This window comes from Psychrobacter immobilis (genome assembly GCF_904846175.1).
Taxonomy (GTDB): domain Bacteria; phylum Pseudomonadota; class Gammaproteobacteria; order Pseudomonadales; family Moraxellaceae; genus Psychrobacter; species Psychrobacter immobilis_E.
Genome location: NZ_CAJGZM010000008.1, coordinates 1 through 57,671, shown reverse-complemented (window position 1 = coordinate 57,671; position 57,671 = coordinate 1). Strand labels below are relative to the sequence as shown.

Genomic DNA, 57,671 nt, shown 5'->3' with positions numbered 1-57,671 from the left:
TCGTACCTTGCTCTCATTATCAGCAACTGCCAATCCTAAAGCACGTGAAGGTTTTTATACTTTGGATGAAGACTTTATCCGTGTGCCCTTTGGTGATATTGCTGCCATTGAACAAGCAGCTCAAGACCATGATGATATCTGTGCGGTATTTGTAGAGCCTATCCAAGGTGAAGGTGGTCTTAATACCGCAGAAAATGGTTTTACTTACCTTGAACAGATACAAGCCGTATGCGATAACCATAACTGGTTATTTATGTTGGATGAAGTACAAACCGGTAACGGCCGTACAGGCAAGTACTTTGCTTATCAGCATAGCAATGCGCGCCCTGATGTACTAACGACTGCTAAAGGCTTAGGTAATGGTTTCCCTGTAGGTGCTTGCATGGTACGGGGACGCGCCAATGGCTTGTTTGGTGCCGGTAGTCATGGTTCAACATATGGTGGCACACCATTGGCCAGTCGCGTAGTACACAGCGTTTATGAAGTACTTGCAAATGGCGATATCATGGACAATGCCGTCACCGAAGGACAATTCATTCGTGAGGGTGTAGTTAATGCACTTGGGCAATATGGCGTCAGCACTCGCGGCGCTGGAATGATGATTGGTATCGCGCTCCCTGAACAGATAGACTGTAGCAAATTGGTTGACCGTGCCCGTGATGAGCAAAAATTAATTATCAACGTTACAGGCGGTCATGTGATTCGTCTGCTGCCACCACTTAATATGACTCGTGATGAAAGCTCACAAGTGGTCGAGCGTTTGGTTGATTTACTAAAACCTTCGTTTTAAACGGTTGATTTAATCAAAGTCTAAAGCCTATAGATAACTTATCTATAGGCTTTTTACTTTTTAACACTTTAAAATTACTGCCAAGTAAAGGTTGTTAAACGCTCGACTTAATTAGCATGAAAATATTTTTTTAACACCTCTAAGCAGCGGGTGATTTTTGCAGGTTGCTGATCACGGTTTAAGGTGACGGCATATAACACAAAACTTGGCAGCTGATAGCCCGTTAACACTTCGACTAAATTGCCACTTTCAAGCTCTTTTTTGACGTCCATTTCCATGATACGAATCAAGCCATGACCTTCTTTTGCTAAAGTCATTGCCATAAAGACGTTATTAGTATGGATACGTGAGTTCATTTTAATACGTGTTTTCTTGCCTGTTTCAGTCTGGGTAAGCTCTACATGACTCGCATCTTTCATAATATCGATACAAATCAGCTGATGGTCTGCCAAATCTTTTGGTGTTTCGATCTTTTTATGCTGACGTAAATACTGCGGTGAGGCGACCAACAGTTGACGCACATCAGATAACGGATGATTGCTCAAGGTTGAGTCATTGATATTGGGGCTCATACGTACCGCAATATCGATACGCTCATCAATCATGTCAATATAATGATTGTCGGCAAAATACGTAATGCTAAGGTCATCATGCGCCGACATCCAAGTAGATAGAGCGGGCAAAATATGATGGACGCCAAGCTCAGGTGTCGTTGCAATACGCAAGCTACCGGCCAGCTCATCACGTAATTGATTGACTTTAATACGCCCTTGTTCAGCGGCGCTAACCACGTCTTTCGCTGCTTCATAAAAGCTTGCGCCCGCTTCTGTTAAGCTTAGCTTACGAGTTGAGCGATGCAATAGAACTACGCCCAGCTCATTCTCTAAAGAGCGGATTTGCTGGCTGACCGCACTGGTTGTGATACCCAGTTCGCGAGCTGAACCACTAAAAGAGCCGTGTCCGACCACACTGGCAAACACAGCCATACCACGTAAATTATCTAACATATTCCCACCTAAGCTGCTTTTTAGTTTTTAATATAACTTAACCATTATAGCGGATTATCATAAATCTTACAGTTTTTTAATATAACTCTGATGGTCAACTAAAAAATCTTCTCCATCGATAAAACCAAAAATATCAAGGCGATAAAGTTATTCCACCTTGATATCTTGGTAAATATAATAAGCTTATTAATAGTTTAGTTATTAAAAAATGCCAAACATAAAATTGCTGATTGTTTAATATAACTGAACCTTACCCATTTTCCCTTCGCCGCGTTCCGTCAAATATTGCATCACAGGTGTATTGAGCAATTTAGACTCCGCAACTGTACGGGCTTCTATAAGGCGTTTTTGTTGGCGGCGCTCAGGGGTCTTATCATCGGACTGCATGACACTGCCATCTATCTGCAAGCTGATGTCCGCTTGCGTAAACTGTTCTTGCAATTTTGCCGCGAGTTGTTGAAAGGTGGCTTGCAAATGCTTGCTGTCGACTGCCGTGACAAAGACGGCTTTATCATTACAGTGACCGGTCATCATCCCTTGACGCGCCAACGCCAATTCATCTGAAGCCAAACTACCAGCTTCGCGAGCGCATTGCAGCCAATAGTCCCATTTTTCTGGTGTCCATTCGCCCGTCAACTCTTGCGGGGCGCAACGTAACAGGGTACGCGGGTCATCAAGCTGGGATAATAATTGAGCATCATTTGCGTCAGGCTCAACAACAGGCTCAGGCTCAACAACAGGTTCAGGCTCAACAACAGGCTCAGAGTTAACGTTGCTGTCTAACAAACCTAATCTTTCATCATTGCCGTAACTATTATATTGTTCAAATTCAGCATCATCATAGTTTGTGTTGTATGACTCAATCTCATTTTGATTTGAGCTGTCATAATCAGCAATATAGTCTGGTAGCGGCGGTATTGATTTCGCTGCTGGTTTTAACTGTGGTTCTGGCTGCGATTCTGATATCGCTTCCACTACTGCTGAGGTTGGCACTGATAAAGAAGCCGATACTGAATGCGCATTAGTATTTAAAAGCGCATTGGTATTTGATACCTCAACGGTATTTGTATTTATTGATGCTGTATTAGATGCAGCCGTAGCATTAGTAGAAGCAACGGCTTCTACTAATGCTATAGAACCAGATAATACAGGGTCAGACGATATAGCAGTATCAGGTACGTTCTTTAAAATCTCATCGACGGGTAACGGACGAAAAGCCAATAGACGTAAAATACACATCTCTAGCGCTTGCATCGGTGTGCTAGCCAGTTTGACGCCTTCACGCGCTTGTACCACGATTTCGTAATATAGCTGTAAGACATCAGGGCTCATATGCTGGGCGAGCTGATTAATCTGCTGCGCTTGTGCCTCGTTTACGTTAAGGGCAACCTCAGGTAGCAGTTGCGTCAATGCCAATTGATGTAGCAGCTCAGCCAAACCATCAAACATGCTAGTAGCATCGACCATTTGCGCACGCATCTGCTCAATATGAGCGGCGACGGCAGATTTATCATGATTATAAATGTCTGTAATTAAACGCACTAAATCAGCCGCATCAATTAAGCCGAGCATGGCATTGACCGTCACATCATCGAGTGCACCTTGCCCAAAAGCAATGGCTTGATCGGTCAATGACAACGCATCACGTACAGAACCTTTGGCGGCACTGGCCAACTGCCAAAGTGCAGGCTGCGTATAGCCAACTTGCTCTTGGGTTAAGATATTGGCTAGGTGTTCACTGAGCAAGCTTTGCGATAAAGGACGCAGCACAAACTGCAAACAGCGCGAGATAATCGTGATCGGCAACTTTTGCGGATCGGTGGTGGCTAGTAAGAATTTTACATGCTCAGGTGGCTCTTCCAAGGTTTTGAGCAGCGCATTAAAGCTGTGCGTCGACAGCATATGCACTTCATCAATCAGGTATACCTTGTAGCGACCTTGGCTTGGCGCATAAGGTACATTATCAAGTAGCTCACGAGTATCTTCAACTTTGGTACGAGAGGCAGCATCAATCTCAATTAGATCAATAAAACGCCCTTGATCAATCGCCACGCAGTTATCACAGACGCCACATGGGGTGCTGGTAATACCGGTATCGCAGTTTAGGCATTTAGATAAAATACGTGCAATAGTGGTCTTACCAACACCGCGCGTACCCGTAAATAGATAAGCATGATGCAGACGATTATAATCAATCGCATTAATCAGTGCTTGTGAGACGTGTGACTGCCCAATCAACTCGTGAAAGTTTTTTGGGCGATATTTGCGCGCTAAAACTTGATATTGCTGCGTCATAATGAATGCCAATGTGAGTAGTAATATAAATAAAGCATCAAATCAGCGATTTACCTTAAAACCAGATACCGAAGCCAATTATTCAAACCAAATAGCAAAGCTAAATGTTAAAGCTAAGCATTAAAACCAAGCATTGAAACTAATTTCTAGGATAGCTTATGATTGAGCTCGCAACTCAGCCAACTGTTGGTACAAACGCTGGGTATTTGCATCGATAAGCGAGCCATGCTGATGAAATGCGTCAAGATGAACTTCGGTATTCACGCTATCTTCACAAGGTCTGACGTCGACACCAATTAAAAACAGATCTTGCATAACAGGCTGCTGCATTTGGGCATTGAGCTCGAATAATAAATCTTGATGACCCGCACGCACCTTGTCGGCACTTAACGAGCTGTTGTCATCTTGCGCATAAAACACCAGCAGATAATGACGCCCAAAGACATTATAAGAATACTCATGGCGCACGTAGCCCGTCCACCGAGAATCTTGGTCAATGCTTCTGTGAGCCAATATTTTTTCTACCAAACAAGCATAGGTGTACATGGACTCGTCGACCAAAATATCAACTTGCTCTTTTGGCAGTGGCGTACCCGCGTCATAACACTCTCTGACTAAGCTATTAAAAAGCCGATACCACATGCGTGTATTCTTTTGAATCTCTGCCATCAATGCTTTAGCAAATTCCGCCTGCTCAGGCTCTGCCGCTTTTAACAATCGTGGTTCAATCTGCGCTATCAAGTTATGGCTGACCAGTTGTTTTTGAACTTCAATCGCCCTTTGATGAAAATCTGGCGACTGTAAAAACTGTGCAAGCAAGGATGATTCGTCTTGAAACGCTTCAAACCCAGCAAGCTTACGCCGATGGAAATCTAAAAATGCCGTCAAATCACTGGGCGTTACCAGTTGCTTAAGTATCTCAGTGAAGTTCTGATAGCTAAATACTTGTAGCACACTTTCTTCATCGTCCAAATCTAGCACACAATCTTCTGCAAAAAACTGACTACCATATTCATAGCCAACCGCATAAGAGGCGGCTTCTACGGGCTTGCTCTGATGGTTATTACGATAACTATTCTGATAGCTATTTTGATAACCCTTCTGAGCGCTGTTCTTTTCAGCAATCTCTTGATGCTGAACCGACAACGAGGTCAAGCCAATAAAATAAATCGCCTTGTCTGTTGTTGTGTCAGATGCCGATTCATTTTTAGATTTGTTTTTATAAGCAAGCGCCTGATCATTTTTAAGATATAACTGAGCATGTTGCTTAATCAGTTGGTTGACAACTTCTTTTCTCCACGTACGAACTTGAGTACTATCGATATCCTGCCTATCAGCCTGTATCGTTACATCGTTGATGATAAGGTAAACCATGGCATTAGAAAACTCAAAAACAAAATCATAACCCTGAAGATACTCAGGGTCAGTAATTTTGTCTGCGGTTAAGTCGTACAAAGATAAAAAATTCTGCTGAATCATCTGCTGCCAAATCGACGCTGGTACTTGCTGAGTGTCCATAATATCCCTATACATAAGGTCTCATAAAGAACTTGAGACCATTCCTTTAAAAGTAGAAAAAGCCTTCTTATTTTCAGTTTAGTCCCAGCGTGGATTTATGGCAAGTAAAGCAGTCTAGCTTTCATGCTTGCGGCGCATGTGCGGGAATAAAATCACATCACGAATACTGGCCGAGTCTGTAAATAGCATCACCAAACGATCGATACCAATACCCTCGCCTGCTGTTGGTGGCAATCCATAAGACAAGGCTTCGATGTACTCTTCATCGAAATGCATCGCTTCATCATCGCCAGCGTCTTTTTCGGCGACTTGGCCATGGAAACGCTCGGCTTGATCGGCAGGATCATTAAGCTCGCTAAAACCATTGGCCAGTTCACGACCACCGATAAATAGCTCAAAGCGATCGGTAATTTCAGGATTGTCATCGTTGCGGCGTGCCAGTGGTGACGTTTCAGCAGGGTATTCTGTGATAAAAGTCGGCTGACGTAGCTGATGCTCAGCGGTTTCTTCAAAGATAATGGTCTGCAATTTGCCCACACCAAAGACGTCTTTTACTTGTTGTCTAAGGGTCGTTGAAGCATATTCTGCAAGATAGTCACGGTCATTAATGCGTGCCATATCGAAATTTTCTGCATACTTAGCAATCGCATTAGACATAGACAGGCGGATAAATGGTGCTTTTAGGCTAATCGCTTCGCCCTGATAAGTCAGCTCAGTCGTGCCCAAGATATCCATCGCTAGCTCATTGAACAAGCGCTCGGTCAAATCCATCAAGTCATGATAGTCAGCATACGCCTGATAAAACTCAATCATAGTAAATTCAGGATTATGGCGAGTTGATACACCTTCATTACGGAAGCTGCGGTTAATCTCAAATACTTTCTCAAAACCACCAACCACAAGGCGTTTCAGATATAGCTCAGGCGCGATACGCAAATATAACGGCATATCCAAAGCGTTATGATGGGTCACAAACGGACGCGCCACCGCACCACCTGGGATAGAATGCATCATCGGCGTTTCAACTTCCATAAAACGCTCATTTAACATAAACTTACGAATACCGCTAATCACTTGACTGCGTATCACAAAAGTATCGCGAGTAGTTTCATTAGTCATCAAATCAAGATGGCGATTACGATAGCGTGCTTCTACATCAGCTAAGCCATGAAACTTATTTGGCATCGGACGTAGCGCTTTCGTCAATAAATGAAACTCTTCAATATGGACATATAAGTCGCCTTTTCCAGAACGACCGATATAACCAGATACACCAACGATATCACCCAAATCTAGTGATTTAATAGTCGCCAATGTCTCTGGATCTAGCTCTTTACGTGCCACATATAACTGAATACGACCTGTCATATCTTGAATGACAATAAACGCCCCACGATTTAGCATCACGCGACCGGCAACGTTTACCTGAGTTTTTTCACCGTTGGCAATTTTATCTTCAATTTCTTGCTTTGAGATACCATCAAAAGCCGTTTGTAAATCCTGAGCGTAATCCGTACGCTTAAAGGTGTTCGGATAAGGTTGTTTACCCGATGCGACGATATCATCCAACTTAGCTTGCAATTGAGCAATCAGCTCGTTAGCATCTTCTGGAACTTGCTCTTGGTTATTTTGCTGATTTTGATTATTAGGCTTTGACATAACACTCTCAAAATTATTAGATAATTAAAGGAATAAACGAAAACTATAAATTTAGAATACAGAATTAAAAATTTCAAATAAGACAGTTGAATAATGATGATGCGTTTTTAAAATTAAAAAAAGTACCGAATCAATCGACACAGATGGCGGGCCGTGTGACGCCTTCTTCAATCGTTTGATAACAGCCAAACGGGCTACTGTCACTGGCGCACTGTCCTAACTGATTTTTAGTACTGGCATCAATAAACTCACCCGTATTTTTACACTTACCTTGGCAGTCGCTACTGTCTTGACAAGCTTTACCTGCATCTGTATAAGAAACCACACACTGATAGCAACCAAGCATTCCTTGCTGTGAAAACGCGCCACCCTTTGCCGTACAGGCTTGTACCATCTCGTTAGGCGGATAAACACAGGCTTGATAAGCAAACGGATCATTTTTATCGTTTGTTGCAGTATCATTTTCTGCACTACTATCGCTCTGCTCTGGCTGTAAGACTGGCGTTGATGAAGGTGTAACGCTACAAGCAGATAACCAAAACGCCATTAACATCGCAATGATGGTCATCGCGAATTTGTCGAATGGTAATAGTAGCGCTGAGCTGGTTATTATATGCATGACGCACGCCTCTCATGGACTTAGCAATTTTTTATTAAGCACCACCAATACTCGCCATCAAGTCTGCTTGGTGTTCACGCAGCAGCGCATCTAGTAACTCATCCATATCGCCTTCCATAATCGCATCAAGCTTATACAACGTCAGGTTGATTCGATGGTCAGTCATGCGACCTTGCGGGAAGTTATAAGTACGGATACGCTCTGAGCGATCACCGCTACCGACCAAGTCGCGACGTATCGAGTCCGCCACATCAACCTGTGCTTGTACTTTTGCTTGTTGGATTTTGGACACCAGCATTTTCATCGCATGCGCACGGTTTTTGTGCTGACTGCGTTCTTGTTGACACTCTACCACGGTACCAGTCGGAATGTGCGTCAAACGTACCGCAGAGTCTGTGGTGTTAACGTGCTGACCACCGGCGCCGCTTGAGCGGAAGGTATCCATTTTAATGTCGGCAGGATTGATATCGACGGTATCATCAATCTCAACCTCTGGCATGACCGCAACCGTACAAGCCGAGGTATGGACGCGGCCTTGGCTTTCGGTCTCAGGGACACGCTGGACGCGGTGAGCGCCCGACTCAAACTTTAAACGACCATAAACACTATTGCCCGACACGCGGGTAATAATTTCTTTATAGCCGCCGTGCTCACCCTCATTAGCCGACAAAATATCTACCGTCCAGCCTTGAGTTTGGGCGTACTTTTGATACATACGGAACAAATCACCAGAGAAAATCGCCGCTTCATCACCGCCTGTTCCTGCCCGAATCTCAAGAAACGCAGGTACTTTATCGTTAGGGTCTTTTGGCAACATCATGACGTTAAGCGCTTCTTCCATCTCTACGATGGTGTCACGCGCACTGTCAATCTCGTCCTGCATCATTTCTTTCATTTCAGGGTCTGAAGCTTCCGCTAGCATCACCTCTGCATCCGCTTGATCCGTTTCTGCACGCACATAGTTCTGCCATAATGTCGTGATATCCATCAAGTCGCTGTGTTCGACGGACAATTCACGGAATTTATTATTATCGCTGATGACACTCGGGTCTGATAATAAGGCGGTGACCTCTTCATAACGGTCTACCATCTGGTCTAAACGCAGGCGTAAGGATTCTTTCATAAAAGGACTTTTTTAAAATGAGTAAAATAAGAGAGTGATTATAGCAAATTTTTGCGCTTAATTTAAAACCTCTAAGCAATCTTGCCATTATATTCACAAACTACTCAATTTATACTCAATTACGCCCACATACCAACCTCTAGTTCTAGTTGCTATAGGCATACAAATGCATAAAGAAGCAAGAAATATAAACAATAAGAATAAAAAAAATAGCTAAGAATTCTCTTAGCTATTTTTATGGTTATAACAGAGCTTTGACTAACTATTAAACCTTACGAACCAGTACCGAACCAATTGAGTAACCTGCACCAAACGAGCAAATAACGCCCAAATCACCAGATTTTAGCGCATCTTTATAGCGATGGAAGACAATCATTGGACTGGCGGAGCTGGTGTTGGCAAATTCAGCTATAACACTTGGCACAATCGCCTTATCGGCATCACGTCCAACTACCGTACGCAAGATTAAATCAAGCATATTGGCATTGGCTTGGTGTAACCACATCATTTTTACGTCAGACGTTGCGATGTCGTTTTCTTGCAGATGCTCAGTGATAATCTCTGAGACTTTTGGACAAACTTCACGGAATACTTTACGACCATTTTGCAAAAACAGCTTGTCGGTAACTGGCTCTTTGATATCGGGATACATCTCAGTCTGCGCCGCTAAGAACTCAGAGCGGTCCATAAAGCCATATTCGTTTTTGATATTGGTTGAAAACTGGGTGAACAACTTGGTGCTTAAAATCTCATAACCTTTTGGCGTATCAAGCTCTTCAACGATAGAAGCCGTTGCCACATCACCAAAGATAAAGTGGCTGTCACGGTTGCGCCAGTTTAGATGCGCTGAGGTAATCTCGACGTTGACTACGGCAACGCGTTTGGCAAGACCCGAGACGATTGAGCCATGTGCTTGCGATAGACCAAAAGTCGCCGCGCTACAAGCCACGTTCATATCATAAGCAAAACCGCCAACCATACCGATTGCATCCTGAATCTCGATAGAAACCGCAGGATAAGTACGCTGAAAATTTGAGCATGCAAGAATGATACCGTCTAAATCATTGGCCTCTAGACCCGCATCTGCTAGCGCATCTTCTAGCGCTGCCGTGCCCATTTCTGCCATGATTGATAGCTCTTCACCCAAATTGCGGTAAGGAATCACAGGCGCCATAATTTCAGGATCTAAGATACCGTCTTTTTCCATCACATAACGGGATTTGATACCAGATACTTTTTCGATAAAGGCCGCTGATGAATGCTCTAGCGCCGTAACCGTTCCTGCTTCAATCGAGTCAGCATGTTTGGCGTTATAATTATCAACATACTGGTTAAATGAATCTACTAGCTCTTCATTACTAATACTATAAGGGGGAATATACAGGCCGGTGCCCGTGATACAAGTCGTCATGATGCGCATCCTTGTCTACTACGATGGTGCTTGAAATAAGCATAAAAGTGGAGAAAAACAACAGTCGTCTAATTTTCGGTGAATAACTGTAAACTTAAAATAAGTGCCTTTATTATGCCTGAATAATATAATTTTTCTAATACTTTGTTACAAATAATCAGCTTCTTAATGAGAATAAGTAAATATTGGCTTCATTTCTCGACAGCTGCGCTATAATCAGCGTTGATTATCAAGGCTTGGTTGCATTATTTTATCCAATATAGATATTTTTGGTTACGACTGTTTTGCTTGCGACTCACCGTCACTAATTGGAATTAATTGCCACTGACTCGTTAAAATTTTATAAACTCGACCGATATTATCTACCTCTTCTTTTTACTTTTTGACTTTGGAACAGTAATGGCAGAACTCCTAAACTGGTTATTCGGGCAATATGCCGACTACCCGACCCTATTTATCGCTTTAGAATTAATCGCGGTTCTATTTGGGGTCAGCAGCGTTTTACTTGCCAGCAAAACCAATATTTTAGTTTTTCCTGTTGGGCTAGTTAGCACCGCTATTTTTGTTTATCTGCTTTGGAAGTGGCAATTATTCGGCGATATGTTTATCAACGCCTATTACAGTATCATGAGTATTTATGGTTGGATAAATTGGACGCAGAATAAGCACAATACAGCAATCAAAAAGCATCAAAATCATATAAACCCAACCAGCCAGCAGCAAGAGGAGCGCGTGCAAAATACGGACGCCCAATATGCCATTGACGTTGAGCATGTAAACAAAAAAGATGTGCCCATACTGAGCGCCCTAGCAGCAGCTACCATCGCTTTTGTCGCCTTGGTATACTACTTTAGACCCGTCATCAATAATAATTTTAGCTTTGATGGCGCTGAGCTTGGTGTGCATTTATTTACATGGGTAGACTATACTGATATGTTGACTACGGCACTTTTTTTGATGGCAATGTGGCTAATGGCAAGGCGCAAGATTGAGCATTGGCTGCTATGGATTGTTGCTGATGCCATTTCAGTACCGCTCTATTTTTATAAAGGTCTTACCTTTACGTCGCTACAATATGTAGTCTTCACTCTTATCGCAATCTGGGCATATTATGAATGGCAACGACGCTACCGCGTTCAATCTCACGCAGCATACGCCTAAATCTGTCATCAAGGTCGCCATACTGGGGGCAGAAAGTACTGGCAAGACCACTTTGTGCCGCGATTTGGCTGCGCATTTTGGCTGTCCTTGGGTTCCAGAGTATATGCGCAGCTATCTGCAAGCGAAATGGGATAATGAGCAGCTGACCTGTACGTGGGATGACTTACTGCCCATCGCACAAGGTCAAATTGAATTGGAAAACGAACTTGCAAAACAAGCTGCGCAAACGTCTAACAACAACCATCATTTATTCTGTGACACCAGTTTATTTGAGCTTATGGTCTACTCCAACTGGTATTATGGCGATTGCCCTAAAGCACTTACCCAAGCAGCATTAGCGCACCATTATGATATGATTTTATTGACCGAAGTGGATATCCCTTGGGTCGCCGATGATTTACGTGATAGTCCGCATCAACGTGAAGACATCAGCGATTATTTTGCCAGCCAATTAACTTTGCATAATAAGTCTTTTCAACGTATCGGTGGTGACAGAGATGAACGGGTTCAACAAGTCGTAAAATTATTAGAGTGATTGTAATTAGATAAAAACGCTTAGGCTATTTAACACAGTTTAACGTCGTTAGATTGTTTAAACAAATATGGTAAAATCCTGCGTCATTCATTAACTATCTAACAATTTTACTATTTAAGGCTTTAGCCCAGTTTTTACAGTCATTCTCACAGCGCTTACATACTTGATTGGGGCTTGAAATAAAATCTACGTAGCCACAATACATACAAGCATAATACACCTCTGGCTCTATCTGCTTGACGGGCTGATACTGCTTAGGGAAAAGCGGCAAGCCATAGCAGGTGTCTTCAGGCGCATATAATAAGATACTAAATTCCCCATCTGTCTCAAGCAAACCAGTGCGCACCTGTCCCAAATGCTCAACCCCTTGCTGGCGCATTTCGGCAAAAAACTCATCATGCGACATTTCGCCCTTTTTTATCTTATCAAGAACCAACATGCTGTCCTCGACAATATAAAGCGCTTTGCCTTCTAATAGATACTCAAAAGATTCAAACTTCATCATCGCCCATGTACATAGACGATAAAGAATAATAACGGTACTCATGATGAGCACCGCTTGGATAATGGGCAAGTCCTCGGTGAACATCGGGTCACCGGCGATAGAGCCAAGTGACAAGATAATCGTCAGCTCAAAGATAGACAGCTGCCGCACGCCGCGCTTACCGGTAAAGCGTAAAAACAAAATAATAAGCGTAAACATTACCGTGACGCGTATGAGTATTTCAGCGGCAAATGCCCATGTGGTGTCATAAACAAAGATACTTGCCCAATCCATGTGTTTTTCCTTATTGTTATTTTTATGCTGGCATCAAAGCTTTGCTGTTTAGAAGTGTTTTATTTTATGCAAAAACTTTGTTAATGATTGTAGGAATTATTTTTGAAAGCCGCCTTATATACGATTATCGCTTTAATAGCCTTTGCCGCCAATTCGTTACTTTGCAGAATGGCACTGGCAGAAGGTGCGATTGATGCCTGGAATTTTACCGCTATCCGCTTGCTCAGCGGCGCTGCATGCCTTGGTCTTATCATGCTGCTGCAGGCGAATTTTTTAAAACGAACCTGTTTAAAACAAAGCAGCCTAAAACAGACGGCTTTACAACAGACGGGCAGTGTTGATAAGAATGTTCTAAAAGAAAAAGGTGATTGGTTGAGTGCTATCAGCTTGGTCATTTATGCCATTTGTTTTTCGGTGGCTTACCAAGCACTTGATACCGGTACGGGTGCGCTTATTTTGTTTTCCGCGGTGCAGCTTACGATGATTGGTTGGGGAATTTATAATAAAGAGCGATTGAATGGCGTGCAGTGGCTAGCGCTTTTGATATCATTGATAGGCTTTATATATTTAATGCTGCCATCTGCGGCCATGCCATCCCTATCTGGGGCGCTTATAATGGCGATAAGCGGTATCGCATGGGGTATCTATAGCATACGTGGCAAAACCTGCGTATCACCTCTCAGAACGACTGGCTTTAATTTTTTAAGGAGCCTAGCTGTGGTGCCTATATTAGCGCTAATCGGTATGAGTTACCTCTCAACCATAAGTATGACGGGTGTCATACTAGCGGTAGCGTCAGGTGCTATAGCCTCTGGCATCGGCTACAGTATTTGGTATGTGGCTATGCCACTATTAAAAACGACCCAATCTGCGGTGATACAGCTTTGTGTTCCCGTACTTGCAGCAATTATGGGCGTGGTGTTTTTGTCTGAGCAGCTTACCTTAGAATTTATTATCGCAAGCTCGGTTATCTTAGGCGCGGTGTTGATATTTATCTTAAATAAAAATCGACCAAAAAAAATGGTTTGATAGCAGATATCTAATAAGCCTCTAGCGATTAAAGCTTGACCAGCCATACTACTCAGTCATAAATCCGCTAGCCGATGTTACTTTCCTAAACTCGAACCACAACACGAAATTACATTTTCTGTTGTATCATACCGCTCAGCGTAAAAAATAAAATTCACACTAAAACTTGAGGGATATTATGAAAAAATTATTAGCAGTAGCACCTTTTGCCGTATTACTAGCTGCTTGTGCAACCAATGCACCAACTACTACTACGCCAACGACCAACACTCAACAAGTAGTTCAGTCATTCACTTGTGAAGACAATGGTCAGGTCACTGCTGCCTATACTGCAGACGGCCAAGCTGCCAACCTAAATGTTACCTTGCCTAAAGTTGGCTTAAACAACGCTAAAGTTAGCATGAAGCAAGCGGTATCAGGTTCTGGCGCTCGTTATGTCAACGACGTGAACCCTAAAACTACTTACGATTGGCACACCAAAGCAGATTATGGCATCATGACCATCAAATCAGATAACGGTCAAGAATACCAAGTTAACTGCCAACTATAATAACCATAAATAACAACTGGTAATTACTTAAGCAAAATCTGTATTTTTACTAAAATCTATTTAAAAAAAGAGCCAGTAGTCAAACTACTGGCTCTTTTTTGTACGCAACTCATTTTTTGTATTTAATAATTTGATTTTAATTATGAAAATTGCATCACTCATTAAAAAGCTGCTTGAATACTTCATGTACCCAAGCAGTTGAAAGTATTATTATTTTTATATTTTTTTATAGTTATTAGATAATTGCTATTCGGTAATAGCTATCAGTTAATACTTAGTCAGTATCAATTCTGCTTAAACAACCGTCACATGCAAACGTGCATCGACATTACCGCGAGTGGCATTGGAGTACGGGCAGACTTGATGAGCAGCTTCAATAAGCGTTTGCGCTTGTGCTTCATCGATACCAGAAACCTCAACGTACAAATCTATATCTAAGTTATAGCTGCCATCGGCCTTCATACCAATACCAACTTGGGTCGAGGTTTTTGAAGCAGTGATAGGCAGTTTCATTTGCTGCGCCGTCATATTTAAAGCGCTATCAAAACAAGCCGCGTAACCCATGGCAAAAAGCTGTTCTGGATTGACCCCTTCTTTATCTTGCTCTTGAAAAGAAACCAAATCAAAACCTAATGAACCATCGTCAAGACCGGTATGACCAGAACGACCGCCCGTTGCAGTGGCGCGAGTTTTATAAAATATTTTCATTATCTATTCCTTATGGTGTTTTATTTAAAAAAAATTTGATTAAATCAGTAATGAGGCTGCATTAGTCTCAATAAGGCTAGTATAAGAGTCAGCGATACAATCTGTTAGAACATAGCTACAAACGTCTTGCCCAATCCTACAAATATCTATAGTATCGAGCAATTGAATAAAATAAGAAAACCTAATGAACCAATCAACCATTGAGCAACTACTGTCGATATTGCCTAGAAACAAAACCATCGAATCTGCTATTCCAGGTTTGTTTTTTTACTGTGCTGATAAACCCAGTAAAGCCGTTAGCTATATTCAAGAACCTAGTATCTGCATCGTTTTACAAGGTGCGCGCGAGATTTATTTGGGTGCCGACTGCCAAAGGTTCGATAAGAGTAATCTAATGTTTTGCCCAGTTAATATCCCTTTAAGCATGCACATAAAGCATGCTTCGATAGAGCGTCCGGTCATCGTGCTATCTATGAAATTAAACCTTGCCATGATTAGTGAGGTTTTAGTAAAAACACCGCCTAAACAACCTAACGCTGAAGGTCATTTAGGAATAAAGTGGCAATTAGACAGTACTATAATGGCGGCGTTTGAGCGTCTTATACACTTGCTTGATTGTCCAAACAATATTGATTTTCTGGCTTCATTAATTCAGCAAGAAATTTACTATCGTCTGCTTATAGCAGAGCAAGGCAATAAATTGCGCCAATTGGTAGTCAATGGCAGCCATACGCACCGTATTAGCAAAGCTACCGATTGGATAAAGACGCATTTAAGTGAGGCAATTGTCATAGAAGAATTGGCCAGTCGCTGCGGCATGAGTGTCTCAGGGTTCCACCATCATTTTAAAGAAATTACTCAGTTAAGCCCGCTACAGTATCAAAAGAGTCTACGTTTAATGGAAGCAAGACGACTGATTCAAGCAAATGACACTCAAATTGCCCAAATCGCCATGCAAGTCGGTTATGAAAGCCCAAGTCAGTTTAGCCGAGAATATAAACGGTTATTTGGCATCAGTCCGAGCGGTGAATTGCATACCTAAAATTAATTACTTATGATTAAATACTTGGAATTAAACAATTGGAATGAATCACCAGCTCATCCTTTATACCCATGAATACAAGCATTAACTGTATTATCAAAACTGACAATCACGTTTATGAATTAATGCCTAAATTCATGTTTATAAGGAAGTATCGTGCAAGAACTACGACGTTTTAAGGATTATTTACATGACAGACCTAAGCCGACCGGTATCGACGTTGTTTGCGGCTTAAAGCATTTTTCTATTATTACCTATGCAGTGCCAACAGAAAGGTTTGAGGGAATATTTCCTGCTAGGTTTAAGCTTGACACAGTGATGGTAGATGGTGAAGAAAAAGGTTTAATTTCTGTCGTACCCTTTATCGATGTTGATTTCACTTCTGCGGTTTATCCTTTTCCAACCTTCACAATGGGACAGACCAACTACCGTATTTATATCATCGATACAGAAACGGGTGAGCGCTGTGTGTGGTTTCTGGGCACGACTTTAGATTCTTGGACATTGGCAGTGCCAAGATACTTATGGAGCCTACCTTGGCATAGTGCGAAGATAACTTTTGATTGTCAATTTGATGACGCAACTGGCAGGTATGTAAGGTATTCTGTTAACGCTGAATCAGAATGGGCAGCGGCGTCGGTATCTCTTGCACAAAATACAGTGGATAATTTCTCATTCCCGGGCTTCCCTGATACCGAATCGGCGCTTGTTTATTTGACCCATCCGCTAGCAGGCTTTTATCATCGCCGTGATGGCAAGCTTGGTACTTATCGAGTTTGGCATAAAAGACTTGAAGTTCAGCCAGCGTCTTTGATTGCTGCCAATTTTAAGCTGTTGTCAGACTCAGGCATTGTCACGCTATCAGAGCAAAATCACCCTTATAGCGTGCTCATTGAACCATTAAATACATTTACTATTTATCTGCCGCCAAAGATTGTTGAATGATTGAAAAATTAGATAGTTGAATAATTGATTAACTCAATAATTCACTATTTGTTTTTTTGGCGATAAACTGTACCACTGCACTCAAACCTTGATGGCGCTTACCTTCAGAAATCATGCGCTGCTTTTCCACACCCGTTATTTCTTCGAGGTCTGCCAACTCGCTACGCAAGACTGCTAACGAACCAAAGCGCTCTTTTTGCGTAGCCGGCGGACCACCGATTGCCTCCATGGTCAGTTGCTGCTCTGTATAAGCTTCAAGGATAAACACACCATTTGGCTTGAGCGCCGGTACAATCTGTGCATAAACGCGCTGGCGTACTTCTTTTGGCAAATGCGCCCAGATAGAAACAATACCATCCCACTGTGCTTCACCAAACTCATAGTCGGCTAAATCGGCAACTTGAGTGATGATATCAACGCCTCTATCTCTCGCTAGCTGTAGTGCTTTGTTTAAACCCACATCAGATAAGTCCATGGCAGTCACTTGGTATCCTTGCTCCGCCAAAAACACCGCATTCCTACCTTCACCTTCAGCCAAACATAAAACGCTGCCACCTATCGGTATTTTTGAAAATTCATTTTTTAAAAAATCATTAGGTTTTGTACCAAAGACATACTCTGCTTCGTCATAGCGCTCGTTCCACATATTTTAATCCTTCTTTATCTATTTTTGCTTAGGCTATTTTTAAATTATTTATAGGCTTAGTGATTAAACTTGCGGTTAACGCAGAAAATCATTGACTTCACTCATATATTCATAATATAACATATATAAATATATTCACTATATTGCATATATTTTGACGCTCTTCAACCTACTAGCGCGCCTTTAATAAAACGTCAAATCACAAGCAGTTTTTTTGGGGAGGAAGTCACATGATTCGTTTCAGCTATACTCTCAAATGTTGGGCTTTGGGTATTACCTATTACTTGGGGTTTTACTTCATAGTCCTCTCAAGCAATCCTGACTTCGCAAAATATCTCTATATTTTGGCTATCAGTACGCTACTCTTCCCGATTGCCAAACGTGCAGTTGATGTCGTCACCGATTTTATCGCGCCCCACACCATTATCTTTAATGGCTTATTATCATCATTGCTAATCAATATTGTGATTTGGGTTTTGACACCATTTATCGTCGCCTTGACGCTTATCGCCTTGTTGTTTTATGGCATGGGTGTGGTGACAGAAAATATAAGAGCCAAACCTTAAGCTCAATCATAAATATGAATATTTGGCGTAATTATTAAAGCAAAGACAGAATCAATTGTCTTTGCTTTTTAACTTATGAGATATAAGGTGCAACGCCTTGTCGCTTTACTCATCTAAACATAGTACAGTAGATGTCTGTTTATATTCTCAATTGTGCTGATATCATCACTACTTATCATTTTATCATTGCTAATCACTTATCCTATCTATATGTCTTACTTGATTGATTTTAGCAGACTTGAATTAAGGGTGAAACTTCGGTCAGCCTTGAATGGCAATCAGACGTATTAGCCAGCCAATTTGTATGATCGAAAACATTTATCACCAGCCATTTATCATATAAACTTTTTTGTTTTAATATGCATCGTGCAATAAATATTCATTATTAATCACCTTATAAAAGGCTTATGCTTGAATGTTGATTGTATTGATTTACCAATGTGATGCAACTACTGTCATTTTAATAAATGACGGTCTCACTGCGTCTTAATCAGGGCTTTTTATTGAAAGGAATTTTATTGAATGACTACTGCTACTCGCCAAGAACATGACCTACTCGGCTATCGTGACGTTCCCGCTGATGCTTACTACGGCATACAAACCTTACGTGCTTTTGAAAACTTCACCGTCAGTGGTGTGCGCTTAAATCAGTTTTCTACCTTCATTCGTGCTTTTTCCACCGTTAAAAAGGCGGCGGCTATTGCCAATAATAAAGTAGGCGTCCTCAATGATACGGTTAAGGATGCTATCACTGCAGCGTGTGACGACTTAATCGATAATAAATATCACGACCAATTTATCGTTGATATGTTCCAAGGCGGCGCAGGTACATCAACCAATATGAATGCCAATGAGGTGATAGCCAACCGAGCCCTAGAAATCCTCGGCTACGATAAAGGCGATTATCAACACGTGCATCCGAATAACGATGTCAACCTGTCACAATCGACCAACGACGCCTACCCTACGGCGATGAATGTCGCTTTGGATGATTACTGCGTACGCTTATTAGATAAGATGGCAATATTACATACCAGCCTTAAGAAAAAAAGCGTTGAGCTTGCTGATCAATTAAAAATGGGTCGCACGCATTTACAAGACGCGGTACCTATGACTGCAGGTCAAGAGTTTAATGCCTTTGCAACCATGATCAAAAAAGAGATGGATCGTATCGAATCTACTCGTGCGCTATTTCATGAAATCAATATGGGCGGTACGGCGATTGGTACGGGTTTGAATGCCCCAGCTGGCTATTCGGAAGAGGTTGCCAAGAGCTTATCAGAGCTGACTGGCAGACCTTATTATATCGCTGAAGACTTGATTGAAGCCACGCAAGACACCAGTGCTTATGTTGCACTGTCTGGCAACTTGCGTCTTTTTGCTGCCCGTTTATCTAAGATTGCCCATGATTTACGTTTGCAATCTTCTGGTCCGCGTGCCGGTTTGGCGCAATATCGCTTGCCTGAAATGCAGCCTGGTAGCTCAATTATGCCCGGTAAAGTAAACCCAGTTATTCCAGAAGTGGTGAACCAAGCTTGCTTCCATGTGATGGGTATCGATCATACCATCGCTATGGCGTCAGAAAATGGTCAGCTACAGCTAAACGTTTTTGAGCCAGTGATTGCTTTTAACTTGTTTACCGGCATGAGCATGCTGGCCAATATCTGTGAGATGTTTGCCACTCGCTGTATCGATGGTCTGATGATGAATAATGAGGCGTGTAGCGTCGAGGTATTCAATAATATCGGGCTGGTCACTGCGCTAAACCCACATCTTGGTTATGACGCGTCTTCTTTTGTTGCGAGAAGAGCACAAGAGACTGGTGGTAGTGTGTATGACATCGTATTAGAAGAAAAACTGATGGATAAAGAGACGCTAGATGACATCTTGTCTCCTGCCAATATGGTTTATCCAAAAGTTAGAGCCTTACTATAATTTGGCTTTAGCTGAATAAAAAGGCTGGGTTAGCGATTGCTAATCTGGCCTTTTTTTCTATTTAGGATTTAAGTTTGTGTAGGGTGCGCTTAGCGTATTAATGAGAGAGATATCATATAAAAATCGTACGTACAATACATGTTACTTGCACTTTTTATTTTTTAATCTTAGTATCATTTAACAAAACAAATGGAACTAATAAAAATGGATATAGATCTAATCAATTGGAATACAATCAAAAAAGTCTTTGCTAAGGCTCAAAAATCGAATATGCATGCAAATATTGCCAGTGTTTCTAAGAATGGAATGCCAAATATTACTCCGATAGGAACTGTCTTTCTAAATGAAGATGGGACAGGATTTCTATTCGATTCTTTTTCTGAACAATTAGCAGAAAACTTAAGACAAAACAATAATGTTTGTATTAGCGCAGTCAACTCAAGCAAGTGTTTTTGGTTATCATCTTTTATCAAAGGGCAATTCGACGATTACCCAGGTGTAAGACTATACGCTAAATTAGGAGAACTAAGACCTGCTAAGAATGAAGAGAAATTGCGAGTAAACACTCGAATTCAATCTTTAAAATGGACAAAAGGAAGTCAGTTAATTTGGTCTGACTTTACTAATGTAAGAGAGTTTAAAGTTGATGATTACCGCTGGATTAAATATCCTAGTATGATGGATAAATTGGTATAAACTCTGGTAACTACCTTTGATAATCATAAACACTGGATAAAACTTTTTAAATATGATAAATAAAAATATTTTTGCCTTAGGTTGACGCACTCAAACAATAGTTTACGTAGGGTGTGCCTAGCGCACCGATAAGAAATGCATCTCATGAAAATGGTGCGCTAGGCGTACCCTACACACTATAAGATAAAATCCCATCTTAACTCATCTTATCCCACATCTTGCTTAGACGCTTTGGTGATACCGCCATGCGGGTTTTCATCGGTTGCGCGAAGAGTTGAATGCGATATTCCTCCACCATCCAGCGGTAGTCACTGATGGCTTTATCATTGGCACGATTTGCCAGCCGCTCCATATGCTCATCAAGGGCATAGACACCGTCGAGGTCGGATTCAATATTATGCTCAAGGCGTTCGATACGAATCTCTAATGCCTCCAAATAGCGCGGATACTGCTGCCAATGGCTATAATCCATGCGATAAACAAAATCAGCCAACTGCAAATCCCCTAGCTGGTCTTCGATATCTTCGATAGACTCGCCAAATATCTCACGATCAAGCATCAATAAACTTTGGCGAATACGTTGCCAGCGCGTATAGACATTTTTAAGCGTTTTTATCACACTTTGACCGGTCAATAGGAAGTTTCCCGCCACCACTTCCAAGGTTTTTTCATACTCTTCTGGTGTAAAGGGCAATTCTTCTGCAAGCGCCACAGCACTATCATCAGCACTTTCAGGTAAATCAGCACTATGATCAAATAACACGTAATGCTCTTCAAGCGCTGCATCCAATGCTGCATCGATAACGATGGTTTTCAGCTTTTCCATATCCCCGAGTGGCGCAAACGCCAATTTGAATATCTTATCGATTTGGCTAGTGAGCTGTTTTTTCTTCGCGCCAAGTTTACCTTTAATCAGGGTCAAAACCCCGATACGGTGCGCCTGCAACGCTGCATTCACATCAGTATATTGATGAATCGATACCGCTTCGCCTGACGCGTCGGCAACCAAGGCAGCAAACTGCTTCATCACCACGCCTGCGCTATGATGGTTTTTGCTAAAGGCAAAATGCTCAGGGAATTCGGTGTGCGTTCCCTGCTGCTCATTCACCGCTTGTCTGGTTTCACTAGCATGGCGAATTTGCAGCGTTTGCAGGTCGCGACCTTTTTCGATAATGCGGTTTTTGTCATCGACCACGCAGATTTGCGGCTGCAAATAGCGATCAATACTAGCAGGATTAAAGCTATCTGGCGTCACTGACATAATGCCGCGACGATTTAATGCTTGGCATAGCTGCTTAAGCAAGCCTTGACCACCAGAGGGCTGCAATTCATCAAACAAGCTATCGGCCGTGTCGGGAATCGGTACGATTTGACGGCGAATATCCTTGGGCAATGACTTGAGCAATTGCAATACCAGCTCATAGCGCCAACCGGGTACGCCCCACAATAGCTCGATCGCATCAAGCTGCGGTAGCGCTACCAGTGGTACGCGAATGGTTACGCCATCATCATCGCTCGAGGGATCAAAGACATAGCGCAGCGGTAATTTTAAATCGCCCAATTTCCAAACTTCTGGGAAATCGCCTGTCGTTGGCGCTTGGCTATTAAGCACATCATCATCGGTAAAGAATAAATATTTAGCATCGGTTTTTTCCACTTCGGCACGCCAATCCTCAAACGCTTTGCGACTGGCAATATGCTCGGGAATTTTTTTATCATAAAACTGATACAGCGCTTCTTCATCGACCAATAAATCACGACGACGCAATTTATCTTCGATGCGTTCAATATCAGCGATTTTATCCATATTATGCTGTAAAAATGGCGCTTGCCGACCTAAATTACCGGTCACCAAACCATCACGGATGAAGATTTCTCGCGACTCAGCCAAGTTCACTTGCTCATAGTTGGTCAGCTGTTTACTAATAATAATCAGACCAAATAAGCTAATCTGTGCGTATGCTTTGACTCGACCCGTCTTTTTCGACCAATGCGGCTCAAAGTAGTGATATTTTAATAAGTCGCCTGCCGCTGAGATAATCCATTCTGGTTCAATCTTAGCAACGGTACGCATAAAGACTTGCGATGTTTCCACCACTTCAAAGGCCATGACCCAAGGCGGCACTTGTTTAAACACCGTACTCGCGGGGAAGATTTTGGCTTTCTGTTGGCGAGCCGCTAAGTATTCACCACGATTTTCGGTTTTATGAGCAATCGTAGATAACAAACCTGTCAATAGCGCGCGATGTAAATTGGCATATTTAACGGCTTTGAGTTCTTCATCTTCAATCCCGGTAGGGTCGCTAGTAGTATTCTCTAATGAAGTATTTTTATCATTACCTTTATCAGTAGTTTGTACATCTTTAACATCGGTCAGCTTCAGCTCAGTAACCATTTGTACTAGCTGGCGATGGGTTTGGCTCCATTCGCGGACACGCGGGAAGCTCAGATAGTTTTTCTTGGTAAAATTCTTACGCTGATTACCAGACAACTTGTTGCCGTCTTCATCTTTTTCGAACAGCGCTTTCCACAGGCTCAGATAGAATAAAAAGTCAGAGTCATCTTGACGAAACTCAGCATGCTTTTGATCCGCTTGCTGGCGCTTATTTACTGGACGCTCGCGTGGATCTTGGACGGCAAGCGCAGCGACAACGATGAGCATTTCACGGATACAATCAAAGTCAGAACCAGCAACCAACATACGTGCTAGCCTTGGATCAATGGGCATACGTGCCATCTTTTGACCAGTCGCTGTCAGAACCAGATGATCAAGACCTTTTTTGGGCTTGGTAGTTTGCTTAGTGGTAGTTACTTCATTTTTAGAGGTAATCGCGCCTAACTCATCAAGCAATTTATGCCCATCAGTGACCAAACGGCTATCGGGCGGCTCAATAAAGGCAAAGTCATCGACACTGCCTAAACGCAGATTGGCCATCTGTAAAATAACGGATGCAAGATTGGTACGTAAAATCTCAGGTTCTGTAAACTCAGGACGACCAGTAAAATCCTCTTCGCTATAAAGGCGAATACAAACGCCAGGTGCGACACGACCACAACGCCCTTTACGCTGATTGGCAGCGGCTTGTGAGATAGCTTCAATCGGTAAACGCTGTACGCGCGAGCGATAAGAATAGCGTGATATCCGCGCAAATCCTAAGTCAATCACATAACGAATGCCAGGTACGGTCAGTGCAGTTTCAGCAACGTTGGTCGCGATAACGATACGCCGACCACGACCTGAAGGCTGAAAGATGCGCTGCTGCTCTTCGTAAGTTTGCCGTGCAAATAGCGGCAATATTTCGGTGTGTTTCGGCCCATGACGCTCAAGTACCTCTTGCAGCTCACGAATCTCTGCTTCGGTCGCGGCAAATATTAAAATATCCGCTTGGTCAGCATGACCTTTATTCTGTGCATCGCTAAAGCACTCTTCGACTGCCGCAACCACAGCACGTGGCAGATTCTCTTCAAAATCGTCGTAGCTATCATCATCAGAGCTGTTTACTGGCTCATCGGTTAATGGACGATAACGGACTTCAACGGGGAAACTACGCCCTTCGACATTAAAAATCGGCGCAGGTACGTTGCGTTTTAGCTTATTATCATAACGGCTAAAGTATTCGCTAAAACGCTTGGTATCAAGCGTTGCAGAGGTAATTATGACTTTTAAATCAGGGCGCTTGGGCAGTAGTTTTTTTAGATAGCCCATAATAAAGTCAATATTTAAGCTACGCTCATGAGCTTCATCAATAATAATGGTGTCGTATTTACTTAAAAAACGATCATGCCCCAATTCAGCCAGAAGAATACCATCAGTCATGAGCTTCACGACGGATTGCGCGGTGCCTTGTTCATTAAAACGAATCTTGAAACTGACGGTATTACCGAGTTGCTCACCCAATTCTTCAGCGATACGGTTTGCCACACTTCTAGCAGCCAGTCGTCTTGGCTGTGTATGCCCTATTTGTCCTGTAATACCGCGACCTGCCAGCATTGCTAATTTCGGTAATTGGGTGGTTTTACCAGAGCCGGTCTCACCTGCGACGATAATCACTTGGTTGTCAATAATACCTTGAATTAAATCATCAGCACGTTGACTCACGGGCAAATCAAGATTTAGTTTTTCTGCCAGTTTGTCTGGGATACTATCCATACGTGCCTGCACCGCTTGCTGTGAGCGGGTTTTTATCTTGTCATACTGCGCACGTTTTTTAGCGAGCTCATCCTCTGCTTTACTATCAGAAACTTTCTTATCTCTCTTACTGTTAGCCACAACGGCACGCGCCAGCTCACGCTCTAAGCGGCTAAGAAAATAACTGTCTTTAGCTAAAACTGGTAAATCAGCGGCAACCTTAGCGTGCGAAGATGCGTTATCGCTGTTTATCATGATATTTGAGTCATCATTACTTGGGTTGGCAGCTTTACTTGATCTATTAGAGCTGATGTCATTGCAGCTAAGGGGATTGGAGCTTAATTCGTTGGTTATATTTTCAGTAGGAGTTTCTGCGACATTCTTAGAAGTATTGGGCATATTTGCTTAGGCTATTTATTATTTGGAAGTGGTTAGATTATGGGGGTAATTTGAGCATGATTCAAGATGGTTATAGTGCCTAGTTGACACATTGAAATCTTTTAGCGGTTTTGAGAGCCCTAGCTTTGATGGCATCCATAATGTAATAGTTTTTTTATGCCCATGGTTAAACCATCAATCCATCAAGCACGCCCTAAAACTAATGAAAACGGCCTAAAGAGTAAAATTAAGCGTTACTGGTATAAATGAGCTGTCGACTAGTAGCAGCTCCCGTAAAGAAGGTATGCAGCTTTTGCAGTGACAGCATAGGAAAAGGCAGGTGCAACGAAAGTATTAATCTCTCAAACGTGACCAACTCATCAGCTAATGACTTAGCGACATCAGGCTGAATCTGCGAATTTTCATAAAGGTTATCAATTAACCACGTCAATTGTGGAAAATTGGCATTATTGTAGACCTGATAAAGAGTGGTCAATAGCTCATCAGGTATCTGGCAACGCATTTTACGAATGATGCCATTTTTATAGTACATATCTAAAGCCATATTATGCTAATTTCCTTAAATTCTTGATACTGAGATAACCAACGTACTCTTTATCATCAGCATTCACAAGCTCATGACTCTCATTAGTAATCGGCTCAATTAACAGCTGAATATTTGAGATAAGGTCATTGATGTTGTATATATCATCGATATCCACCGCAAACTTATCATCAATATGCGAGGCGGCATTAAAAGGCGACTCTTTATCTTTATAAGTAAACGCTTTATAAAACTCGCTCTGCTTTGCTTGCTTAATGGCGTCCGCTTGAGTAGCAGCAACAGTAAGCAGTTTGTAATGAAATTCCTCAAAACTGCCGCGCTGATAACCACCTAAATTGATAAAGAATAACTTTAAATCGTTGGCACTCTCCGCTTGGCTACTTGATTCGACCAATTTAATCGCATAATTATCAACTTTACTAATCGCTCGATACGAGTCAATGTGCCATTTATTTTTGACTTCAGGCCAATGCTGATTGATATCGTCTACCAGCTCACTCACTTGATTGGCTATACCAAAGAAAATATCGTGCTGTTCGATCAAACGACCTTTAGGGCGACCACCGAGTTGAACCATAAATAGCGTTGGCATGTTATTTAGTCCTTATTAGATATATAGGAATTATAGTTACCACAATCAATATTATCAGCTTGATCTAAAGACACTTTGACTATTTTCCAGTTACAATACCCGCCCTGTCCTTAATGCAAATGCCCAATCTTCACGACCATTTGCTAACGCCAATTTAGCCGCTGCTTCATAATCGTAAGGCACTCTAATATGCTCAGTTTGCCACTGTTTACCTTGTTTATTTTCAACACATTTAATAAGAGCGTAATTGGCATAGGGCGAATAAGTCTGCATTTTATGCACGATGGGTAAATCATCTGTATAAGCGGGATAGCCAACGCTACCTGTATTAATAACAATTTGTCCTGTAGATAGCATTACCGTACGCGGAATATGAGTATGGCCACATACGATAACTGGACTGTCGATACCGTTGAGCAATGCTAAAATATCTGCGTTATTACGCAACGTCGGCTGCCCTGTTTCGATATTTTCTAATAGATATACCATGTCGTCGGCTGGTGACCCATGGCACAGATATATATCTTCATTCAAATTATAATCAAAAGGCAAGTTCTGCATCCATCTTATCGCCATTTCAGGCAAATCTTTTATAACGAAAGTCAGCGTAGAATTGTCTTTCATCTCTACTGTCGTAGCTTCATAAATCTGTCTATCTTGATTACCACGAATAGTAATAATATCGCCTTGATATTTAGTTAAAAGCTCATACGTGGCTTTAGGTGCAATCGGCCCATATAGAATATCGCCGAGATTAATAACTTGATCAATATCTCGATGTTTGATATCAGCAAGCACAGCTTCAAGTGCAAAGACATTACTATGAATGTCTGAGATAGCCGCAATAGTGTTGAATTGTTGATTATTAGAGTGCACCATCCTGTTTTTCTTCCTCACAAATTACTATGTTGTACAACGACTAAGAATAAAAAGAAATAAAAAACCCGATATTTAAGCTTAAGTATCGGGTTTCATCTAGACGAATAAATTACGGCTTAAACTATAGTAAGAAAAAATACGCCCATAAACCTACTACGAACGTAGCAATGATATTAAGTATGACACCAACTCGTATCATCTCTGTTTGCTTAATCAGACCCGTACCAAAGACAATCGCGTTTGGCGGAGTCGCAACCGGTAGCATAAAGGCACAAGAAGCACCGATACCGATGATCATCACTAGTACTGCAGGTGGCAGACCCATTTGCTCTGCAATGGCAGCAAAGACAGGTACTAACAAAGCTGCAGAAGCGGTATTAGAGGCAAACTCCGTTAGGAAGATAATAAATGCCGAAACTGCCAGTACAACTATGATAATTGGTGCTGATGCAAGTCCGTTAGCAACGGTTTGACCCAAAACCAAAGATGCCCCTGAAACCTTTAAAACGGTTGAGAGTGCAATACCGCCACCAAACAACATGAGTACACCCCAGTCGGTATTGTCAGACACTTGCTTCCATGAAACTAAACCTAAGCTAACCACTGCTGATGCTGCTAACAATGCGACAATAGAGTCAATATCTTCGACATTCAGTGCTGCACCGATTTGCTTAGAAAGTATCCAGCTTAGTGCGGTGACGATAAAGACAATAATCGTCAGCACACGTGGCTTATTCCATGCAATAGCCTCATCATCTTCATTAAGCGTGACCTGACGATTAAGATTAGGCTTAAGGAATAAATACATTGCACCCAATAATAATGGCAACAGCACCAGCATCATCGGAATACCAAACTTCATCCAATCGACAAAAGCGATATCAAGCGCTTTGGCGGCAATCGCATTGGGCGGCGAACCAACAATCGTACCCAAACCACCGAGACTCGCTGAATAAGCGATACCTAATAGCACAAATACAAAAGTGCCACGGTCTTTTTCACGATCAACCTGCGTTAGAATACCAAGCGCCAATGGCAGCATCATCGCTGCAGTAGCCGTATTCGATATCCACATCGATAAGAACGCTGTGACCCCAAATATTAAGAATACCGCGTTTCTAAGATTGCCGCCTGACATTGACAGAATCTTGAGCGCAATTTTTCTATCTAACTGCTGTACATGCAGTGCTGCCGCCAATGCAAAACCACCAAAGAACAAATAAATAATTGGGTTGGCAAAGCTCTGTAAGCCGATTGCAGCATCGAAGTCAGGCAAACCAATAAGTGCCCCTATGACCACAACCAATATCGCTGTAATGGTCACATGCACCGCTTCCGTCAACCATAACACGCCAATAAAGAACAACATCGCGAGGCCTTTATTGGCACTTATATCGTACGGTAACACATTATAAATAGTCATACTGATAATTGCCGCAATAGCGACCACTATCAACCCTTTACCGGTACCCTTTGGAAAGGTGTCGGTAAATAAATACTCATTGCCATCATCAGGAAGATGGCTATCTAACTTTTGCTCTGACATAAAATGTCCTTATTTTCCCCAAAGACAGTATAAAAAGACTCTAAAATAAAAGCATATTTTAGCGATTTACCATTAATTAACCGGTAACCGCAAAAAATACGCCGTCATCATAGCAGATATATACCAAAAAACTGATTTAACGATGCTGTTATTAAATTTGCAATAAACATGGTCATAGCAAAGTAAAAAACTGGCTTCAATATATTCTCATAAAACCATATTAAACAATCCTTTAGCGATATAAATTTTACTAACTTGCCATACGCTTTTGAATCATCTGTATCTAAACAATCATTTTTTATGAAATATCAATCCTTGTGATGTATCGTTACACATCGTCACTAAACAAGCGTACACCGTGTATGTACAAGCGTACAGTGCTATCTCATACTAAATGAGTGAATTAAAATTAAAAGCCAATAAACTTACCTACTATATTTTTAAAAATTTTTATTGGACATTGATAAAAACAAATAGGAGTATTTTATGACAGATGCAAATAGAACGGATTCGACCACTAAAATGGCACCAAAAGACATCAATCAAGATGGCTTGGATAAAAAAGATCAGCAGCGTACCGATGACTCCGCATTAGATATGATGCAAGGGCTACATGAGCATGAAGATCACGAAGAAGACGATAAATAGTTTATTCAGCCAAGCATGGATAATGAATTCATAACATTAAAATAAAAAGCGCTCATCAAACCGATGGGCGCTTTTTTGCTCTTGGCTGTCTCTTTTCTGGCAGATTGTCTGATGCATAGTTATAGACAAAGGCGGCAGTCAATACAATAGCAATGGGTAAGAACAAAGCACCATAGCCGACTCTGGCATATAAAAAAGCCCCTACAGCACTACCACCGCAAAAGCAGTACCAAATAATCGCTTGAAAACCTAAGGTCGGTTTACTAATGCTTCGACCTGCTAGCCAATTACCAATGGCAGCGCCCATATCAGAGGTCAGACCGGTCAAATGCGTAGTTCGAATAACCGCGCCGCTATAGGTGGCGACCATTGCATTCTGTAAACCGCACGCCATCGCCGCCGCCAATTGTCCTAGATAATCATGCTGCTGATATAACCAGTAACTTAGCAATAACAACGCCGCTTCAATATACAGCGCACTACCGTAACGCCGACCAAGCTTCAATGACCTTTGCCCAATCACAAAACCGCTTAATATTGCCCCAGCCAAAAATGATAGCAGCAAGGCACCGATATATAGAATACTGCGACCGTCTAAATGGGCAATTGCTGCTGAGAATAAGCTGACGTTACCTGTCACATGCGAAACAGATAAATTGGTAAAACCCATTAACGCTGCCGTATTGACGCAGCCTGCACTAAATGCCAGTACAGCGCCGCCCCACAATATCCATTTTGGTAATCTGGTTATCATATTCGTTGCCTAATGGCTTAACACCAAAAAGCTCATATTATAACCAAAAAAGACAGCCAATTGGCCGTCTTCCCTACTACTTAAATGATATAACTGCTCATTACTAATAACTATTTTGTCTCATCAAGCATCATTAACTGCTCACTAATGGCGACGGTATTAAAACCTGCATCCACAAACATAATCTCGCCGGTGATACCAGATGCCCAAGGTGATAATAAAAATAGCGCCGCATTACCGACTTCAACTTGGGTGATATTGCGCTGAAGCGGGGCGATTTTTTCACTGATATCGAGCATTTTACGGAATGACTTGATGCCGCTTGCCGCAAGCGTACGGATAGGACCTGCCGAAATCGCGTTGACACGAATACCTTCAGCGCCCATCGAAGTGGCAAGGTAGCGCACACTGGCCTCTAAACTGGCCTTAGCCATGCCCATAACGTTGTAATTTGGCAATACTGAAATACTACCTTCATAAGTCAAGGTCAGCATAGAACCATGACGCATGGCTAACAGCTCACGTGCTGCTTTTGCTAATGCCACAAAGCTATAGCTTGAGATATCATGGGCAATTTGGCTGCCTTCACGAGTCGTGGCATTGACAAAATCACCATCCAACTGATCCATCGGTGCAAAGCCAATCGCGTGGACAACACCATCAATACCATCGCCCCAATGCGCGGTCACTTGCTCAAAGCAGGCCGCAATCGACTCATCTGATGCCACGTCACACTCAAGTACCAAATCAGCTTCAAAAGCTTCTGCGGCCATATCGACACGTTTTTTAATTTTATCATTGGGATAAGTAAGAATTAACGACGCGCCTTCACGGTGCAGCGCTTCAGCGATTGCCCAAGCGATAGAAAGTTTGCTTGCGATGCCGGTGACGACAAAGCGTTGTCCTTGTAGTAGCATAATATTTCCCTGTAAATCGATTTAAATGGTAGATTATTTTTAATAGCTCGCTCACAAATAGCGAGTAAAAGCATAAATTAAAAGATGACCCATTATACACGAATTGGTTTAAGTAAACACTCGTATACTGTATTTACTTATACGGTATGGACACCTAATCTCTTGTAATAGTAACATCTAATACTGATTAAACAATTATCCACTGACCACAGCAGTATGAAGTTGAAGGGATTTCAAGTATAATCACAACCCTTCCCAGCTTGCACAATTTTCATAAAAATCCTTTACAACCGTTGTTTGTAACTGTTGTTAATTAGGGATTTAGCGTTAAGCTACACCCACATTTTGGATGGCTGCCAAACTTATGAGCAATACCCCAACAATAGCAACAGATTTTCAAGAAAGTGTTGAATCCTATCGTCAGCTAATCACTTCAACTGGCGAAGACTTAGAGCGTCCTGGCTTACAAGATACCCCAATACGCGCTGCAAAAGCGTTTGCGCATTTAACTAAGGGTTATCATCAAAGCTTGGATGAAGTAGTTAATGGCGCTGTATTTCCATCGACCAATCGTGAATTGGTCTTGGTACAAAACATTGAATTTTATTCATTATGTGAGCATCATATGTTGCCGTTTCATGGCGTCGCGCACATCGGCTATTTACCAAACGGTCAAGTATTAGGATTGTCAAAATTTGCTCGTATCGTTGATATGTTTGCTCGTCGCCTGCAAATTCAAGAGAATTTGAGCGAACAAGTAGCACAAACGATTATGGATGTCACAGGTTGCCGCGGTGTGGCAGTAATCATGGACGCCGCGCACATGTGCATGATGATGCGCGGTGTTAACAAACAGCATTCGACCACGCGCAGCACAGCGATGCTTGGTGAGTATGTACACGACAATCAGGCACGTAATGAATTTTTAGATGCAGTGCCGAAGCGTAAACCTGCGTTCTAAGTATCTATTAAGATAAAACCAGCGATAGATATAAAAAGTAAAGAAAAAGAGCACATTGCGATATCAGCAATGTGCTCTTTTTTATTTTTAGAGGGTGTTAATTAGAGACTATTAAATTAGAGCTATTAAGCAACTTTATCAGTTTTTGAATCTTGGCTAGCATGCTCATCACTGACCTGCTTAATCTTAGTTAAAATAGCCTTGATTTCAGAAGCGGATAGATAAGTCGGTACCGCATAAGTATCGCTGACTTCTTTTGCAGCAGCTTTGGCGATGTTACTAAAATCACTACTCTGCATATCCTTAACAGTTGGATCGATATTCAACGTTGCAATCAGTTCGCGCACTTGCGCGATGAGATGGTCGGCAATCTCAGCATCGCTCTTGCCAGCTTGACCCGATTTGACCATACCGGTCTTGCGAGCCAGCTCTGCCAATCTTTTCTTGCTGCCTTTACGATTGACGTCAAGCACATACGGCAACACGATGGCATTGGCGCGACCATGAGGGATACTATAATGCGCTCCCAACTGGTGAGCGATAGCATGGACGTAACCTAGACCGGCTTTATTAAAAGCGATACCGCCGTAATGAGCGGCAATACCCATCTCTTCACGGGCTTTAAGGTTGCCGCCATCTTTATAAACCAGTGGTAGGTTTTGCATCACAGATTTGACCGCAGAAGCGGCATAGTAATCTGTCTCGACGCTGGCATTGGCACTCATCCACGCTTCTAAAGCATGGGTTAAGACATCGATACCTGTATCTGCTGTGATGTGAGCCGGCATACCTTTCATAATAACTGGGTCAATAGCCGCTGCTAATGGCACCATTCTTGGGTCGATAGATAAGGCTTTTTGATGCGTTTTGTCGTCTGATACCACCGCACCCAAAGTCGCTTCTGAACCCGTACCAGCTGTGGTAGGAATACAATAAAGCGGCACCGAAGGCTTTCTAGCTTTCAAGATACCGATAAGCTGTTTTGGCTTGCAGTTATTGCCTTGTGACATGGCAATCATCTTAGCAGCATCAATGACCGAGCCGCCACCGATGGCAATAATTGAGTCGCATTTAGCGTCGACAGACTTACGTAGTCCTTCTTCGACAACCTTAAAAGTAGGGTCTGGAGTAATGCCATCGTAGACTTTATAGCTGATATTTTTGCTATCTAGATAATCCGTGACTTTGGCAGGGATACCAAGTTTGTTTAATACCGCGTCAGTAACGATAAAAACATTGGTATTGCCTTCATTGATGACCATGTCGCACAAATCTTCACACGAGGTCTCACCAACAAATAACATCGGTCTTCTAATAGGCACAACGTAAGCGAAAGCTTTTAATACTTTGGCACGCGTCTTGGCAACCGCCAAATAGCCAGCATGCTGTAAGCCCGTGCTACTGACCAATTTAGAAATAGTATTTTGTTTTTTCATGGGTACAAAAATCCTTTTTAATGATGCTAATACTAGCAATAACGACAACTTAAAGCAGTGATTCATCACCGCTGTCAAAATAAAAATGCTGTCAAAATAATGGTGCTTTTAATGAAAGTACTGTGTCAGCGTCTACCTACAGTAAACTACTGTCTAAACTTATTGTACCACCGCCATTTTTAGGATGTCGTGATTATTATGAACTGCTATGTTCTGATTATTTAGCGCCTCATTCTTGCTTATGTGCTGCTTATATTTTTACTTATTAAGCAGTCAATTGATAGTCACTATAGGCTTGGCTGTAACGCATTAATCCGCTTCTTAGACCAGCCACTGCTTATTATCTTGGTTAAAATACCAAATCATCACCACAGGTGCCAAGATACTGAGCCAAATACCGTAAGTAATCGGCAATCCTTGTACGACCGCCATATAACTCAGTCCAATGATAATCAAAGCAATGAGCATGGCGATGACATTATGACTCGATTTACGGCACATTAATTCGCGCAGTATGGTGAGCGTTAATAAAAACACACTCAGCATAGCCATCAACATGCCCATTGCATAAGGCTGGGAGATAATTTGATAGCCCGGAGCGCTGGTATCAGCGGCAGCAGATTCTGTGACCAAATTTAGCATACTGCCTAGACCGGCGATTGAAGCAAAGATAAAAAAATGACCATAGCCAAATAAAAACAAGTCATGCCGTCGGCGCTCTTTATTCAAAATGGTATCGAATGGAACGATAAAATATAACCACCATAAAGAAAAAACCAAAGCAACCAAACTTGAACCTAAGAAAATAATGGAGCTGGCGGCTGAAGCAGAATTGACCAGAAAATACTGAATACTGTTACTGACGCCGACCACACCCTCACCCAGTACAATGATGGTTAATAGCCCGTAACGCTCCGCAATATGCGCTGGATGCCAATTATTAAACTGCTCTGAGCGCGCCCACACAGGCATGAGGAGCTCTGCTGCGATAAACAAGAACAAAGCGGGCGTTTGTAGCGATGCGGGTAAAAACAGCCAGCTTATCCACAAGGCTTGCAAGGTTAACAAACCGACCATACTGCGTCCAGCAACTTTTTGGTGACCCGGTACTTGGCGATAGACGCGCCACCACTGACTACAACTCGCCAGCCGCATAATGGCATAACCAGTGACACCAATCCATGTCAGTCCTTGCTCATAAAACTGATGAATATTGGCCGCTATCATCAGTGAGCCAAACATCTGAAACATCACCGATAAGCGATAAAACCAATCGTCAGGGTCATATCCTGACGCAAACCACGTAAAGCTGGTCCAAGCATTCCATAGGATAAAGAATGCCACAATAAAGGTTAAAAATCCTGAAAGGTCATGCTCACTCAAGCGATTATAAAAACCATTGGCAGCGGCGGCGACAGCAATGACATAAACCAAGTCAAACAACAGCTCAAGCGTGGTTGAGGGACGATTTGGCTCGCTGGTATCTCGGGCTTGGATGGGTTCTATCTTAAGCCTACTTGTCATGTAGTGAGTTCCGATGTCTCTAAATTCATATAGTTATTTGGTCTTAGTTGCTTAGTCTATAGCAAACTTGCCTGCAACAACTGCTGCGCATACGGATGCTGCGGATTACTAAACACATCTTCACTACGACCAGACTCAATACACACGCCATCTTTTATCACCATCATATGCTGACATAAGGCGCGTACTACTTTTAAGTCGTGGCTGATAAACACATAGCTGATTTGCAGTTTCTCCTGAATCTCACGTAACAAGTTGACCACAGTAACCTGCGTGGTGCTATCAAGTGCAGAAGTTGGCTCATCCAATATTAATAAACTTGGCTGCATAATGAGTGCACGGGCAAGGGCTACGCGCTGGCGTTGACCACCTGATAGCTCATGCGGATAACGCTGCGCAAACTCAGCTGGCAGATACACAGTAGCCAAACTATCCATCACCGCCTGCTGGCGTTCTGCTTTGTTGACACCTTGAACCAGCAATCCTTCTTCGACGATTTGCATGACCGTCATGCGTGGATTAATACTGGCAAAAGGGTCTTGAAACACCATTTGAATCTGTGAGCGAAACTGACGTAGCTCACGTTTGGACAATGCCGTAATATCTTGTCCATTGACCATTATTTGTCCACTAACATGGGCTTGATTACTAAGTAATTGACTTAACGCCAGCGCAATGGTGGTTTTACCAGAGCCTGATTCACCAACGATACCTAACGCCTGCCCTTTTTGCAGGGTCATATCAACGTCTTTTACGGCATCAAGCCAACGCTTTGTACCGCCAAATAAGCTTTTTTCAATCGAAAACTGTACTTGCAAATTATTTACTTTCAGTACGTTTATTTGTTTGTCTTCACTATTCTCTCTTAAATTTAATGCTTGCCCGAAATCTTGCTGAATCAGCGAGCGGGTATATTCAGCTTTAGGCTGATTAAAGACCGCTACAGTCTGCCCTTGCTCAATCGTCTGCCCTTGGCGCATAACGATGACGTCATCGCTGTAGCGTCTGACTAGATTGAGATCATGGCTGATGAGTATCATTGCCATATTGTGCTGACGCTTAAGATCATCTAGCAGCTCAAGGATTTCATGTTGTAAAGTCACATCAAGCGCGGTGGTTGGTTCATCAGCGATTAAGATATTAGGCTGCTGCGCCAATGCCATCGCAATCATGACCCGTTGACGTTGACCGCCCGATAGCTCATGTGGATAGCGATTCAGTTTATCAGCAGGCTCAGTGATATTGACATCATCTAATAAAGCGATACTTTTTTCGCGCCATTGTTTTTTGGCTACGCCGCTGAGATGCAATGATTCAGCAATTTGTTTGCCGACCGTATGCAATGGGTTGAGCGCGGTCATCGGCTCTTGAAAAACCATGCCAATGCGCTGCCCACGCACAGAGCGCAGTGCTGCATTACGTGTCTTATTATTCGCTATCGGTAATGTCACCATTCCTGTTACATCTGCTAATTGCACCTCACCGGTCACGGTCAAATTATCGGGTAACAAACCCAATAGTGCAAGACTGGCAATCGACTTACCAGAGCCTGACTCACCTACTATAGCTAACGTCTGCCCTTGCCTCAGCTCATACGATAGCTTATCTACCAGAGCAACACCTGCATGAGTTATGATGCTAAGTTTATCTACGGTCAGTATTAACTTATTTTGGCTATTGCTATGATTATCATTTAAACGGGCATTTTTCTCAGTAGCACTTTGCTCAGTAGTCGTCGTCATATTAGCGTTTATAATCTTATCAGTTGTCATATCAGGAGCGCCTCGTATCAAAAGCATCACGTAGCGCTTCGCCAACGAAGATTAGCAATGATAATATAAAGGTTAAACTAAAAAATCCCGATAACGCCAACCAAGGGGCATCAAGATTATTTTTTCCTTGCACCATCAGCTCACCAAGTGACGGTGACCCAGGTGGCAGACCATATCCTAAAAAGTCCAGCGCGGTCAAAACAATAATATTGGCCGTTAAAATAAACGGCAGCTGTGACAAGCTTGATGCCAATGCATTGGGCAAGATATGCCTGAGCATGATTTGACTGTCAGAAACGCCAAGGTTGCGCGCGGCACGAACATAATCAAAATTACGGGCGCGTAAAAACTCGGCACGTACCAAACCGACTAGACCCATCCAACCAAATAACAGCATCATGGCAAACAGCATAAATATACTGGGGCTAAACAAGCTGACCAAGATAATGATCATAAACAGCTGCGGCATCCCGCCCCATACTTCCATAAAGCGCTGTCCTGCCAAATCTACCCAACCACCGTAATAACCTTGTATCGCACCGACGATGATGCCAATTAATGCACCCGCGAGTGTCAGTGCTAAACCGAACAACAACGATACCCGCATGCCGTAAAGTATCCGCGCCAGCACATCACGACCTAAATCATCAGTCCCAAGCCAATTTTGGCTGTTGGGCGCGGCTGGATATGGAATACCTAGCTCAACGTTAGGTGTCTGGTCGGCAAAGGGTATGAGCGGCATAATATAAAAACCCTGCTCATCAATCAGCGTTTGTACTGCAGGATCTTTATAATTGGTTTCAGTCTCAAACACTCCGCCAAAAGTCGTCTCAGGATAGGCTTTTAGGACAGGAAAATAATAGTCTCCTTGATACTGCACCAATAGCGGCTTGTCATTGGCAATCACATTGGCTGCCATACAGATGACAAATATCAGCGCAAAAATAAACAGCGATATGACACCAAGACGATTATGGCGAAAACGGTTTAGGCGTGCTTGCCAAATAGGGTTTAGGCGACGTTTTTTTTCTATAGGAATCGAAGAGGCGCTTGAGGGCACTGAAGATAATGGATGACTTGACATTAGCGCCCCTCAAAGTCGATACGGGGATCAATTAAATGATAACTTAAATCACTGATTAACTGTAATAATAGCCCCACTAAGGTAAAGATAAACAGCGTGCCGAATATCACTGGATAATCACGCTGCTGAATGGCTTCAAAACCCAACAATCCCAAACCATCAAGCTTAAAGATAATTTCAATGAGAAAATTACCGGCAAAGAAAATCCCAACGATGGCCGCTGGGATACCAGCGATAATAATCAACATCGCATTACGAAAGACATGACCGTATAACACTTGCCGTTCGCCCAAGCCTTTTGCTCGCGCGGTAAGCACGTATTGCTTACCGAGCTCTTCTAAAAAGCTAAACTTAGTCAAATAAGTCAAGCCAGCAAAGCCACCAACCGTACTTGCTAGAAGCGGTAGTGCCAGATGCCAAAAGTAATCTTTAATTTTACCAAGTGCGCTTAATTGATCAAAATTCTCGGAAGTTAATCCTTGCAGTGGAAAAATATTCCAATAGCTGCCACCGGCAAAGAACACCAAGAGTATGACGGCAAATACAAAGACGGGAATCGCATGACCGATAGCCAGTAGCATGGCAGTAACTTTATCTATACCTGAGCCATGATGCATGGCTTTATAGACGCCCAGTGGAATGGCTATCATATAAATCAGCAAGGTGCTCCAGAGCCCAAGCGAGATGGATACTGGCAGTTTTTCTATAATCAAATCGGTTACCGACTGCCCTTTAAAAAACGACTCGCCAAAATCAAGCTTGGCGTAATTTTTTAGCATGAGCAAGAAGCGCTCAGGGGCTGACTTATCAAAGCCATATTGCGCATTAATCGCCGCCACCATCTCCTCAGATAGACCACGCGTGCCTTGGTAAGTACTATTGTTGCCACCGGCACTACCCGCACCGATATTACCGCTGAGCGCACTGTCTTTTGCGCTTTGCTCGATAAGTGCCAGTTGCTGCTCAACAGGGCCGCCCGGCGCCGCTTGTACAATGACAAAGTTCGCCAGTAATATCAAAAATAGCGTCGGTAATATCAGTAGTAACCTTTTTAAGATATAACGACCCATAATGGCGGCTTCCTAAAACAAAGAAATATGGCAACAGAGAAAATGAGCAGCTAAACCTTATTTAAAAAGCACTTGTTGAAACTGCAGTTATCAAAAAGCAAGCATCTAAAAAAACAGCTATCAAAAATATATAAGACTTTAGAAGTTATTTTTAAGCTCACGTAACGCGGCAAACACTGTCAAAGACTTATCATCGTCTATAGTGACTTTAGACTTCACTCCTGCTATCACACTCGGCTCTTGCGTACGCAAAAACACATTGATTGCGCGCTCATGCTCTAATGTCACAGGCAATGTCGGGATACCTTGGGCGGTTTTTTCTTCTGCTTGCGCAATCGCTTGCTGCATCGCTTCACTCGCAGGTTCAATAGATAAACCAAAGTGTAGGTTGCTGGCAGTATATTCATGGGCAGGGTACAACAGCGTCTCCGCTGGCAAGCCATTTAAACGCTTAAAGCTCTCATGCAATTGCTCAATCGTGCCGGTAAAGACACGTCCGCAACCGGCACTAAATAAGGTATCACCGCAGAAACAATGCTTCTGTCCATCGATATCCAAGATATACGCTACATGACTGGCAGTATGTCCTGAGACATCCCATACTTGCGCGGCGCAGCCCCAAGCACTGACCGTACTACCGTCTTTGATAGTCTGGTCTTCATCGACATTATGCTCTGTATGCGCAACCAGATGCGTCATCGGATAAGATTCTTGTAGCTCGGCAACACCGCCGATATGATCATGGTGATGATGCGTGGTCCAGATAGACGTCAGCTCTAAGCCGTTTTCTTCTAAATAAGCGATAACTGGCTCAGCTTGACCCGGATCAATGACAATCGCCTGTTTATTGCTATCATTAATTAATGTCCAAATATAATTGTCATTAAATGCTTTAATGGGGTGAATACGAATACTCATATAAAGTCCTTAGCAGTGATTGTCTTTATTGCGAATGTCTTGTATGTAATTTTTAAACCAACTAAAAAATTATGCAGAGTCATTGCATTTATTGGCTTAAGCCATTTTTATAAATTATTGTTTCGAGCTGTTTTTTAAAACTATTGCCTCTAACGATCGTTTGGAGCCATTATCTTAAACTATTGCTTCAAATATTGATTAACACGGGCTTCCGCTTCTTTATCTGTCCACCAATAATCGATACCGATAGCATTGGTCGGCAGTTTTGCAGTATGCCGATATTGATTCCAGTAGGCAACATTGGTGCTAGATTTGCCGTATAAAGGTACTAAATAATGACCTGCCCGTAGCAGGCGATCAAGTACGTGAGTATATAAGACAATCTCATCGCGACTTTTAGCGTCGCCCAATTTTTTAATAACACTGTCAATCGCAGGGTTTTTAATACCGATGGTATTAGCGTTGCCCGCTTCATCAGCGGCGGTGCTACCCCAAAAACCCACTTGCTCAGCGCCAGGCGATAGACTTTGGGCGAAGACATCGACTACCATATCATAGTCAAAACGGCGCATGCGCTCGTAATATTGTGGCCCATCGACTTGACGTAAGGTCGCATCAAAGCCCAAACGCTTTAGATTACGAATATAAGGCAACAATACACGCCCCATGGTCTCACCTGTCATCAAAATCTCAATTTGAGCAAGCTTGCCGTTTGGCTGATACAACTTCATATCTTGATAATAAAAACCCGCATCTAGCAATAGCTGACGCGCCTTTAACAACCCGCCACGATTAAAGCCGCTACCGTCACTGGTTGGTAATTGCCATTCCGTCAATACTGCTTGGCGCTGAATCGGTTCAAGATTGGTTAACAATGGACTTAACACCTGCATCTCAGCCGCAGATGGTGTACCAGTAGCAGCAAGCTCGGAACCATGAAAGAAGCTTTGCAAACGCTCATACTGGCCATGGAATAAGGTTTTATTCATCCATTCAAAATCGTAAGCCGCCGTCAAGGCTTGGCGGACACGAATGTCTTGAAAAATTGGCCGGCGCATATTCATCACCAAACCTTGCATCGGTACTGGATTTTCGCTGTTTATGGTTTCTTTATTAATCAGACCTGCTTTGACGGCGGGAAAATTGTAACCTGTTGCCCAATTAGAGGCTTTATTCTCCGGGCGGAAACGATATTGCCCAGATTTAAAACCCTCAAAAGCAATCTCATCACTTTGATAATAGACAAACTTAATCATATCAAAATTATAACGCCCACGATTGACTATCAAATCACGACCCCAATAATTGGGATCACGCACATAGCTGACCGCACGCCCTGCATCAATGCGCCCAAGTTTATAAGGACCACTCCCCATCAGCGGTGTCAACGTTATTTTCTCAAAATCCTTATCGATAGAGGTCTTAGCAAAAATAGGAAACTGCCCAACCGTTAATAAAATCTCTTTATTGTCATCAGAGTTAAAAATGAATTTTACTTGTTGTTTATCAAGAACTTGAATGTCTTTAATATCACCCAAATAGCTGCGAATATACATCGGCCCTTTATTCAATATTGCGTCATAAGTGGCTTTAACGTCACTACTGGTAACCGCTGTCCCATCCCAAAAGCGCGCGGCAGGATTAATATGGTAAATAATCCAACTGGTATCATCGGGATCATACGTGACTTTATTTGCCAGCTGCGGATACATGGTAAAGGCTTCATTGAGGGAACCCGTCATCAAGGTATCATACAGATAATCAGTACCTATCATCGCCACACCTGTGGTCATCCATTTATTGGCCGCATTAAAGGTACCGCGTGCATCCAGTGAAAGCGTACCACCTTTGGGCGCCTTTGGATTGGCATAGGGCATGTATGGCACGTCAATATACTCAGTGGTACTATTATGCCCAAGCGCAGTCGTGGTGATTGGCGCCGCGATACTAGCAGGTATCCAGCTGATAGTAATGGCAAGCAAAACGGCTTTTAGCATGGTATTTTTTAGCATCATGACTGTATAACGACCCTCTACTCTAAATCAATATGGATAGAAAATGTGCGACTGACTGCAAAATAGACGATTAACGAAATTTTATCATAACAAACTTAGGTTTTTTAACCTAATGCTTTGCGGTGTTAAGGTTGCTACATAACGCATTATGCCCCTTAAAAAAACGCTAATAGACATAAAAAAGACGCAGCTCATAAAGTTGCGTCTTTTGTTTTAAAACTTGTACTGACTTAAGCGTGCTTTTTTTCAAAGGCGATCATAAAGTCAACCAACTGCTGTACCCAATCTAATGACACTGCATTATAAATGCTGGCGCGCATGCCGCCAACATCGCGGTGACCTTTTAGATTCATCAAGCCTGCCGCTTCCGACTCTTCTAAAAACACTTTATCAAGGCTGCTGTCGGCTAACGTAAACGGCACGTTCATGATAGAGCGATATTTAGGGTCAACTGGGTTGCTATAAAAACTGCTGTCATCAATCACCTTGTAAAGCAAATCGGCTTTTTGTTGGTTAATTTTGCCGATAGCAGCAACGCCGCCCTGCTCCTCTAACCAATCAAATACCAGCCCTGCTAAATACCAAGAATACGTCGCTGGCGTGTTTGACATTGATTCTTTTTCCGCCTGATGCTCATAATTCATCAGCAGCGGGCACCACTCACTCGCTTTGCCCAATAAGTCTTCACGGATAATCACGATAATCAGACCTGCTGGCCCGATATTTTTTTGCGCACCCGCGTAAATCATGCCAAATTTAGAGACATCAATGGGCTGTGACAAAATGCAAGAAGACATATCGGCGATAATCGGCGCATCGACTTGTGGCGGCTCAAATATTTGTACACCATGAATGGTTTCATTGGCGCAGTAGTGGAAGTACGCTGCATCTTTACTCAGGTTCCAATCGCTTTGGGCTGGCACATCGGTAAATTTACTGTCTTTACCCGTTGCGACCACATTAACCTCGCCCAGACCTAATTTGGCATAACGCTGTGCTTCTTTAACCGCTTTACCAGACCAAGTACCCGTCGTTAGATAGTATGCGCGGCCACCATTTAATAGATTTAATGGAATCGCTGAAAACTGTAAGCTGGCACCGCCTTGTAAAAACAGCACTTTATAGTTATCTGGAATGTCCATTAGCGAGCGCAATTTAGCTTCAGCTTTTTCGGTAATCGCGATGTATTCTTTACTACGGTGACTCACTTCCATGACCGACATACCGCGTCCCTGCCAATCAAGCAATTCTTCTTGAGCGCGTGATAAGACGGCGGTCGGTATGGTGGCAGGTCCCGCTGAAAAATTGGCTACACGGTTAGAAGCGGCTTTAGTGGTCATAATCAATATCCTAAATATGATGAAATCATCGTTGTTATATAGATTTTAAAAGCTACAAACTACAGCTTTAAAACCCCTTAAGGTGAGTCTTATCTCTATTTCTATTTTTAATCATTATGTTCAATAGCTATTGCAGCAAGCTCTAAGCTAAGCCTTTAGCTCTGGCTCGATAACCGCTCCCAAAGTTGACGCTTTAATTTGTTACTAGTAAGCATCTCTTCTAGTGTGGGCACAGTAGTCAAGTTAGGATGCTCAAGACCTTCAGGTAACGCAGTCAATGCGGCAACTTTTATCTCTTCACTGCGACCAAGCTTAAAGACATATCCAGCAAGGCTGGCATTGGCAAGCTCAGCCGTATCCATACCATCACAAATAGGAAATGAGGTCGTCTCACAGGTGATGGATAGCGCTTGCATGATATTTTGCCAGAGCTTTTGGCTCTCATTATTGAGTGCTTGGATATCCACCAAAACCACCCAATCGCCATAGCGACCACCTTGTAAATCAAATGGCACTATCTTTTTAAAGCTGTCCTCTTTAAAACTATCTGCTTCAAAGCTCTCAGTGTTATTTATATCAGCAATAGCAGTTTGCTCGACGATAGTGTCTACAAGGGATGTAACGGCTGGCTTAGATACATCAGGGGCAGTCGAATCAAAACTATAGGTAACTGGACTTTGAGGTTCAGGCTGAATCAAACCTGTCTCATTCGCATCATCGTAATAATGGTTAATAGACTCATCATCTACCATACCTGATATAGCATCAATATTTGAGGATTTAATATTCGAAGATTCAACGCTTGGCTGTTCAGTGGTGGTCGCAGAAGAAGTGCTAGCATTAGCTAAAGTTGGGTTAGCTGTAGTCTGCTCGAGCAGAGCAGGCGCAGAAATATCTGCGATATTCATGGTTTCAGAGCTCGGCTGCACCCACTGATTGATACCCATCATCGCTAAAATCTGGCGCTGCTGCATACGATGCTGCATGACAACTAGCGGGTCTTGGATATCACTCATGCTTATTTACTATCCTACTTATCTAAAATGGATTTACAGGCTGTTACTGTCAAAAAAAAACAACGAAGAAAAATAATATCAAAAAAACATTTAAAACATATTGCTTCTTGCCAGCAAAACACTTACTTAAATGTAGTCAATTACATTGATTAGAAAAGCTGTCGAACCCCTAACCAATGATTGGCTAGCATGGTCAAACAGTCATATTCATCTTGACTGACTATCGTATCGTGTAACATCACTGTATGCAACGTACTCAGCCATTGCCGGTAAGTATTATAATCATATGAATGATGACCAGTGGCATTACCCGCATTACCTTCCTGTATATAAGCATTATAATCTATTTGACCGCTGCCCTGTTGCCTCTCTTGAGAATTATCCTCACGTTTGGCTTCTGATGCAGCCGACTTACAGACAGGCGCTATAAAAATAGGCACCGCTTCTATCAACGCCAATAATTGGACACTATTTAGATTTTGCGCGGTCAATAATAACCATTGCAAGTTTGCATCACTAACGACTGCTAAATCAATATCAATCAAACGTGCATGACGTCGTAAATCCACAAGATAATGAGCACTGCTAGCACTATTAAAGAGCACTGCACTATGTACTGAGCTATCTAGTGCGGATATTATCTGCCCTTTGGCATCTTTTGATAAGCGATAAGCCAATAAAGCAACCATTGTTCTCGCGGCAACATCAAGACCATCAAGTACTTGTCCTGAAGGATCAAGCTGAGCATAAATATCATCCGTACTAGCGTGTAATACTTGCTGCCATAATGTCTGTGCAGGTATATGCGACTGCGATTGTTCATCATTTAATATGGCAGACAATATCGGTAATAATTGCTGCAGCTGTAGCGCTTGCCATAATGCTAAGATTGATGGCAACCGAGAATCGGTATTTCCTGAAAGAGTGAACACTGGTTTATATTCATCAATACAACCATCATCATTAGATAATTTATCAGCAAAGTTTTGGCTTAAATCTGCCGTTAGATAGGTTTTAAAGACTTCAATAATACCTTGCTGATAGCGTATCAGCATCGTACGACATTTTTTTTGCTGCATATAATGTTGATGATATTGATTACTATGATTAGCTTTATACTTTAAGCGTAATTCATTAGTAGCGCTTTCTGACAGATTATATTGTCTCAGTTGCTTTAGCGCCAATGCTAGCAACGCACTGTCTAAACGCCGATCAAGACTTGCCACCGTCTCTAATAATTTGTGATCTAACCTATGTGGTAAAAATGGCGTGTTGCTGATTTCAGTAGCAGACGTAACATCCTCATGCAGTCCAAGCCAAATATCGGTTAAATCATAAGTCGCCGTTGTTGACAGCACCTGACCTTGATGACACAGCAGCACTGCTTCAATCAATGCTTGCGCCCCTAACGGATGATAACTGTGATTGATCACATACTGTGGTAACGATACTTTTTCTATATCCTCGATACCAATTAATGTATCTGATGCTAAGTCACTGTCAGGTTTTGCTTGCCACGGCTTTAGCAACTGATGAGTGCCTATCTGCTCTGCTTGTACCTGCAAACGACCATCAATGACCACATCCTGTTCTACAACAAACTCAAGCCCCGCATCGGCTTCCGATTGGTTGTTCATTTCACCTGTAGAAAAGGCAGCGACTTCTTTATTGATAACGTCATTAGAGCCATCGATGATGCTGTTATTAATAGAGGTTGATTGATTGTTAAATATTGGCGAGTGTTGCGTATTTGTCTCTTGTTTAATATTGCTTAGGCTATTTGCTGTTATCACGCCCCAATCACCCAATCGCCGCTGTTCATATATCTCTTTAATCTTTTGTTGATTGATGCGTTTTTCTTTAGCAACCTGCACCGCGAAATCATGATAAGCATTGTCGTTAATAGCGCTCATACGCTCAGTCAAGCTTGGATGTGTGGCAAACCAAGAGAAGTCACCCAAATCCGCCCCGCTACTGGCAAAAAAGAAATGACTAAGCCCATTGATATCGGCGATACCGGTTAAGCGCGAACCAAGCGAATCTTGATAGATGGCTTTTAAGGTTTCCATGATCGCAGGCGAGCGTGTTAGCTGTACGCTCGTCGCATCAGCGAGTAACTCACGTTCACGATTAAAGCTGTGTTTAATGAGTTGAGCACTGGCCATGCTTGAGAAGCTCAATCCATGTATTAGTAATGTCCAGATACTTCGCGGCGCTTGCCGATCAGTGGCAGCTGTGCTTTGTAGCCACATCGACTGAGGCTTAGCAGATGACTGCTGATTTTTGGATTGATTTTGCCAGTAGGTGACCCACTCATTATGAGTCGTAAAGCTTGCTGTCTGCGCTTCAGTGCTACGGGCATGACTATCAATGGCTCTTTGGGGTAAAGGGTTATTTTGATTGACCGCATTGTCAAAATAATTTTGCTGCTTATTCTGACTGCTAGCGCCAAAGTTATTGACGGAATCACTCCAGTCATAAAGTAATTGCAAGCCTGCTAGCACGACCATTAGCTGTAAATTGAAGGTGGCATCGCCATGCAAGATATGACCATATTCGTGCCCTATCAAACCATACAACCCCTCATCGGACAGCTTATCAAGCGCGCCTTGAGTGACAACCAATACCATATCTTGACTATGACGGCCGGCAACGAAGCCGTTAATCCCTTGCTCATCAGGCAGCACATACAAAATAGGCATACTCAAACCCGAGGCAATGGCGAGCTGTTGGGCAATCTCATAATAACGTCGATAAACAGGCGGGAAATCACGCTCATCGCGTACCGCAATATGAAGGGCACTAAAACGAACTTTCTGTACAGGCTGATGTTGATGAGCAACACCTTGACTATGCTGCCAAGCATCTTGGCTATGGTCAATGAATAACCGAACGGCGCCCACACGCTGAGCAATCGCCCGACCGCCTGCTTTTAAGCGTCCATATTCTAAAAAACTACCGACGACAAAGCTACCGGTCGTCCATACAACTACCAGTATTAACACCCAGTAATAAATGCCACCGGTAAACATCTTCAGCAGCAGCGACATAATAGCGAGCGCCATCGTAATATGGACAAATATAATGAGAAAAAATAGCCCATAGAGCAATAAGCTGCGCCGAGTATGGCTACGCTGTGCACCAAAAAAATCCATCTACTTATCTGACCTAGCGATAGCTAAATGCATATAAAATCAACCCATATTAACGACAGGTGCTTGCGCAATTGCCTTTCTGTCTTCAAATACCAATGGGCTGAGTGGTCGAAAGCCAAAGGTGCTGCTGACAAGGTTATTAGGGAACACTTCACGGTCGTTATTATAAAACATCACGCTGTCATTATAATGCTGACGTGCAAAGCCAATCCGATTTTCAGTATTGGTCAACTCATCCATCAACTCTTTAATCATACTGTCCGCTTTTAGCTCAGGGTAAGCCTCCACAACCGCTGAGAATTGACCTAATGCTTTAGATAACATCCCTTCTGCCTTGGCAAACAGCGCCATGTGTTCAAGCGAATCTGGCTGATGCTTGCTAGAATCCTGCAGACTTTGAGCATGATTACGCGCACTAATCACGCGGGTCAGCGTTTCTTCTTCGTGCGCTAAATAACGCTTGGCTGTCTCAACCAAATTTGGAATCAAATCATGACGACGTTTTAGTTGTACATCGATTTGCGCAAAGCCATTTTTCGCTTGGTTGCGGGCACGCACCAGCTTATTAAAAACGGATACCCCAAAGACCACGACCAATACAACCACTGCAATGAACACCCAAACAAACATTTTCATAAACAGATCCCAAAACGTTTCGTATTAATAATTGATATTATTGTTAATAAAGGTTACTACATTGTATTTTAACCTATAAATCTGGTTCAGAGTTCAAAATCAGACGAAATGCAGGCGAAAAAAAAGCCCTTTACGATGAAGGACTTATTATCAGGTTTGACTCTTTGAAACGATATAGCAGGACTATCAGCAAATTTTGGGCAAAAAAAAGCGACTCCAAAAGCACATCCTCGGCACACATTATAACTATTACCGTTGCTACCTTCCGGTCCTGGCGGGGTTCATAGAACAATGTTGCGAGGCTACCAATGGAGCCACCAGTTGCAGATTATACAAGAATTTTTTATTATTACAACCCCCATCGTCAAACTGTTTGCTTTAGGCGATAAACCATCTCTCCACTTACTGCGCACAAGCAACGATGCAACCAAATCTAAGCAGCAACTTGAATGACAAAATTCTCACAGCAATTGGTTTGATTTTTGCTATTTTAGTCAGGGTATATTGAATAAAAACCAATACAAAAAACCCTCATATAAAAGTGAGTTTTATAACCATACACCTCGCACAAATATGATTACGATTATTACCACTTATTAGGAGATAGCTATGAGAAATACTTGGATGAACAAAGCCGCACTTGCTACAGGCACCGCTGCCTTATTGACAGCGATGATGGGTAGCGCCCATGCAGAACCCACAGGCTACGATCAGCTGACTTTTCAGACAGAAGTCAAAGAAGAAATTCAGAATGACGAAGTTCGCGCCAGTATGTATAAAAAAGCCCAGGCATCAGATGCTAAAACACTAGCGACCACGCTTAATACCTCTGTCAATAATGCCATGAAAATCGCCAAACGCTACCCAAGCGTGACAGTCAGTACCGGTCAGCAGCGCACCTACCCGCGCTACGATAAAAATGACAAAATCATTGGTTGGACTGGACAAGCCAGCATCGACTTAAAGAGCACCGACTTTGCGGCGACCAGCCAGTTGATTGCAGACTTACAACAAACCTTAGTCATGGAAAATCTAAACTTTGGGGTTTCAGATGCTAAAAAAGATGCGCTAGAGCAAAAACTGATGACCGATGCTTCACGCGCCTTTCAACAGCAGGCTAAAAACCTGACTCGTGCATGGGATGCACGCAGCTATCGTGTCGTCACTGTCAATCTAAATACCGGCAGCAACTATCCGCGCCCTATGTATAGCGCGATGAACATGAAAGCTGAATCTGTAAGTGATTCAGTACCAAGCCAAAGCTTTGAGTCTGGCAACAGCACCATTTCAGTGACTGCTAATGGCACGATTGAATTAACAAAATAAATGAATAATTAATGAGTTAAGCAATAGATATTATTGCTAAGTTCTATAGATAAGGGCAATCACTGCTTTCAGTGATTGCCCTTATTTTATGTCTATGAATTATTATTAATGTATTACCGCTAACTTTTTATTATTAACATTTAACACAGTGACCCAAAGTTATTTTTTTACCGGCTGTTCAAGTGTCATGGGTTTATCAACTATGGGTCTATCAACTACTGGCTTAGTAAATGACAACATATTCGGTTGCTTGCCGTCTTGACGCATTTTTAATAGTACTTTTTGATGCCAAGGCAGGCGCTGATACGCCAATAATTGCTCTGCTATTTTTTTCTTATTTTGCAAGGTTTGCGTATTTTGGATGACATAGACGGTACGCTCTACCTGTTTTGCTATCTGACCTTTTTTATTTTTTAGCACAGCTTTTACGCTATGCGTACCCGGCAAAATATCAACGGTTGCAATCGAAGCGCTTAAACCTTGCGCCACCTCGTTGCCATCTAAGTAAATACTGACACTATCGCCTGCTTGTAGTGCCGGCTTTACTTGCACCTTTATATCGACGCTTTGTACGGGACGACGATACGCCCGCTCTTCACTAGGCTCTGTCATCGTCAGCTGATAATTAATGGGCGCTTTATTAGCGGTTGAGTCACTGTTGGCAGTGGTGTTAGCGGCAGCAGGAGCTTGGGTAGTATTGACAGGCTGATTGCTTGTATTATTTGTTTGACCCGAACTATTTGCAGCAACACTATCGCTGCCAGTCATGACACTGGTTTGGCTAATTTGCTTGCCAGCTTGCTGCTCATAGTTTTGCGGTCGGTCGGTAAAGGTCACTTGACCGGTCTTTGCATCGACAACTTTATAAATAGCAGCGGCATTTGCCATCGGTGCGTAAAGACTGGCTGTGCAAATGACTAGCCCTGTCAGCAAACTTAGCGGCAACCTTTTATTGAAAATAGTTCTTTTTAATGATGCAATCATAGTCAGTTAGCCTAGTAGATATTTATTATTAATATATAGATGAAACCATTATGCGATATTTTTAACATTAAATCAGCAATGACTTCACACTAAGTTGACCAATTAAACTCGCACTTTGATTGAACAAAAAAAACCAGCTAAGAATTACTTAACTGGTTTTTTATCGAGAATTTGGCGTGTTAACTATAGATTAGCAGCTATAGTACAAGTCAAACTCAACAGGATGTACAGTAATGTTGACACGCTGCACTTCTTCTTGCTTCAGTGCAATATAGGCTTCTAACATCTCTTTAGTGAAGACGTCACCTTTTAATAAGAACTCATGGTCATCTTTTAACGCCTGTAGCGCCACTTCTAAGTTTTCGGCGACCGTTGGAATGAGTGCTTCTTCTTCTGGTGGCAAGTCATATAAGTTTTTATCAGCGGCTTCACCTGGATGCATTTTGTTTTGAATACCGTCAAGACCTGCCATGAGCAACGCCGCAAACGCTAGGTATGGGTTGGCTGCTGGATCAGGGAAACGTGCTTCAACACGTACCGCTTTTGGGCTACTAACGTGCGGAATACGGATAGAGGCTGAACGATTAGACGCTGAATACGCAAGCTTGATAGGCGCTTCATAATGTGGCACTAGGCGCTTATAGCTATTGGTCGATGGGTTGGTAATCGCATTCAAGGCACGCGCATGTTTGATAACACCGCCGATGAAGTATAGCGCGGTTTCTGAAAGGCCAGCATATTCATCGCCTGAGAAAGTATTGACGCCGTCTTTTGAGATAGAAATATGCACGTGCATACCAGAGCCATTATCACCAACGATAGGTTTTGGCATAAAGGTTGCGGTTTTACCAAACTGATGGGCAACGTTATGGACGGCATATTTTAGCTTTTGTACTTCATCCGCCTTGCGAACTAACGTATTAAAAGCAACGCCAATCTCTAGCTGGCAAGGAGTGACTTCATGATGATGCACCTCAATGCAACCTTCGCCAATCATATCTTCGATACGATCGCACATCACCGCACGCATATCTTGTGAGCTATCAACAGGTGGTACTGGTACATAGCCACCTTTAACGCGCGGGCGATGGCCCATGTTACCCCACTCATAGTCTTTATTGGTTGACCAAGCGGCTTCTTCAGCAACGATTTCATGGCTGACACCAGACATGTTGACGGACCATTTCACTTCATCAAATACAAAAAACTCAGGCTCAGGACCAAAAAAAGCCGTGTCGCCAATGCCAGTCGATTTTAAATACTCTTCAGCACGGCGAGCGATAGAGCGTGGGTCACGATCATAGCCTTGTAGCGTTGATGGCTCGATAATGTCACAGGTCACAACCACAGTAACTGCGTCAAAAAACGGGTCGATAAAGGCGGTTTCTGGGTCAGGGCGCAAAATCATATCGGAGGCTTCGATACCTTTCCAGCCAGCAATCGATGAGCCGTCAAACATTTTGCCATCTTCCATCACTTCTTCATCAACGCTGTGCGCCGGAAAAGTCATGTGATGCTCTTTACCGCGCGTATCAGTGAAACGAAAATCGACCCATTTGGCATTGGATGATTTGATCAGATCAAGTAGTTTATTCGACATGGATAGTTTCCTTTATGGTTATCATGGTACTGAAATTAAAACTCAGGATTAAAATATTAGATTCTAGAAAATCGGTGTTATCAGCGTTATTTACTCAGTATGTCTCTTTACTCTTAACGGTAATTTTCTTAACCGAATACAAGCAAAAGCTATTTTAGCAACATCTGACTCATAATGCTGAACTCTTCAAATGCATATTAATAAATAACGCTACATTACTTCGTAGTGCATTATCTCGTAACGTTAGTTACTTATACTGATTATGGGTGCAACTGCTATGCCAATGCTTAGTACAGCTATAAAACATCCAATATAATACAAAGCCATACATTATTATTTTTACAGTAAATACAGTCACTTATAAAATATATAATGTCATATTAAAAAATAATTTGCATGGCAACTACGGTGTTTAACCTTTAAACATAAAAGTATAATATAACGATGAACGCACTATAGAGGCGCAGATGCTAACTCTCTATTAATAATTATCGCACTTTTATGGTGCATATATTATCTATTAGAGGGCAAAGGCTCTACATTTGATAGATAGCAAAATAGTGTTAAGATAACGACGTTTAATATCACAAGCTTTTAAAATTATAAAAATGACCGCGCTTTATAAACGAACATAAAAGCTATCCTGACCAAGCGTAAAACCGTAAAGTAACCGCCTAGCAATGCGTTGAAGATACTAAGTTGAACATATAATGATTTTGATGATCGATAATTACGACAGCTTTACCTACAATATTGTACAGTACTTCGGTGAATTGCAGCAGGACATCAGGGTTTGGCGTAATGATGAGATCAGCATTGATGAGATTAAAGCACTTGCCCCTGCTATGATTGTTATCGGTCCAGGACCATGCGACCCTGACAGCGCTGGTATCTCATTAGAAGTGATTGATACTTTTAAAGGTATTATCCCGATATTAGGTATTTGCTTGGGCCATCAGGCAATCGGCCAAGCATTTGGCGGCAAAGTTGTGAAAGCAAGCGAGGTCATGCATGGGCGTTTATCGGCTATTTATCATAATGGACAAGGGGCGTTTGTCAATTTGCCCAATCCAGCCCAGTTTACCCGTTATCACTCGCTGGTGATTGATCAAGCAACCTTACCAGAATGCTTTGAAATCAGTGCTTGGACACAAAATGCGGATGGCAGCATCGAAGCCATCATGGGCATTCGTCACCGTGAGTTTGCGATTGAAGGCGTTCAGTTTCATCCTGAATCGATTTTAAGCGAAGCAGGTTATCAACTGCTTAATAACTTTTTGCAAGCGCATCACTTAGCGGTGATAGCCTCAGATGAGCTACCGCAAGTAGGATAGCTGTTTTAAACAACGCGCTTTATTTAACCTAATCAATTTATACGATAATTATAAAAGATAATAATAAGTGAGAATATTATGACCACTGCGACAATGCAGGCTGCAAAATCAACTATGAATCACGGTAATGAAGGCGATAAAAGTAGTGAAACCCAACAAACCGCTGAAGCCATCAATCAGCTGTCTGATGAGAGTATTCATAAGCTACTAACCACCGCTTTGGGCAGAATTTTTCAGCATATTGATCTGACCTTTGATGAGATGTATCAAGTAATGCTCATCATTATGCAAGGCAGATGTAGCGATGCCATGATGGGAGCGATTTTGACCGGTCTGCGTATGAAAGGTGAGTCGATTGACGAGATTACGGCCTCAGCGAGTGCCATGCGTGCTTTAGCTGCCAATATTAGCCCAAAAGACTGCGAATATATGGTGGATATCGTTGGTACTGGGGGTGATGGTGCCAATTTATTTAACGTATCGACAGCGGCAGCATTGGTAGCAGCCGCAGCAGGTGCCCAAGTTGCTAAGCATGGTAACCGCGGGGTCTCGACCAAATCTGGTAGCTCAGACTTACTTGAGCAAGCAGGTATTAGCCTATCCTTAACCCCTGAACAAGCGCAGCAGTGTATCGAAAGTCAAGGCATTGGTTTCTTATTTGCCCCCAATCATCATAGTGCGATGCGTTATGCCAATCCAGTACGCCGTGAGCTAAAAGCGCGGACGATTTTTAATATTTTAGGTCCACTCACCAACCCTGCTGGCACACCAAATCTTGTCATCGGCGTCTTTACCGCGCAGTTATGTGAGCCTTTAGCAAAAGTGATGAAAAACTTAGGCGCGCGCCATGTGATGGTGGTCGGTGCAAAAGATGGTTTGGATGAAATCAGTCTGGCCACCTCAACCACGGTAGCTGAGTTAAAAGATGGTGAAATCTCCGTCTATGAGATGATGCCAGAAGATGCAGGCGTCGAGTCACAAACTCTTATTGGGCTTGATGTCGATTCCCCATCACAGAGTCTTGAGCTGATTCGTGCCGCTTTATCGGGTGAAGATACTAATGATCGCGCTGTTCTAAAAGCCCGTGATATGATTGCGTTAAATGCCGGTGCGGCGATATATACCGCAGGGCTTGCCAGTAATTATCCCAATGGTGTAAGCCGCGCACAAAAAGTCATTCAAAATGGTGACGCTTTAATTAAGCTAGATGACTTGGCCAAATATACGCAGCAATTAGCCACTGAAGCTTGATAAAATTAGCTTTAAAAAATACGTGACGCATAATCCTGTTAATCGCAACTATTTATGCAGCTTTAATTTATTTGCTTAATTGTTTCCCTAATTTTTTTACCAAATAATGGAATATAGCCATGACCGCCAATCTAAAATCAGATACCTCTATTCCTTCAGTGTTGCAGCGTATTGTCGCTACTAAACATGAGGAAGTGGTCGCTGCTCGTGCGGCAGTATCGCTTGAGGCATTAAAAGCGCAAGTTGCCGCTGATACAAAGCCCCGTCGCGGTTTTGCTAATGCTTTGCGCAGCGTTGATATTGGTATCATTGCTGAGATTAAAAAAGCTTCACCTTCTAAAGGTGTTATCAATCATAACTTTGCGCCAGCGCTGTTTGCTAAGCAATATGAGCAAGCGGGTGCCAGTTGTCTGTCGGTGCTCACCGACCGTGATTATTTCCAAGGTGATGACAGCTACTTAATCCAAGCACGCGAGTCTTGCAGCTTACCGATATTACGCAAAGATTTTATGGTCGATGTATATCAGATTTACCAATCTTACTTGATGGGTGCCGATTGCATCTTGCTGATTATGGCCTGTCTTGACGATACCCAAGTACAAGAGCTACACGCTTTAAGCATTGAGCTTGGTATGGATGTATTGATAGAAGTGCATACGGCAGAAGAGCTTGAACGTGCCCTACAGCTGCCACATTCAGAACACAATATTTACGGTGTCAACAACCGTGATTTAAATACCTTTGATGTGGATTTACAGACGACACTTGAGTTAAAGAACACGCTATTACGTGAGCTTGCCATCGATGATGCGCTTTCTGCTAACCCCAATGACAGCTTAGCACGACCGCTCATCGTAACCGAAAGTGGTATTCACAGCAGCGATGATATCCAAATGATGTTAAGCCATAATATTCAGCACTTCTTAATCGGTGAGCAATTTATGAAAACTGAACATCCTGGACAAGCATTACAATCCTTACTTGCGAGCGTCGCAGCACAGGCGTAAAGTAATTAAAAAAGTAACTGAAAAATCTTAATTTAAGATTAGATAGTTTCAAGACATCTAATAAACACCTCATTCACTCACCAACGATACGTTAACTATTATGTCAAACTCTCTGTTTTCAAAAGAAATGCAAGACCAACTAAAAGAGCTTAAAGGGCAACTGAGTAAAGGTCGTGATACCAACTCAGTAGATGGCGACAATGAAAAGCCAACCGAACCTGTCTCACTGTTGACGCAAAAACAAGTTAAAAAAACGGTCAAGCAATTAGATAGCGAACATATCGACGACGATAAAGTGCTATTTATGCAAGCGATGCATGGCGTCAATCAACTAGAAGATAAAAACGTGCGCTCGCCTGCCAATGCTTCAAAAGCTGGCAAACTTGACGCCGCAACGTTATCAAAACGTGCCGCAGCTCAAGGTAGTGAAGCAAGTGACTTGGGCGCAGGCCTGTCAGATATGCAAGCATTACTCAATCCGGTCGCTGCTGAAGCCTATTTGTCTTATAAGCAGCCAACCTTGCAAAACAAAATCTTTGATCAACTCAAAAAAGGCAAGCTACGTTGGTATGACGCGGTAGATATTCATGGCTGCACCATCGAAGAAGCGCGCGTGGCGATGACCCAACTATTAAGCCAAGCGAAACAAAATAACGAAACCATGGTAAAAATCGTCCATGGTAAAGGTTCTGAGGCCATTTTAAAAACCTGCGTCAATGGTTGGCTACGTCAATTGCCAGAAGTATTGGCTTTTTGCTCTGCCCCACCAAAAGATGGCGGTAATGGTGCGGTATTGGTCTTACTTAAAAAGCCTAAAAATGATGGCGAGTAGTTGTTAGTTTTAGCTCAACATCAAAATAAAAAGGACTGCAAATTGCAGTCCTTTTTTATAAAGAAAATCGTACAATTTTTTAATCATAAGCTTCAATTATATATGCCATTATTTTTATATCTCTATTTTCCGTTTAAAAAACAGTGAAATCAGAACTATTATGACCATACAAACCATTGAAAACGTTAAAGAATTATCAGCGCATATCACTGCTTTGATTAGTATCGAACCAAGATTTTCGCCTGTTTATGAGCAAGTCTGCCTGCCTGACTTGCGACATAATGCTGGCGGATTCACACAGATAATGAGAGCGATAGTTGGGCAACAGTTGTCTGTAGCGGCGGCAGCCAGTATTTGGCAACGTTTGGTAGATAGAGGTTTGACGACGCCGGCAGCGATTCATGCAGCGACAGACGAGGACTTACGAACGCAAGGACTCTCTAAGCAAAAAATTCGTTATACGCGCTCTTTGGTCGAGCACGATATAGATTTTGCCGCGTTAGAAACCCTAACCGATGAGGAAGTTATCAAAACCTTGACTGCCGTTATCGGTATTGGGCGCTGGACGGTTGAGATGTATCTGCTGTTTTCATTAAAACGCGCCGATGTGCTGGCAGTCGATGATTTAGCGATTAAAGTAGCAGCGATGGATTTATTAGGGTTAGCGGAACGCCCAACGCCAAAACAATTAAAAAACCTAACCCAAGATTGGTCACCACATCGTAGCGCTGCCAGCTTATTGCTATGGCAATACTATGGTTTCTTACGTCAAAAAACCGCTATGCCTTTATAAGTAATGCTTTTATAAGCCGCATTTTTATAAACCATACTTTGATAACCATTTAATTAATAAAACGTTTAATATAGTCAGTTCACAATAAAAGAGATACAACCCATATCCTGAAACAGTTTAGGCAAATTATTCTCCATCCATCCTTGGCGTAGAAACTTAGCTTGTGCCCATTTTTTCTCAATGGGATTTAGATCTG

The 57,671-nt window shown here is 42.5% G+C and carries 48 protein-coding genes and 1 other RNA gene (1 of these 49 running past the window's edge); 18 read left to right on the top strand and 31 right to left on the bottom strand.

Annotated elements, in window-relative coordinates:
* A protein-coding gene (locus JMW39_RS10615) for an aspartate aminotransferase family protein (RefSeq protein WP_201546436.1) crosses the window boundary here: on the top strand, positions 1-790 show its 3' portion. 392 nt of this gene lie to the left of the window's left edge; the window shows 790 of its 1,182 coding nt (coding positions 393-1,182); its start codon lies off the left edge, out of view; it ends in the stop codon at positions 788-790.
* Positions 791-897: 107 nt separating this feature from the next.
* Here the strand turns inward: JMW39_RS10615 and JMW39_RS10610 are convergent, their stop codons facing one another.
* The 7 genes from JMW39_RS10610 to JMW39_RS10580 form a co-directional block, all read right to left on the bottom strand.
* On the bottom strand, positions 898-1,797 hold the full coding sequence (locus JMW39_RS10610) for a LysR family transcriptional regulator (protein WP_183618283.1): 900 nt from the start codon (positions 1,795-1,797) through the stop codon (positions 898-900).
* Positions 1,798-2,031: 234 nt separating this feature from the next.
* Complete coding sequence (gene dnaX, locus JMW39_RS10605) at positions 2,032-4,092, bottom strand: DNA polymerase III subunit gamma/tau (protein WP_201546435.1); 2,061 nt, start codon at positions 4,090-4,092, stop codon at positions 2,032-2,034.
* Positions 4,093-4,248: 156 nt separating this feature from the next.
* On the bottom strand, positions 4,249-5,625 hold the full coding sequence (locus JMW39_RS10600) for a hypothetical protein (protein ID WP_227679492.1): 1,377 nt from the start codon (positions 5,623-5,625) through the stop codon (positions 4,249-4,251).
* A gap of 99 nt (positions 5,626-5,724) precedes the next feature.
* A complete protein-coding gene (gene lysS, locus JMW39_RS10595; RefSeq protein WP_201546434.1) occupies positions 5,725-7,269 on the bottom strand; it encodes a lysine--tRNA ligase in 1,545 nt (514 codons plus the stop codon).
* Between the two features lie 130 nt (positions 7,270-7,399).
* Complete coding sequence (locus JMW39_RS10590) at positions 7,400-7,888, bottom strand: hypothetical protein (RefSeq protein WP_201546433.1); 489 nt, start codon at positions 7,886-7,888, stop codon at positions 7,400-7,402.
* Positions 7,889-7,922: 34 nt separating this feature from the next.
* Positions 7,923-9,011, bottom strand: a complete 1,089-nt coding sequence (gene prfA / locus JMW39_RS10585; RefSeq protein ID WP_201546432.1) for a peptide chain release factor 1 — start codon at positions 9,009-9,011, stop codon at positions 7,923-7,925.
* Positions 9,012-9,276: 265 nt separating this feature from the next.
* Entirely contained in the window at positions 9,277-10,422 is a 1,146-nt protein-coding gene (locus JMW39_RS10580) for a beta-ketoacyl-ACP synthase III (RefSeq protein ID WP_201546431.1), read from the bottom strand.
* A gap of 399 nt (positions 10,423-10,821) precedes the next feature.
* Between JMW39_RS10580 and pnuC the strand changes: the two genes are divergently transcribed.
* The gene (pnuC, locus tag JMW39_RS10575) at positions 10,822-11,583 is read left to right on the top strand and encodes a nicotinamide riboside transporter PnuC (protein WP_201546430.1); all 762 of its coding nucleotides are present in this window, start codon (positions 10,822-10,824) and stop codon (positions 11,581-11,583) included.
* Positions 11,534-12,118, top strand: a complete 585-nt coding sequence (locus JMW39_RS10570; RefSeq protein WP_201546429.1) for an AAA family ATPase — start codon at positions 11,534-11,536, stop codon at positions 12,116-12,118. The genes pnuC and JMW39_RS10570 overlap by 50 nt, the downstream gene beginning before the upstream one ends.
* Positions 12,119-12,212: 94 nt before the next feature.
* Here JMW39_RS10570 and JMW39_RS10565 read toward each other — a convergent pair whose 3' ends face one another.
* Positions 12,213-12,896 (bottom strand): DUF421 domain-containing protein, encoded by a 684-nt coding sequence (locus tag JMW39_RS10565; protein ID WP_201546428.1) that lies wholly within the window; start codon positions 12,894-12,896, stop codon positions 12,213-12,215.
* Between the two features lie 102 nt (positions 12,897-12,998).
* Here JMW39_RS10565 and JMW39_RS10560 point away from each other — a divergent pair, with 102 nt between their 5' ends.
* Both JMW39_RS10560 and JMW39_RS10555 read left to right on the top strand, forming a co-directional pair.
* Positions 12,999-13,925, top strand: coding sequence for a DMT family transporter (locus JMW39_RS10560; protein ID WP_201546427.1), 927 nt, complete (start codon positions 12,999-13,001; stop codon positions 13,923-13,925).
* A gap of 178 nt (positions 13,926-14,103) precedes the next feature.
* Positions 14,104-14,475: an MliC family protein gene (locus JMW39_RS10555; protein ID WP_201546426.1), complete on the top strand. Its 372-nt coding sequence runs from the start codon at positions 14,104-14,106 to the stop codon at positions 14,473-14,475.
* Between the two features lie 294 nt (positions 14,476-14,769).
* Here the strand turns inward: JMW39_RS10555 and JMW39_RS10550 are convergent, their stop codons facing one another.
* Entirely contained in the window at positions 14,770-15,183 is a 414-nt protein-coding gene (locus tag JMW39_RS10550; protein WP_149489453.1) for an organic hydroperoxide resistance protein, read from the bottom strand.
* Positions 15,184-15,367: 184 nt separating this feature from the next.
* On the opposite strand from JMW39_RS10550, the gene JMW39_RS10545 reads away from it, so the two are divergent.
* Positions 15,368-16,225, top strand: coding sequence for an AraC family transcriptional regulator (locus JMW39_RS10545; RefSeq protein ID WP_201546425.1), 858 nt, complete (start codon positions 15,368-15,370; stop codon positions 16,223-16,225).
* Between the two features lie 156 nt (positions 16,226-16,381).
* On the top strand, positions 16,382-17,170 hold the full coding sequence (locus JMW39_RS10540; protein WP_227679491.1) for a DUF2071 domain-containing protein: 789 nt from the start codon (positions 16,382-16,384) through the stop codon (positions 17,168-17,170).
* Positions 17,171-17,198: 28 nt separating this feature from the next.
* On the opposite strand, the gene JMW39_RS10535 is transcribed toward JMW39_RS10540, so the two are convergent.
* Entirely contained in the window at positions 17,199-17,816 is a 618-nt protein-coding gene (locus JMW39_RS10535; RefSeq protein ID WP_201546424.1) for a class I SAM-dependent methyltransferase, read from the bottom strand.
* A 230-nt stretch (positions 17,817-18,046) separates the two neighbouring features.
* On the opposite strand from JMW39_RS10535, the gene JMW39_RS10530 reads away from it, so the two are divergent.
* The 3 genes from JMW39_RS10530 (at position 18,047) to JMW39_RS10520 (ending at position 21,013) form a co-directional block, all read left to right on the top strand.
* Positions 18,047-18,382 (top strand): hypothetical protein, encoded by a 336-nt coding sequence (locus tag JMW39_RS10530; RefSeq protein ID WP_201546423.1) that lies wholly within the window; start codon positions 18,047-18,049, stop codon positions 18,380-18,382.
* Positions 18,383-18,904: 522 nt separating this feature from the next.
* Complete coding sequence (locus tag JMW39_RS10525) at positions 18,905-20,317, top strand: aspartate ammonia-lyase (protein WP_201546422.1); 1,413 nt, start codon at positions 18,905-18,907, stop codon at positions 20,315-20,317.
* A 204-nt stretch (positions 20,318-20,521) separates the two neighbouring features.
* Positions 20,522-21,013 carry a pyridoxamine 5'-phosphate oxidase family protein gene (locus tag JMW39_RS10520; protein WP_201546421.1) on the top strand — a complete coding sequence of 164 codons (492 nt, stop codon included), beginning with the start codon at positions 20,522-20,524 and terminating at the stop codon, positions 21,011-21,013.
* Between the two features lie 196 nt (positions 21,014-21,209).
* On the opposite strand, the gene hrpA is transcribed toward JMW39_RS10520, so the two are convergent.
* The 5 genes from hrpA to JMW39_RS10495 form a co-directional block, all read right to left on the bottom strand.
* The gene (hrpA, locus tag JMW39_RS10515; protein WP_201546482.1) at positions 21,210-25,397 is read right to left on the bottom strand and encodes an ATP-dependent RNA helicase HrpA; all 4,188 of its coding nucleotides are present in this window, start codon (positions 25,395-25,397) and stop codon (positions 21,210-21,212) included.
* A 370-nt stretch (positions 25,398-25,767) separates the two neighbouring features.
* Positions 25,768-26,085, bottom strand: coding sequence for a hypothetical protein (locus tag JMW39_RS10510; RefSeq protein ID WP_201546420.1), 318 nt, complete (start codon positions 26,083-26,085; stop codon positions 25,768-25,770).
* A gap of 1 nt (position 26,086) precedes the next feature.
* The gene (locus tag JMW39_RS10505; protein ID WP_201546419.1) at positions 26,087-26,677 is read right to left on the bottom strand and encodes a DUF1543 domain-containing protein; all 591 of its coding nucleotides are present in this window, start codon (positions 26,675-26,677) and stop codon (positions 26,087-26,089) included.
* Positions 26,678-26,767: 90 nt separating this feature from the next.
* A complete protein-coding gene (locus JMW39_RS10500) occupies positions 26,768-27,556 on the bottom strand; it encodes a metallophosphoesterase family protein (RefSeq protein WP_201546418.1) in 789 nt (262 codons plus the stop codon).
* Between the two features lie 121 nt (positions 27,557-27,677).
* Positions 27,678-29,102 (bottom strand): SLC13 family permease, encoded by a 1,425-nt coding sequence (locus JMW39_RS10495; RefSeq protein ID WP_201546417.1) that lies wholly within the window; start codon positions 29,100-29,102, stop codon positions 27,678-27,680.
* 486 nt (positions 29,103-29,588) lie between these two features.
* On the opposite strand from JMW39_RS10495, the gene JMW39_RS10490 reads away from it, so the two are divergent.
* Positions 29,589-29,750: a hypothetical protein gene (locus JMW39_RS10490; RefSeq protein WP_201546416.1), complete on the top strand. Its 162-nt coding sequence runs from the start codon at positions 29,589-29,591 to the stop codon at positions 29,748-29,750.
* Between the two features lie 55 nt (positions 29,751-29,805).
* Here the strand turns inward: JMW39_RS10490 and JMW39_RS10485 are convergent, their stop codons facing one another.
* Together JMW39_RS10485 and JMW39_RS10480 are read right to left on the bottom strand one after the other, a co-directional pair.
* Positions 29,806-30,504, bottom strand: coding sequence for a YoaK family protein (locus JMW39_RS10485; RefSeq protein ID WP_201546415.1), 699 nt, complete (start codon positions 30,502-30,504; stop codon positions 29,806-29,808).
* 110 nt (positions 30,505-30,614) lie between these two features.
* Positions 30,615-31,421: an enoyl-ACP reductase gene (locus tag JMW39_RS10480; protein ID WP_201546414.1), complete on the bottom strand. Its 807-nt coding sequence runs from the start codon at positions 31,419-31,421 to the stop codon at positions 30,615-30,617.
* 364 nt (positions 31,422-31,785) lie between these two features.
* Between JMW39_RS10480 and folE the strand changes: the two genes are divergently transcribed.
* Positions 31,786-32,382: a GTP cyclohydrolase I FolE gene (gene folE, locus JMW39_RS10475; RefSeq protein ID WP_227679490.1), complete on the top strand. Its 597-nt coding sequence runs from the start codon at positions 31,786-31,788 to the stop codon at positions 32,380-32,382.
* A gap of 125 nt (positions 32,383-32,507) precedes the next feature.
* Here folE and JMW39_RS10470 read toward each other — a convergent pair whose 3' ends face one another.
* From JMW39_RS10470 to ffs, 12 genes are all read right to left on the bottom strand, one after another.
* A complete protein-coding gene (locus JMW39_RS10470; protein ID WP_201546412.1) occupies positions 32,508-33,818 on the bottom strand; it encodes an iron-containing alcohol dehydrogenase in 1,311 nt (436 codons plus the stop codon).
* 321 nt (positions 33,819-34,139) lie between these two features.
* Complete coding sequence (locus JMW39_RS10465; protein WP_201546411.1) at positions 34,140-35,342, bottom strand: low temperature requirement protein A; 1,203 nt, start codon at positions 35,340-35,342, stop codon at positions 34,140-34,142.
* A gap of 56 nt (positions 35,343-35,398) precedes the next feature.
* Positions 35,399-37,084 carry an ABC transporter ATP-binding protein gene (locus JMW39_RS10460; RefSeq protein ID WP_413786232.1) on the bottom strand — a complete coding sequence of 562 codons (1,686 nt, stop codon included), beginning with the start codon at positions 37,082-37,084 and terminating at the stop codon, positions 35,399-35,401.
* Positions 37,085-37,115: 31 nt separating this feature from the next.
* Positions 37,116-38,198 (bottom strand): ABC transporter permease, encoded by a 1,083-nt coding sequence (locus JMW39_RS10455; RefSeq protein ID WP_227679489.1) that lies wholly within the window; start codon positions 38,196-38,198, stop codon positions 37,116-37,118.
* Positions 38,198-39,268: a microcin C ABC transporter permease YejB gene (gene yejB, locus JMW39_RS10450; protein WP_201546409.1), complete on the bottom strand. Its 1,071-nt coding sequence runs from the start codon at positions 39,266-39,268 to the stop codon at positions 38,198-38,200. The genes JMW39_RS10455 and yejB overlap by 1 nt, the downstream gene beginning before the upstream one ends.
* Before the next feature lie 138 nt (positions 39,269-39,406).
* The gene (gene gloB / locus JMW39_RS10445; protein WP_201546408.1) at positions 39,407-40,186 is read right to left on the bottom strand and encodes a hydroxyacylglutathione hydrolase; all 780 of its coding nucleotides are present in this window, start codon (positions 40,184-40,186) and stop codon (positions 39,407-39,409) included.
* A 179-nt stretch (positions 40,187-40,365) separates the two neighbouring features.
* Positions 40,366-42,198: an extracellular solute-binding protein gene (locus JMW39_RS10440; RefSeq protein WP_201546480.1), complete on the bottom strand. Its 1,833-nt coding sequence runs from the start codon at positions 42,196-42,198 to the stop codon at positions 40,366-40,368.
* Between the two features lie 233 nt (positions 42,199-42,431).
* A complete protein-coding gene (gene serC, locus JMW39_RS10435) occupies positions 42,432-43,541 on the bottom strand; it encodes a 3-phosphoserine/phosphohydroxythreonine transaminase (protein WP_201546407.1) in 1,110 nt (369 codons plus the stop codon).
* 155 nt (positions 43,542-43,696) lie between these two features.
* A complete protein-coding gene (locus JMW39_RS10430) occupies positions 43,697-44,557 on the bottom strand; it encodes a hypothetical protein (RefSeq protein WP_201546406.1) in 861 nt (286 codons plus the stop codon).
* A 149-nt stretch (positions 44,558-44,706) separates the two neighbouring features.
* Entirely contained in the window at positions 44,707-47,712 is a 3,006-nt protein-coding gene (locus tag JMW39_RS10425; protein WP_201546405.1) for a M48 family metalloprotease, read from the bottom strand.
* A 39-nt stretch (positions 47,713-47,751) separates the two neighbouring features.
* Entirely contained in the window at positions 47,752-48,348 is a 597-nt protein-coding gene (locus JMW39_RS10420) for a LemA family protein (RefSeq protein WP_201546404.1), read from the bottom strand.
* 214 nt (positions 48,349-48,562) lie between these two features.
* An RNA gene (ffs, locus tag JMW39_RS10415) (signal recognition particle sRNA small type) lies at positions 48,563-48,659 on the bottom strand.
* 298 nt (positions 48,660-48,957) lie between these two features.
* On the opposite strand from ffs, the gene JMW39_RS10410 reads away from it, so the two are divergent.
* A complete protein-coding gene (locus JMW39_RS10410; RefSeq protein ID WP_201546403.1) occupies positions 48,958-49,674 on the top strand; it encodes an SIMPL domain-containing protein in 717 nt (238 codons plus the stop codon).
* Positions 49,675-49,833: 159 nt separating this feature from the next.
* Here JMW39_RS10410 and JMW39_RS10405 read toward each other — a convergent pair whose 3' ends face one another.
* Entirely contained in the window at positions 49,834-50,658 is an 825-nt protein-coding gene (locus JMW39_RS10405; RefSeq protein ID WP_227679488.1) for a DUF4124 domain-containing protein, read from the bottom strand.
* A 190-nt stretch (positions 50,659-50,848) separates the two neighbouring features.
* A complete protein-coding gene (glnA, locus tag JMW39_RS10400) occupies positions 50,849-52,258 on the bottom strand; it encodes a type I glutamate--ammonia ligase (RefSeq protein WP_149489375.1) in 1,410 nt (469 codons plus the stop codon).
* 710 nt (positions 52,259-52,968) lie between these two features.
* Between glnA and JMW39_RS10395 the strand changes: the two genes are divergently transcribed.
* From JMW39_RS10395 to JMW39_RS10375, 5 genes are all read left to right on the top strand, one after another.
* A complete protein-coding gene (locus tag JMW39_RS10395; protein ID WP_201546402.1) occupies positions 52,969-53,592 on the top strand; it encodes an anthranilate synthase component II in 624 nt (207 codons plus the stop codon).
* 114 nt (positions 53,593-53,706) lie between these two features.
* The gene (gene trpD, locus JMW39_RS10390; protein ID WP_201546478.1) at positions 53,707-54,843 is read left to right on the top strand and encodes an anthranilate phosphoribosyltransferase; all 1,137 of its coding nucleotides are present in this window, start codon (positions 53,707-53,709) and stop codon (positions 54,841-54,843) included.
* A gap of 119 nt (positions 54,844-54,962) precedes the next feature.
* On the top strand, positions 54,963-55,850 hold the full coding sequence (gene trpC, locus JMW39_RS10385) for an indole-3-glycerol phosphate synthase TrpC (RefSeq protein WP_201546401.1): 888 nt from the start codon (positions 54,963-54,965) through the stop codon (positions 55,848-55,850).
* A gap of 100 nt (positions 55,851-55,950) precedes the next feature.
* The gene (locus JMW39_RS10380) at positions 55,951-56,682 is read left to right on the top strand and encodes a Smr/MutS family protein (RefSeq protein WP_201546400.1); all 732 of its coding nucleotides are present in this window, start codon (positions 55,951-55,953) and stop codon (positions 56,680-56,682) included.
* A gap of 160 nt (positions 56,683-56,842) precedes the next feature.
* Positions 56,843-57,475 (top strand): DNA-3-methyladenine glycosylase family protein, encoded by a 633-nt coding sequence (locus JMW39_RS10375; RefSeq protein WP_201546399.1) that lies wholly within the window; start codon positions 56,843-56,845, stop codon positions 57,473-57,475.
* Positions 57,476-57,671: the final 196 nt, after the last annotated feature.

What these genes read in the sequence shown, in the direction of transcription:
- JMW39_RS10610 (WP_183618283.1), bottom strand. Translation starts at nt 1,797, where the DNA reads ATGTTAGATAATTTACGTGGTATGGCTGTGTTTGCCAGTGTGGTCGGA.
- dnaX (WP_201546435.1), bottom strand. Translation starts at nt 4,092, where the DNA reads ATGACGCAGCAATATCAAGTTTTAGCGCGCAAATATCGCCCAAAAAAC.
- JMW39_RS10600 (WP_227679492.1), bottom strand. Translation starts at nt 5,625, where the DNA reads ATGTATAGGGATATTATGGACACTCAGCAAGTACCAGCGTCGATTTGG.
- lysS (WP_201546434.1), bottom strand. Translation starts at nt 7,269, where the DNA reads ATGTCAAAGCCTAATAATCAAAATCAGCAAAATAACCAAGAGCAAGTT.
- JMW39_RS10590 (WP_201546433.1), bottom strand. Translation starts at nt 7,888, where the DNA reads ATGCATATAATAACCAGCTCAGCGCTACTATTACCATTCGACAAATTC.
- prfA (WP_201546432.1), bottom strand. Translation starts at nt 9,011, where the DNA reads ATGAAAGAATCCTTACGCCTGCGTTTAGACCAGATGGTAGACCGTTAT.
- JMW39_RS10580 (WP_201546431.1), bottom strand. Translation starts at nt 10,422, where the DNA reads ATGACGACTTGTATCACGGGCACCGGCCTGTATATTCCCCCTTATAGT.
- pnuC (WP_201546430.1), top strand. Translation starts at nt 10,822, where the DNA reads ATGGCAGAACTCCTAAACTGGTTATTCGGGCAATATGCCGACTACCCG.
- JMW39_RS10570 (WP_201546429.1), top strand. Translation starts at nt 11,534, where the DNA reads ATGAATGGCAACGACGCTACCGCGTTCAATCTCACGCAGCATACGCCT.
- JMW39_RS10565 (WP_201546428.1), bottom strand. Translation starts at nt 12,896, where the DNA reads ATGGATTGGGCAAGTATCTTTGTTTATGACACCACATGGGCATTTGCC.
- JMW39_RS10555 (WP_201546426.1), top strand. Translation starts at nt 14,104, where the DNA reads ATGAAAAAATTATTAGCAGTAGCACCTTTTGCCGTATTACTAGCTGCT.
- JMW39_RS10550 (WP_149489453.1), bottom strand. Translation starts at nt 15,183, where the DNA reads ATGAAAATATTTTATAAAACTCGCGCCACTGCAACGGGCGGTCGTTCT.
- JMW39_RS10545 (WP_201546425.1), top strand. Translation starts at nt 15,368, where the DNA reads ATGAACCAATCAACCATTGAGCAACTACTGTCGATATTGCCTAGAAAC.
- JMW39_RS10535 (WP_201546424.1), bottom strand. Translation starts at nt 17,816, where the DNA reads ATGTGGAACGAGCGCTATGACGAAGCAGAGTATGTCTTTGGTACAAAA.
- JMW39_RS10530 (WP_201546423.1), top strand. Translation starts at nt 18,047, where the DNA reads ATGATTCGTTTCAGCTATACTCTCAAATGTTGGGCTTTGGGTATTACC.
- JMW39_RS10525 (WP_201546422.1), top strand. Translation starts at nt 18,905, where the DNA reads ATGACTACTGCTACTCGCCAAGAACATGACCTACTCGGCTATCGTGAC.
- JMW39_RS10520 (WP_201546421.1), top strand. Translation starts at nt 20,522, where the DNA reads ATGGATATAGATCTAATCAATTGGAATACAATCAAAAAAGTCTTTGCT.
- hrpA (WP_201546482.1), bottom strand. Translation starts at nt 25,397, where the DNA reads ATGATAAACAGCGATAACGCATCTTCGCACGCTAAGGTTGCCGCTGAT.
- JMW39_RS10510 (WP_201546420.1), bottom strand. Translation starts at nt 26,085, where the DNA reads ATGGCTTTAGATATGTACTATAAAAATGGCATCATTCGTAAAATGCGT.
- JMW39_RS10505 (WP_201546419.1), bottom strand. Translation starts at nt 26,677, where the DNA reads ATGCCAACGCTATTTATGGTTCAACTCGGTGGTCGCCCTAAAGGTCGT.
- JMW39_RS10500 (WP_201546418.1), bottom strand. Translation starts at nt 27,556, where the DNA reads ATGGTGCACTCTAATAATCAACAATTCAACACTATTGCGGCTATCTCA.
- JMW39_RS10495 (WP_201546417.1), bottom strand. Translation starts at nt 29,102, where the DNA reads ATGTCAGAGCAAAAGTTAGATAGCCATCTTCCTGATGATGGCAATGAG.
- JMW39_RS10490 (WP_201546416.1), top strand. Translation starts at nt 29,589, where the DNA reads ATGACAGATGCAAATAGAACGGATTCGACCACTAAAATGGCACCAAAA.
- JMW39_RS10485 (WP_201546415.1), bottom strand. Translation starts at nt 30,504, where the DNA reads ATGATAACCAGATTACCAAAATGGATATTGTGGGGCGGCGCTGTACTG.
- JMW39_RS10480 (WP_201546414.1), bottom strand. Translation starts at nt 31,421, where the DNA reads ATGCTACTACAAGGACAACGCTTTGTCGTCACCGGCATCGCAAGCAAA.
- folE (WP_227679490.1), top strand. Translation starts at nt 31,786, where the DNA reads ATGAGCAATACCCCAACAATAGCAACAGATTTTCAAGAAAGTGTTGAA.
- JMW39_RS10470 (WP_201546412.1), bottom strand. Translation starts at nt 33,818, where the DNA reads ATGAAAAAACAAAATACTATTTCTAAATTGGTCAGTAGCACGGGCTTA.
- JMW39_RS10465 (WP_201546411.1), bottom strand. Translation starts at nt 35,342, where the DNA reads ATGACAAGTAGGCTTAAGATAGAACCCATCCAAGCCCGAGATACCAGC.
- JMW39_RS10460 (WP_413786232.1), bottom strand. Translation starts at nt 37,084, where the DNA reads ATGACGACGACTACTGAGCAAAGTGCTACTGAGAAAAATGCCCGTTTA.
- JMW39_RS10455 (WP_227679489.1), bottom strand. Translation starts at nt 38,198, where the DNA reads ATGTCAAGTCATCCATTATCTTCAGTGCCCTCAAGCGCCTCTTCGATT.
- yejB (WP_201546409.1), bottom strand. Translation starts at nt 39,268, where the DNA reads ATGGGTCGTTATATCTTAAAAAGGTTACTACTGATATTACCGACGCTA.
- gloB (WP_201546408.1), bottom strand. Translation starts at nt 40,186, where the DNA reads ATGAGTATTCGTATTCACCCCATTAAAGCATTTAATGACAATTATATT.
- JMW39_RS10440 (WP_201546480.1), bottom strand. Translation starts at nt 42,198, where the DNA reads ATGCTAAAAAATACCATGCTAAAAGCCGTTTTGCTTGCCATTACTATC.
- serC (WP_201546407.1), bottom strand. Translation starts at nt 43,541, where the DNA reads ATGACCACTAAAGCCGCTTCTAACCGTGTAGCCAATTTTTCAGCGGGA.
- JMW39_RS10430 (WP_201546406.1), bottom strand. Translation starts at nt 44,557, where the DNA reads ATGAGTGATATCCAAGACCCGCTAGTTGTCATGCAGCATCGTATGCAG.
- JMW39_RS10425 (WP_201546405.1), bottom strand. Translation starts at nt 47,712, where the DNA reads ATGGATTTTTTTGGTGCACAGCGTAGCCATACTCGGCGCAGCTTATTG.
- JMW39_RS10420 (WP_201546404.1), bottom strand. Translation starts at nt 48,348, where the DNA reads ATGAAAATGTTTGTTTGGGTGTTCATTGCAGTGGTTGTATTGGTCGTG.
- JMW39_RS10410 (WP_201546403.1), top strand. Translation starts at nt 48,958, where the DNA reads ATGAGAAATACTTGGATGAACAAAGCCGCACTTGCTACAGGCACCGCT.
- JMW39_RS10405 (WP_227679488.1), bottom strand. Translation starts at nt 50,658, where the DNA reads ATGATTGCATCATTAAAAAGAACTATTTTCAATAAAAGGTTGCCGCTA.
- glnA (WP_149489375.1), bottom strand. Translation starts at nt 52,258, where the DNA reads ATGTCGAATAAACTACTTGATCTGATCAAATCATCCAATGCCAAATGG.
- JMW39_RS10395 (WP_201546402.1), top strand. Translation starts at nt 52,969, where the DNA reads ATGATTTTGATGATCGATAATTACGACAGCTTTACCTACAATATTGTA.
- trpD (WP_201546478.1), top strand. Translation starts at nt 53,707, where the DNA reads ATGAATCACGGTAATGAAGGCGATAAAAGTAGTGAAACCCAACAAACC.
- trpC (WP_201546401.1), top strand. Translation starts at nt 54,963, where the DNA reads ATGACCGCCAATCTAAAATCAGATACCTCTATTCCTTCAGTGTTGCAG.
- JMW39_RS10380 (WP_201546400.1), top strand. Translation starts at nt 55,951, where the DNA reads ATGTCAAACTCTCTGTTTTCAAAAGAAATGCAAGACCAACTAAAAGAG.
- JMW39_RS10375 (WP_201546399.1), top strand. Translation starts at nt 56,843, where the DNA reads ATGACCATACAAACCATTGAAAACGTTAAAGAATTATCAGCGCATATC.